This is a genomic window from Acinetobacter sp. ACNIH1 (assembly GCF_002934695.1).
GTDB classification, from domain to species: domain Bacteria; phylum Pseudomonadota; class Gammaproteobacteria; order Pseudomonadales; family Moraxellaceae; genus Acinetobacter; species Acinetobacter variabilis.
Genome location: NZ_CP026420.1, coordinates 403,700 through 461,370, shown reverse-complemented (window position 1 = coordinate 461,370; position 57,671 = coordinate 403,700). Strand labels below are relative to the sequence as shown.

Annotated in this window: 47 protein-coding genes, 1 pseudogene and 1 other annotated feature (1 of these 49 cut by a window edge); of the genes and pseudogenes, 11 read left to right on the top strand and 37 right to left on the bottom strand. The window is 40.4% G+C overall.

Going from position 1 to position 57,671, the window contains the following annotated elements:
• From upp to ndhC, 14 genes are all read right to left on the bottom strand, one after another.
• Positions 1-196: the beginning of a uracil phosphoribosyltransferase gene (gene upp / locus C3F22_RS02310; RefSeq protein ID WP_104425826.1), read on the bottom strand. 440 nt of this gene lie to the left of the window's left edge; 196 of the gene's 636 nt are visible here — the first part of the coding sequence; the start codon lies at positions 194-196; the stop codon falls past the left edge of the window.
• 123 nt (positions 197-319) lie between these two features.
• Complete coding sequence (gene nuoN, locus C3F22_RS02305) at positions 320-1,864, bottom strand: NADH-quinone oxidoreductase subunit NuoN (protein ID WP_104425825.1); 1,545 nt, start codon at positions 1,862-1,864, stop codon at positions 320-322.
• Positions 1,865-1,867: 3 nt separating this feature from the next.
• A complete protein-coding gene (gene nuoM / locus C3F22_RS02300) occupies positions 1,868-3,481 on the bottom strand; it encodes an NADH-quinone oxidoreductase subunit M (protein ID WP_004785072.1) in 1,614 nt (537 codons plus the stop codon).
• Position 3,482: 1 nt separating this feature from the next.
• On the bottom strand, positions 3,483-5,372 hold the full coding sequence (nuoL, locus tag C3F22_RS02295) for an NADH-quinone oxidoreductase subunit L (RefSeq protein WP_104425824.1): 1,890 nt from the start codon (positions 5,370-5,372) through the stop codon (positions 3,483-3,485).
• The gene (gene nuoK, locus C3F22_RS02290) at positions 5,369-5,677 is read right to left on the bottom strand and encodes an NADH-quinone oxidoreductase subunit NuoK (RefSeq protein WP_004280769.1); all 309 of its coding nucleotides are present in this window, start codon (positions 5,675-5,677) and stop codon (positions 5,369-5,371) included. The genes nuoL and nuoK overlap by 4 nt, the downstream gene beginning before the upstream one ends.
• Positions 5,677-6,195 (bottom strand): NADH-quinone oxidoreductase subunit J, encoded by a 519-nt coding sequence (gene nuoJ / locus C3F22_RS02285; protein ID WP_171056685.1) that lies wholly within the window; start codon positions 6,193-6,195, stop codon positions 5,677-5,679. Before nuoJ ends, nuoK begins: the two co-directional genes overlap by 1 nt.
• Positions 6,195-6,737, bottom strand: coding sequence for an NADH-quinone oxidoreductase subunit NuoI (gene nuoI / locus C3F22_RS02280; protein ID WP_004785079.1), 543 nt, complete (start codon positions 6,735-6,737; stop codon positions 6,195-6,197). Before nuoI ends, nuoJ begins: the two co-directional genes overlap by 1 nt.
• An 18-nt stretch (positions 6,738-6,755) precedes the next feature.
• Complete coding sequence (nuoH, locus tag C3F22_RS02275) at positions 6,756-7,766, bottom strand: NADH-quinone oxidoreductase subunit NuoH (protein WP_104425823.1); 1,011 nt, start codon at positions 7,764-7,766, stop codon at positions 6,756-6,758.
• 3 nt (positions 7,767-7,769) lie between these two features.
• Positions 7,770-10,448, bottom strand: coding sequence for an NADH-quinone oxidoreductase subunit NuoG (nuoG, locus tag C3F22_RS02270; protein WP_104425822.1), 2,679 nt, complete (start codon positions 10,446-10,448; stop codon positions 7,770-7,772).
• A gap of 11 nt (positions 10,449-10,459) precedes the next feature.
• The gene (gene nuoF, locus C3F22_RS02265; protein WP_104425821.1) at positions 10,460-11,791 is read right to left on the bottom strand and encodes an NADH-quinone oxidoreductase subunit NuoF; all 1,332 of its coding nucleotides are present in this window, start codon (positions 11,789-11,791) and stop codon (positions 10,460-10,462) included.
• Complete coding sequence (gene nuoE, locus C3F22_RS02260) at positions 11,788-12,297, bottom strand: NADH-quinone oxidoreductase subunit NuoE (RefSeq protein WP_004785086.1); 510 nt, start codon at positions 12,295-12,297, stop codon at positions 11,788-11,790. Before nuoE ends, nuoF begins: the two co-directional genes overlap by 4 nt.
• A gap of 14 nt (positions 12,298-12,311) precedes the next feature.
• Entirely contained in the window at positions 12,312-14,099 is a 1,788-nt protein-coding gene (nuoC, locus tag C3F22_RS02255) for an NADH-quinone oxidoreductase subunit C/D (protein ID WP_008307459.1), read from the bottom strand.
• A 90-nt stretch (positions 14,100-14,189) separates the two neighbouring features.
• Positions 14,190-14,870, bottom strand: coding sequence for a NuoB/complex I 20 kDa subunit family protein (locus C3F22_RS02250; protein WP_008307457.1), 681 nt, complete (start codon positions 14,868-14,870; stop codon positions 14,190-14,192).
• 6 nt (positions 14,871-14,876) lie between these two features.
• Positions 14,877-15,422 (bottom strand): NADH-quinone oxidoreductase subunit A, encoded by a 546-nt coding sequence (ndhC, locus tag C3F22_RS02245; protein ID WP_004785092.1) that lies wholly within the window; start codon positions 15,420-15,422, stop codon positions 14,877-14,879.
• A 575-nt stretch (positions 15,423-15,997) separates the two neighbouring features.
• On the opposite strand from ndhC, the gene C3F22_RS02240 reads away from it, so the two are divergent.
• Entirely contained in the window at positions 15,998-16,354 is a 357-nt protein-coding gene (locus C3F22_RS02240) for a hypothetical protein (protein ID WP_004785094.1), read from the top strand.
• Positions 16,355-16,414: 60 nt separating this feature from the next.
• Here the strand turns inward: C3F22_RS02240 and bfmS are convergent, their stop codons facing one another.
• Together bfmS and bfmR are read right to left on the bottom strand one after the other, a co-directional pair.
• Positions 16,415-18,091 carry a sensor histidine kinase BfmS gene (gene bfmS, locus C3F22_RS02235; RefSeq protein ID WP_171284714.1) on the bottom strand — a complete coding sequence of 559 codons (1,677 nt, stop codon included), beginning with the start codon at positions 18,089-18,091 and terminating at the stop codon, positions 16,415-16,417.
• Positions 18,092-18,132: 41 nt separating this feature from the next.
• Positions 18,133-18,849, bottom strand: a complete 717-nt coding sequence (gene bfmR / locus C3F22_RS02230; RefSeq protein ID WP_004785097.1) for a response regulator transcription factor BfmR — start codon at positions 18,847-18,849, stop codon at positions 18,133-18,135.
• 569 nt (positions 18,850-19,418) lie between these two features.
• On the opposite strand from bfmR, the gene C3F22_RS02225 reads away from it, so the two are divergent.
• From C3F22_RS02225 to C3F22_RS02215, 4 genes are all read left to right on the top strand, one after another.
• Positions 19,419-22,253, top strand: coding sequence for a ribonucleoside-diphosphate reductase subunit alpha (locus C3F22_RS02225; RefSeq protein ID WP_104425819.1), 2,835 nt, complete (start codon positions 19,419-19,421; stop codon positions 22,251-22,253).
• Between the two features lie 427 nt (positions 22,254-22,680).
• Positions 22,681-22,809, top strand: a complete 129-nt coding sequence (locus C3F22_RS18245; RefSeq protein WP_286739507.1) for a hypothetical protein — start codon at positions 22,681-22,683, stop codon at positions 22,807-22,809.
• Positions 22,810-23,036: 227 nt separating this feature from the next.
• Positions 23,037-23,273 carry a DUF2188 domain-containing protein gene (locus C3F22_RS02220; RefSeq protein ID WP_104425818.1) on the top strand — a complete coding sequence of 79 codons (237 nt, stop codon included), beginning with the start codon at positions 23,037-23,039 and terminating at the stop codon, positions 23,271-23,273.
• A gap of 315 nt (positions 23,274-23,588) precedes the next feature.
• Complete coding sequence (locus tag C3F22_RS02215) at positions 23,589-24,872, top strand: ribonucleotide-diphosphate reductase subunit beta (RefSeq protein ID WP_104425817.1); 1,284 nt, start codon at positions 23,589-23,591, stop codon at positions 24,870-24,872.
• Positions 24,873-25,072: 200 nt separating this feature from the next.
• Here the strand turns inward: C3F22_RS02215 and C3F22_RS02210 are convergent, their stop codons facing one another.
• A complete protein-coding gene (locus tag C3F22_RS02210) occupies positions 25,073-25,762 on the bottom strand; it encodes a hypothetical protein (protein ID WP_228203568.1) in 690 nt (229 codons plus the stop codon).
• Positions 25,763-25,839: 77 nt separating this feature from the next.
• On the opposite strand from C3F22_RS02210, the gene C3F22_RS02205 reads away from it, so the two are divergent.
• Positions 25,840-26,808: an IS30 family transposase gene (locus tag C3F22_RS02205; protein WP_253105210.1), complete on the top strand. Its 969-nt coding sequence runs from the start codon at positions 25,840-25,842 to the stop codon at positions 26,806-26,808.
• On the opposite strand, the gene C3F22_RS02200 is transcribed toward C3F22_RS02205, so the two are convergent.
• From C3F22_RS02200 to C3F22_RS02190, 3 genes are all read right to left on the bottom strand, one after another.
• Entirely contained in the window at positions 26,799-28,061 is a 1,263-nt protein-coding gene (locus C3F22_RS02200) for a phospholipase D-like domain-containing protein (protein ID WP_228203567.1), read from the bottom strand. The genes C3F22_RS02205 and C3F22_RS02200 overlap by 10 nt on opposite strands.
• A gap of 35 nt (positions 28,062-28,096) precedes the next feature.
• Positions 28,097-31,762, bottom strand: coding sequence for an AAA domain-containing protein (locus C3F22_RS02195; RefSeq protein ID WP_104425815.1), 3,666 nt, complete (start codon positions 31,760-31,762; stop codon positions 28,097-28,099).
• Between the two features lie 161 nt (positions 31,763-31,923).
• Entirely contained in the window at positions 31,924-32,139 is a 216-nt protein-coding gene (locus C3F22_RS02190; RefSeq protein ID WP_068517820.1) for a helix-turn-helix domain-containing protein, read from the bottom strand.
• Between the two features lie 286 nt (positions 32,140-32,425).
• Here C3F22_RS02190 and C3F22_RS02185 point away from each other — a divergent pair.
• Positions 32,426-33,573 (top strand): IS3 family transposase gene (locus C3F22_RS02185; protein ID WP_104425814.1). Its coding sequence is split into 2 segments (ribosomal slippage): positions 32,426-32,672 and positions 32,672-33,573, totalling 1,149 coding nucleotides; the frame shifts between segments, so codons are not numbered across the junction.
• Between the two features lie 15 nt (positions 33,574-33,588).
• On the opposite strand, the gene C3F22_RS02180 is transcribed toward C3F22_RS02185, so the two are convergent.
• On the bottom strand, positions 33,589-33,918 hold the full coding sequence (locus C3F22_RS02180; RefSeq protein WP_228203566.1) for a hypothetical protein: 330 nt from the start codon (positions 33,916-33,918) through the stop codon (positions 33,589-33,591).
• Positions 33,919-34,082: 164 nt separating this feature from the next.
• On the opposite strand from C3F22_RS02180, the gene C3F22_RS02175 reads away from it, so the two are divergent.
• Positions 34,083-34,349, top strand: coding sequence for a hypothetical protein (locus C3F22_RS02175; protein ID WP_004753992.1), 267 nt, complete (start codon positions 34,083-34,085; stop codon positions 34,347-34,349).
• 308 nt (positions 34,350-34,657) lie between these two features.
• Here C3F22_RS02175 and C3F22_RS02170 read toward each other — a convergent pair.
• The 12 genes and pseudogenes from C3F22_RS02170 to C3F22_RS02115 all read right to left on the bottom strand — a co-directional run bounded on the left by C3F22_RS02170 (position 34,658) and on the right by C3F22_RS02115 (position 50,291).
• A protein-coding gene (locus C3F22_RS02170) for an IS3 family transposase (RefSeq protein WP_104425813.1) occupies positions 34,658-35,877 on the bottom strand; the annotation gives its coding sequence in 2 pieces (ribosomal slippage) (positions 34,658-35,601 and positions 35,601-35,877; 1,221 coding nt in all).
• Positions 35,486-35,602, bottom strand: a sequence feature (AL1L pseudoknot). Its footprint overlaps the gene before it by 117 nt.
• A gap of 49 nt (positions 35,878-35,926) precedes the next feature.
• Positions 35,927-36,316 (bottom strand): annotated as a pseudogene (locus tag C3F22_RS02165) (HAD family hydrolase); the annotation flags it as partial.
• A 363-nt stretch (positions 36,317-36,679) separates the two neighbouring features.
• On the bottom strand, positions 36,680-37,906 hold the full coding sequence (gene actD, locus C3F22_RS02160) for a putative acinetoferrin export transporter ActD (protein ID WP_068517851.1): 1,227 nt from the start codon (positions 37,904-37,906) through the stop codon (positions 36,680-36,682).
• A gap of 51 nt (positions 37,907-37,957) precedes the next feature.
• A complete protein-coding gene (locus C3F22_RS02155) occupies positions 37,958-40,228 on the bottom strand; it encodes a TonB-dependent receptor (RefSeq protein WP_103800922.1) in 2,271 nt (756 codons plus the stop codon).
• Positions 40,229-40,237: 9 nt separating this feature from the next.
• Positions 40,238-41,473, bottom strand: coding sequence for an MFS transporter (locus tag C3F22_RS02150; RefSeq protein WP_004683789.1), 1,236 nt, complete (start codon positions 41,471-41,473; stop codon positions 40,238-40,240).
• Positions 41,470-41,841 carry a protein ActB gene (gene actB, locus C3F22_RS02145; RefSeq protein WP_004281762.1) on the bottom strand — a complete coding sequence of 124 codons (372 nt, stop codon included), beginning with the start codon at positions 41,839-41,841 and terminating at the stop codon, positions 41,470-41,472. The genes C3F22_RS02150 and actB overlap by 4 nt, the downstream gene beginning before the upstream one ends.
• Positions 41,838-42,476, bottom strand: a complete 639-nt coding sequence (gene acbD / locus C3F22_RS02140; RefSeq protein WP_104425812.1) for an acinetoferrin biosynthesis acetyltransferase AcbD — start codon at positions 42,474-42,476, stop codon at positions 41,838-41,840. The genes actB and acbD overlap by 4 nt, the downstream gene beginning before the upstream one ends.
• Positions 42,477-42,503: 27 nt before the next feature.
• On the bottom strand, positions 42,504-44,321 hold the full coding sequence (gene acbC, locus C3F22_RS02135; RefSeq protein ID WP_004281756.1) for an acinetoferrin biosynthesis protein AcbC: 1,818 nt from the start codon (positions 44,319-44,321) through the stop codon (positions 42,504-42,506).
• Entirely contained in the window at positions 44,318-45,799 is a 1,482-nt protein-coding gene (gene acbB, locus C3F22_RS02130) for an acinetoferrin biosynthesis monooxygenase AcbB (RefSeq protein WP_104425811.1), read from the bottom strand. The genes acbC and acbB overlap by 4 nt, the downstream gene beginning before the upstream one ends.
• Entirely contained in the window at positions 45,792-47,576 is a 1,785-nt protein-coding gene (gene acbA, locus C3F22_RS02125; RefSeq protein ID WP_104425810.1) for an acinetoferrin biosynthesis protein AcbA, read from the bottom strand. The genes acbB and acbA overlap by 8 nt, the downstream gene beginning before the upstream one ends.
• Before the next feature lie 426 nt (positions 47,577-48,002).
• The gene (locus tag C3F22_RS02120; RefSeq protein ID WP_034439484.1) at positions 48,003-48,935 is read right to left on the bottom strand and encodes an IS5 family transposase; all 933 of its coding nucleotides are present in this window, start codon (positions 48,933-48,935) and stop codon (positions 48,003-48,005) included.
• A 765-nt stretch (positions 48,936-49,700) separates the two neighbouring features.
• A complete protein-coding gene (locus tag C3F22_RS02115) occupies positions 49,701-50,291 on the bottom strand; it encodes a DUF4142 domain-containing protein (protein WP_171284713.1) in 591 nt (196 codons plus the stop codon).
• Between the two features lie 525 nt (positions 50,292-50,816).
• Between C3F22_RS02115 and C3F22_RS02110 the strand changes: the two genes are divergently transcribed.
• Together C3F22_RS02110 and C3F22_RS02105 are read left to right on the top strand one after the other, a co-directional pair.
• Positions 50,817-51,425, top strand: a complete 609-nt coding sequence (locus C3F22_RS02110; RefSeq protein ID WP_034170083.1) for a DUF805 domain-containing protein — start codon at positions 50,817-50,819, stop codon at positions 51,423-51,425.
• Between the two features lie 82 nt (positions 51,426-51,507).
• Entirely contained in the window at positions 51,508-51,963 is a 456-nt protein-coding gene (locus C3F22_RS02105; protein WP_104425808.1) for a hypothetical protein, read from the top strand.
• A gap of 103 nt (positions 51,964-52,066) precedes the next feature.
• On the opposite strand, the gene C3F22_RS02100 is transcribed toward C3F22_RS02105, so the two are convergent.
• The 3 genes from C3F22_RS02100 to C3F22_RS02090 form a co-directional block, all read right to left on the bottom strand.
• On the bottom strand, positions 52,067-53,398 hold the full coding sequence (locus tag C3F22_RS02100) for a type I secretion C-terminal target domain-containing protein (RefSeq protein ID WP_104425807.1): 1,332 nt from the start codon (positions 53,396-53,398) through the stop codon (positions 52,067-52,069).
• Between the two features lie 63 nt (positions 53,399-53,461).
• Positions 53,462-54,904, bottom strand: coding sequence for a SwmB domain-containing protein (locus tag C3F22_RS02095; RefSeq protein ID WP_104425806.1), 1,443 nt, complete (start codon positions 54,902-54,904; stop codon positions 53,462-53,464).
• A gap of 536 nt (positions 54,905-55,440) precedes the next feature.
• Positions 55,441-56,088, bottom strand: coding sequence for an HAD family hydrolase (locus C3F22_RS02090; RefSeq protein WP_104425805.1), 648 nt, complete (start codon positions 56,086-56,088; stop codon positions 55,441-55,443).
• Positions 56,089-56,345: 257 nt separating this feature from the next.
• On the opposite strand from C3F22_RS02090, the gene C3F22_RS02085 reads away from it, so the two are divergent.
• Entirely contained in the window at positions 56,346-57,113 is a 768-nt protein-coding gene (locus C3F22_RS02085) for a hydroxymethylpyrimidine/phosphomethylpyrimidine kinase (RefSeq protein ID WP_104426976.1), read from the top strand.
• 112 nt (positions 57,114-57,225) lie between these two features.
• Here C3F22_RS02085 and C3F22_RS02080 read toward each other — a convergent pair whose 3' ends face one another.
• Positions 57,226-57,669, bottom strand: a complete 444-nt coding sequence (locus C3F22_RS02080; protein WP_104425804.1) for a YybH family protein — start codon at positions 57,667-57,669, stop codon at positions 57,226-57,228.
• Positions 57,670-57,671: the final 2 nt, after the last annotated feature.

Below are 57,671 nucleotides of genomic sequence, written 5' to 3'. Positions count from 1 at the left end.
TACGGTCTACAGTCACCGGTCCGTTCCAGCCATCAATCTCATGTTCAACGACAGGAAGATCCTTGGTCGCTTCATAAGTCAAAAGCATAGTCACTTCCTGAGCAAGCTCACGGAAGTTCTTGGTACTAATGTCAGCACGACGCAGTAAACCGAGTTTATGTCGAATTAAAGGATGACGGATTTCATGGATTGCCACGGGAGAACACCTAGAAGGTTAAAAATAAATTTCCGCTATTATAAAGACTTTTCCGGATTTGTTTAACTAAAAAAGCCCCCGATCGTGGAGGCTTTTTTGTAATAACTTCAAACTTGCGCTGAATTAGTTAAAACCACTTTGAACCAAAGTGAAAATAAACTGTTGTAATTCAGGCGACATTGCGAAGAATGCATAGCGAGACAGTGCAATGATTGGATCCGGATAAACACCGATCACCAGTACTAGTAATGCAACGAGCAATACCATGATACCGCCGACTTTTTGACCCCAGTGATTTACAGCGTCAAGACGTGGTGTTTCTGGTGGAGTCATATACATGACAACCATCACACGCAGGTAGTAGTACAGACCGATACCTGAACCCAGGATAACCATCGCGGCAAGGAACCAAGACTCGCCAGCTACCGCAGTTTTCACTACCAGGAACTTACCGATGAAGCCCGCTGTTAATGGAATACCTGCTAGAGATAGCATCATCACAGTTAATACAGCAGTCAATACTGGACGGCGCCAGAACAGACCGCGGTACTCAGCCAAGCTACCTGCTTCATCTGTATTGTTATACGGACTAGACATCAGCGTTACCACACCGAAAGCACCAATCGTAGTCAATACATAAGTGATAATATAGACGTTTACACTTTCAAAAGTCGCGAAACCTTGAACCTGTAAAAAGTCAGTATTACGTGCAGATACGATTGCAACCAGTACATAACCGAAGTGAGCAATTGAAGAGTATGCCAAGATACGTTTCAGGTTCACCTGTTTCACTGCAAGCAAGTTACCTACAATGATGGAAAGTACTGCAATAACGCTGATGATAGTGACGAAACTATCTGACAGGATTAAGCCAGAAGACAATACATAACGTACAAACAGACCCAGCATTGCCACTTTAGACACAGTTGCAAGGAAAGTTGCAACTGGCGCTGGAGCACCTGCATATACGTCTGGTGTCCATTTGTGGAATGGAGCCAGTGACAGTTTAAAGCCAACAGCGAATACAATCAGTGCCAGACCGATTACCACAGCAGGTTGACTAAATGCAGTCAACAGTTTGCCTGGTTCAGCGACAAAGCTTAGAGAACCTGTATATGCGTAAACATATGCCATACCCATCAACAACATTGCAGATGCAGTTGCTGAAAGCACCAGATATTTCACACCTGCCTCAAGTGAGTGAGAACGTTGATGTGTATACGCCAATAAGCCGTATACAGGGATCGACATGAGCTCAAGGCTAATGAAGAAAGATGCATAGTGAGAACTTGCCACCATCAGCATCGCACCGGCAACGGAGGTCAGCATCAGGATATACAGTTCTTCACGGTTATCTTTATAGGTTTCAATATAAGCATGTGACAAAGTACTACACGCCAGTGCAGCCACAATAATCACAAACTGGTACAGCATCGTAAACGGATCTACGAGGAACAGGTTCATTACATTAGCAGGTGCAAATTGACCCGCTAACAGAACGAACAGAATGTACAACGCCGCCAGGTTTAAACCAATGACTGTCGTAGTCGCAACTAAGTTATGGTTACGCTTAATTGCAGTAAGCAACATCACGACGATCGCAGTCAATGACACGATCATCACAGGTGCTAGAGGCATAAGCTCAGAAAAAGACATTGTGAAGTTCATGGCTTATTGGATCTCCACATTTTCAGCTGAAACGGCAGCTTGCTGCACAGCATCAGCTGCTTCAGACACAGGAATGTAGCTATTCGCTAACCACGCCATGCTTGAGTTAGAAACGTCAAGGAAGCTTTGTGGGTATAGACCAAGCCATGCTAGACCAAATGCACAGATCAGCAAAATTACCACTTCACGTGCATTTAAATCTTTTAACGGATTTGTGTAGTGCTGTTTTTGCTCTTCGTTTGGAACACCAAACAACGCTTTATGGATCAGAATCAAACCGTACAGACCCGCAAATACCAAGCTGATTGCAGCGAGGATTGTGAATGCAGGGAATTTACCGAATGAACCCATCAGGATCAGGAACTCACCAATGAAGTTACCTAGACCTGGAATACCGACAAGCGCCGCGATGAAGAACATCAGGAAGAATGCAAGGTATGGGAACTGACCACGAATACCACCCATCAAACGCATATCACGTGTATGAACACGTTCGTACACCTGACCACACATAATGAACAGCGCCGCAGATGACAGACCGTGAGCCAGCATCATGATCATCAGACCTTGGAAGGTCAGGATGTTACCTGCATAAATTGCAAGTAAAACGAAGCCCATGTGTGAAATAGACGTATACGCCAATAAACGTTTCATATCGGTTTGCTGGAAAGCACACCAAGCACCGTAGAAGATACCGATTAAACCGAAAATGATCGCGATGTCTGCAAACTGTGCAGAAGCCGCCGGGAAGAATGGAATCACGAAACGGATCAGACCGTAAGCAGCTGTCTTAATCAAGATACCTGCAAGGTCAACAGAACCCGCTGTTGGTGCTTGCGCATGCGCATCTGGTAACCAGCCGTGTAATGGGAAAACTGGAAGTTTTACTGCAAAACCGATGAATAGGCAGATCATGAATGCATAAGCAACTGCTGGCGCTTGTGTATCCAGCATGTTCGCTACACCCATCAGGTAGTTATAGTCGAAACGGATTTGACCAGTCATGGTGTAGCCTACAGTCACCAGACCGAGGATACCAATCAGCATGACTAAACCAGCCACCTGTGTGTAGATGAAGAACTTGGTTGCAGCGTATACACGGGACTTGCCTTCTGCCCCTTTATGACCCCAAAGTGCGATCAGGAAGTAGATCGGCACCAGCATCATCTCCCAGAAGAAGAAGAACAGGAACAGGTCAATTGCCAGGAATACACCGATTACACCACCCAGAGACCATAAAAGGTTCAGGTGGAAGAAACCAACGTTTTTCTGAATCTCACCCCATGAACAGCCTACTGCCAGCACACCAAGGAGTGCAGTCAAGCCAACCATCAGTAAAGACAAACCATCCACCGCAAGGTGAATGTTAATGCCCAGGGTTTGAATCCAAGGCAATTTGAACTCGGCTGCCCACGTAGGAGCCGCACCGCCAAGTTCATAGTTATAAGTACCCGACTGCCAAAGGACGATGGTCAAGACCAGCGTCACTAACATACCAATCAGCGCGATATAACGCGGAAGGTGTTGGTCGAGTTTATCGACCAACCAGCAAATAAAACCTGCAATGAACGGAATGAGGATCAGAGCCGGCAAAATAATATTGTTTGGAGCTTCCATTTTATTTCCCCACTACCTGAATCACGAGCAAGATCATCAGTAGGACAACGACACCGAGCCCCATACTAGATGCATATTCACGCAGTGAACCTGTTTGACGTGAACTGGTAAAGCTATGACCACCTTTAACCAGTGCAGGTAGCACTAGCCAGAAGCCATCAATTGGATCACGGCCGAACAGTTTCGCGAAGAACAAATAAGGCTTCACAAAAACGATGTCATACAGCTTGTCGAAACCAAGTGCATTACGGCAGATGTTGGCAAGACCCGCACCCAGAGAAGTTTTCGCAAAAGATTTCACAGCATTGTAAGCAAAAGCAAACAGCACTACGCCAATTGCAAGACCTACCAGTGCAATACCTACTGCTGTGTACTCTGCAGTATGCATGCCATGTTCAAGTGCTTCCGGAATTTCAAATGCAGGAAGTTTAGCCGCATTCAAAATGCTTTCCACAGGCGCTTTTAATGCCGCACCCACGAAAGTTGAAAGTACTGCAAGAATTGCCAATGGACCCCAGTAAGTTACACCCTTGATTGCGTGGTAAGGTGTGTTTTCTTTACCGAAGAATACAACCCAGATTAGACGGAATGTATAGATCGAAGTCAGGAACGCACCGATTACACCCACCCAGTAAAGTGTGCTGTAAACTGCGATTGATTGACCTTGTACCCATACCGCACCCAGGATTGCATCTTTTGAGAAGAAGCCCACAGTGATGAATGGAATTGCAGCCAATGCACCGCCACCAATGGCGAAACATGCAAACAGGAACTTGTTCTTGTAGAACAGACCGCCCATCTTGAAGATGTTTTGTTCGTGGTGGTAAGCCAGAATCACGGCACCAGAAGACAAGAATAATAATGCCTTGAAGAATGCGTGAGTTAGCATGTGGAACAGACCCGCCTGGTATGCTTCAGCACCTACAGCCATAAACATGTAGCCCAACTGACTCATCGTTGAGTAAGCCAAAATACGTTTGATGTCTGTTTGTACCAATGCAGCAAAACCAGCTACCAGTAATGTCACCGCACCAGTAATCGAGATGAACATCATCACTTCAGGCGCAAGCTCAAATACTGTGAATAGACGACAGCACAGGTAAACACCTGCTGTTACCATTGTCGCAGCGTGGATCAATGCAGAAACAGGAGTCGGACCTGCCATCGCATCTGCCAACCATGTTTGTAACGGGATCTGCGCAGATTTACCAGCAGCACCTAGGAACAACATTAGTGCAGTCCAGATGGTCAATGATGAGCTTTGAGTCATCACAGTCGCAGCATTTTCTACGATGTACTGAGTATTCAATGTACCGAATTGCTGGAACAGCAAGAACATGGCGATCAACAGGAATACGTCACCAATACGGGTAACGGTAAATGCCTTGATCGCTGCCACACCGTTTGCAGGGTTTTGGTAGTAATAACCAATCAGCAGGTAAGAACACAGACCTACACCTTCCCAACCCAGGAATAACAACGCCAGGTTGTCACCCAGTACCAGCAATAACATGCTTGCAACGAACAGGTTGAAGTAAGAGAAGAAACGTGCGAAGTCTTGTTCACCACGCATGTACCATGATGCAAAGATATGGATCAGGAAACCAACGCCTGTCACCATGCCCAGCATTAACAGAGACAAACCGTCCAGGTGCAGGCTAATGCCCGGTGCAAAACCATCGACATTGAACCAGGTCCAAAGAGGTTGTACTACTGCGGTAGAACCAGTGTTGACAAAGTCCATACCCGCAATGAGTGCGAACAATGCCGATAACCCCACAGCCCCTACACCAATAATGGCTGCAACTGTTTCAGGAAGCTTATGACGCCCTGCCGCTAAAAGGACGAAGCCAATGAGCGGGAATAAAATTGTTAGATATAAATAACTCATCCGCGCATCTCACTAGCAGCATCCACATCCAGATGATGGAAGCGATGATAGAACTGAAGGACGATCGCAAGACCGATACATGCCTCTGCCGCAGCAAGGGTCAGAATCAGAATAAACATGATTTGACCATCAGGCTGTGCCCATGCACTGCCCGCCAGGACGAATGCCAAAGCAGCGGCATTCATCATGATTTCAAGGCTCATTAAAATGAATAGCAGGTTGCGTCGCACCATTACACCGTAAAAACCCAGTGCAAAAAGAATGGATGCAACGATCAAACCATGCTCTAAAGGAATGTTGCCCATTATTGTTGTTCCTCTTCTGCACCTGGTTCACGTTTACCCAAATGGAATGCTGCAACAAGTGATGCAAGCAATAACATCGCGGCAACTTCTACCAACAATAAGTATTGCGTAAAGAGTGATTGACCTACCGCTTTAGGACCGACCATTTCAGTGCCCATTACCATTGAAGGCTGCACGTAATCTGATTTAAGTACCCAAACCAGGATCAGACCAATCAGGAAGCTCATCAATGCCGGATAAGCCCAAGCCGATGAAGTCAACCATTTGCGTTCCTGAGCAACAGTCTGTTCGCCCAGGTTCAGCATCATTACCACGAACACGAATAACACCATGATCGCACCAGCATAAACGATGACTTCAAGCGCACCCGCAAAGGGTGCACCCACGATCAGGAACAGTCCTGCTACAGCAAGGAGTGAAACGATCAGGCTTAATAAAGCATGTACCGGATTCGTGTTAGTTACCACACGAACCGTAGAGACGATGGCCACAAGGGCCATTAAATAAAATGGCCACATCATGGTAATAGACTCCGTACATCAACAGGTGCACTTTCACGCTGTGCCTGACCTTTGTCCTTACCAGCAACTGCCATACCGGTTACACGGTAGAAGTTATAGTCAGGATATTTACCAGGACCAGAAATCAGCAAGTGTTCTTTTTCGTAGACTAGGTCTTGACGAACATATTCGCCTAATTCGAAATCTGGTGTCATTTGAATCGCAGTCGTAGGACATGCTTCTTCACACATGCCGCAGAAAATACAACGAGAGAAGTTGATACGGAAAAATTCCGGATACCAACGACCATCTTCACGTTCTGCTTTTTGGAGTGAAATACAGCCTACCGGACATGCAACCGCACACAGGTTACATGCCACACAACGCTCTTCGCCATCTGGGTCACGCGTTAATACGATACGACCACGGAAACGTGGTGGCACGATTTCTTCGGCTGGCACTTCCGGATATAAAATGGTGTCACGTTTGCGCGTTGCATGGGTAAATACCATAAACAACGTACGAACGATTGACCCGAATCCAGCTAGAAATTTAAACATTTTGTTCTCCCTGCTGTCTTAGGCCTGATTCAACAGAATCACAGCACCAGTCACCAAAAGGTTAACCAACGCCAATGGCAAGCAAATTTTCCAACCAAAGTTCATCACTTGGTCATAACGTGGACGCATTAAAGAACCACGCGCCAATACAAACATCATTACGAAGAATGCTGTTTTAATAATGAACCAGAATGCTGGTGGAAGGAAATCAAAACCAAATGGTGCTAACCAGCCACCGAAGAACAGGGTTACGATCAATGCAGAGATCAGTACTACGTTCACGTATTCCGCAACGAAGAACATACCCCATTTCATACCGCCATATTCTACGTGGTAACCTTCCGCCAGTTCCTGTTCCGCTTCTGGTTGGTCAAATGGGTGACGGTGAGTTACCGCAACACCTGCAACCACGAAGATCAGGAAGCCTAAGAACTGAGGAATGATAAACCATACATCTTTCTGTGCTTCTACGATTTCACGCATGTTGAATGAACCGGCAATTGCCACTACACCCATCAGGGAAATACCCAGGAACACTTCATAAGAAATAGTTTGTGCTGCTGAACGTAGACCACCAAGCAATGCGTATTTGTTGTTAGAAGACCAACCACCAAACAGTACTGCATATACCGCAATACCTGCCATTGCCATGAAGAACAACAAACCGATACTCATGTCTGCAACACCTAGATAAGGTGATACAGGAATAACCATGAATGACAGCACCGCAGTTGCCATCGCAACTGCTGGAGCCATACGGAAAGTCAATTTATCAGCAAATTTTGGTGTCCAGTCTTCCTTGAACATGATTTTCAGCATGTCGGCAACAATCTGGAACATACCGCCCGGACCGACACGGTTCGGACCGTAACGGTCTTGCCATAAGCCGAGTAAACGACGTTCAATAAAAGACATCAACGCAGCGATCAGTACTACAACCAGTAAGATCACGATCGCTTGAAGTACTGAATAGGCGATTGGCCAGTTTTCAGCCCACAGCGGCGTTTGACGGATTAATTCTTGTTCCATGAATTACGCTCCTACCGCGACTGAAACAGGCTCTGCAAGAGATACCGTTGGTGCAAGACCAATTGGGTAGCCAATATAACCTGTTGGTAAGTATTCAATCACTTGTACAGGAAGAACGATTGAAGCCTCGCCTGCTTTCACAGTGATCTTCTGACCGTCTTGCAGGTTCAAGCGTGTAGCATCCTGTTCGCCCACTGCAAATACTGCGTCAGGAATACGTGATTCCATTGCCGGAGTTTTAATGGTGAACTCGCCAGATGCAAAGATGTGATGCATTGGTACCAGACGGAAGCTTTCAGCATTTACAAGCACAGGTGCTGGTGCAACGAAGCTACGTGCTGGACGTTTTGGTAAACGGTCGAATAAACGAACGCCTGAATCACCGCCTTTTAAGTGACCGCCCACTTCATCCTGGTATTTGTTCCAGGCTTGTGGTGAGTTCCAGCCTGCAGCCCAAGCAAATGGTACCAGTGAAGATGGAGTCTCATCACCGACATAACCTTCCATAGAGAATGTTAATGCACTGTCTTTATCAGTAGGCTGTTTCGGCTCATGTACAGACAATGGCGCACGCATCGAAGTACGACCTGAATAACGACGTGGTTCACGTGCCACTTTCAGACCATGGACACGAAAGCCTGCATCTGGTGCTACATCCAGAATACCTTCAAGTGCAGGAACGTTGCTTGCTACTGACTCGATCACATCATCCAGCACAGTCCAAGAAATCGCTTTGCCTTGTACGCCTGTTTCCAGTGCGTGTAACCAGCGCCAAGATTCTTTGATTGCCAGTTCCGGGTTGTAGTAGTTAGGGTCATACACTTGGTAGAAACGTTGTGCACGGCCTTCTTGAGAAACGACAGTACCATCACCTTCAGCAAATGAAGCAGCAGACAATACAATATTGGCTTTCTTCACAGTCGCAGTTTCAGAGTGATCCAATACGATCACCTGTTTGCCTGCAAGCGCAGCATCAACCTGAGCTACTGGTAAACGACGGTATAGATCGTTTTCTACAATTAGGACAGTGTCATAGTCTTGTGCAAATGCTTGTTCAAGACTTTGACCACCGAAGATTGCCAGCCCCATTGAGTTCACTTCAGGAACAGTCAAGGTCAAGCCCGCATTACCTAAGTTTTGTGCTACTTGTGCAGCAGCTTCCATGATAGTTGCGTCTTGTAGACTTGTGCCAGAGATGATCAGTGGCTTCTTCGCAGCTTTCAGCGTATCTGCTATGGTTTGTGCAAATGCTTTCGCATCGTCATCAAGACCAGTGATGACTTCACCTTTCACGCCCGCAGCAATCGCGAAGCCTAAACGTGCGATATCGTTTGGAGAAGCAACCACTTCACCTTCCGCAACGTCAGACAAACGTGTTTGTGTTGCAGCCAGAATGTAAATCGGAGATTTCGCATCTTGGGCAATACGTTGTACAGGTTCAGCCAGCCATTCTTGGGTACGGCGCTCTGCAGCCATTTCCTTGCCTTTATTTTTCGCAGCTTGACGAACAGATAAAGCCATACGTGGCGCAGTTTGAGTCAGGTCTTCACCCAGAATCAGTACCGCATCATAGCTTTCGATTTCACGCATGTTCGGGTTATAAACACCCTCGGTTTGCATAATCGATGCAGCCAGTTCAACCAGATTTTGCTCTTTTTGAGCCATACCGGTTGAGTAGTTGTCTTGACCAACTAATTCACGTAGTGCGAAGTTAGCTTCAAGTGATGCACGTGGAGAGCCGATCCCCAGAACTTTTTTGCCTTGGATTTTCGCAATTACGGTATCCAGTGCAGTATCAACAGAAACTGTTTCTACATTTGTACCAGTACGGAACTGTGGCTGACGCGGACGGTCTTTACGGTTTACATAACCGGTACCGAAACGGCCTTTATCGCACAGGAAGTATTGGTTCACTTCACCGTTGAAACGGTTTTCAACGCGACGAAGCTCGCCATAACGCTCACCTGGAGAGATGTTACAACCTGAAGAACAGCCATGACATACGCTTGGTGCGTACTGCATGTCCCATTTACGGTTATAGCGTTCTGAGTGAGTCTTATCGGTGAATACACCCGTTGGACACACTTCGGTCAGGTTACCTGAGAATTCAGATTCCAAAGTACCTGATTCCGGACGACCGAAATAAACGCGAGAAGCGTTCGCATATACGCCGAAATCTGTACCGCCCGCATAGTCTTTGTAATAACGAACACAACGGTAACATGCGATACAACGGTTCATCTCGTGCGCAATGAACGAACCAAGTTCTTGGTTGTAGTGCGTACGTTTGGTGAAACGGTAACGACGACGGTCGTGTTGAGTCATTACTGTCATATCTTGCAGGTGACAGTGACCACCTTCTTCACAGACTGGACAGTCGTGCGGGTGATTGGTCATCAAGAATTCAACAACAGAAGCACGGAAATCTTTCGCTTCTTTGTCTTCAATCGAGATGTAGGTATTGTCAGCAGCCGGTGTCATACATGACATGACCAAACGACCACGCGTATCTTCTGGATTCGCGTATTGAGTCACAGCACATTGACGGCAAGAACCGACAGAACCTAAGGATGGATGCCAACAAAAGTATGGGATGTCGATGCCAAGACTCAAACATGCTTGCAGCAAGTTTTCCGAGCCGTTGACTTCATACGATTTTCCATCGACATGAATTGTAGCCATAGTCGAATTCCTTAAGCTTGTTCTACGTTGCGGGTTTGAGCGGCAGCATTTACGACTTTCGCTTCAAATTCGCCACGGAAATGTTTGAGTGCGCCCATTAACGGTTCCATAGCACCTGGTGCGTGAGCACAGAAAGTTTTACCAATCCAAAGCTTACGAGTCAGTTCTTGTAAGTGATCGATATCTTCTTTCTTGCCAGTACCATCTTCAAGTGCTTTAAGCGCTTTCACCGCCCAAGGTAAGCCATCACGGCAAGGTGTACACCAGCCACATGATTCACGCGCAAAGAATTCTTCTAGGTTACGTGTTGCTGAAACCATACATTGAGTTTCATCAACCACCATGAGCAAACACGTACCCAGACGTGAACCTGCTTTCATGATGCTTTCCGCATCCATCGGAAGATCGATATGCTCAGCAGCCAGGAAGTCAGTTGATGCACCACCGGGTAACCATGCTTTCAGCTTCAAGCCGTCACGCATACCACCAGCATGTTCTTCAATCACTTCACGTGCAGTGGTACCGAATGGCAGTTCCCATAGACCCGGGAATTTCACCCTACCTGAAGCACCATAAATTTTTGTGCCAGGATCTTTCGATTTGCCTGCAGACAGACCGATGTACCATTCTGGGCCACGCAACATGATGGCTGGCAAGTTGTTGTAGGTCTCTACGTTGTTCACAATTGTAGGACGACCCCAAGCACCTGCAACCTGCGGGAATGGTGGTTTGGTACGCGGGTTTGCACGGCGACCTTCAAGCGAGTTAATCAATGCAGTTTCTTCACCACAGATATAACGACCCGCACCGGTATGCACGTGTAACTCGAAGCTCCAGCCAGAATCCAGGATGTTGTCACCCAGATAACCTTTGGCACGAACCTGTTCAAGCGCTTCGTTCAGGTATTTCGCCGCTTCGATGTATTCACCACGGATGAAGATATAACCTTGAGTTGCTTCAAGGGTATAAGCTGCAATCAGCATACCTTCGATCAGCTGGTGAGGAAGATCTTCCATCAACAGACGGTCTTTGAAGGTACCTGGTTCCATCTCATCGGCATTACAAATCAGGTAACGTGGACCTGAATTGTCATTTGGCGCCATCAGCGACCATTTGATCCCTGCCGGGAAGCCTGCACCACCACGACCTTTTACGGTTGCTGCTTTTACAACTTCCAGCACTTCTTTCGGTGTCATAGACAGGGCTTTTTTAAAGCCTGCATAGCCTTCAAGCGCTTCGTAATCATCAACGTGACGGACATTTGCTTGTTTGCTCAGACGCCAAGTCAGTGGATGCGTTTCCGGGTTACCGTCGCCATAAATTGGTTTTGGTTCGGTATTCATACATACTTCTCCAATAACTGTTTAATTGATGTCACTTCCACGAGACCGTGAGTGTCTTCATCAATCATGAGGGTTGGACCTTTGTCACAGTTACCTAGGCAGCAAATTGGAAGCAAGGTAAAACGGCCATCCGCTGTGGTTTGGCCGAACTGGATACCCAATTCACGCTGGAATGCTTCTGCTAAAGTCTCCGCACCCATCAAGAAACACGCAATTGAGTCACACAGTAAAATTACGTGACGACCCACTGGCTGACGGTAAATACGGTTATAGAACGTTGCAACCCCTTCCAAATCGGCAAGGCTCATGCTGAGCATTTGCGCGATGGCATTCATTTGAGCATCGTCTACCCAGCCATTACGGCGTTGTACACATTTGAGCGCATCAAGACACGCTGCACGTGGGTACGGGTAATGCCCAATGTGATGTTCAATTTCGTGGATTTCTTCCGAAGTTAAAATCCCTTCAACATTCACACGTGGCTTTTTATCAGTCAAAATCATCATAATGCGTTTACCCCTTAGCGATCCACGTCAGCCATTACGACGTCGATTGTCGCTAAATAAATGATTAAGTCAGATACAAGACTGCCGTTAATCACAGAAGGCATTTGCTGTAAATGCGTGAAAGTTGGTGTACGAATACGGGTACGGTAACTCATGGTTGACTTGTCTGAAGTCAGATAATAAGTCGACGCACCTTTCACCACCTCTGCCATCACAGATGATTCACCTGCAGGCATTACAGGGCCCCAAGAAACGCTTAAGAAGTGCGTAATCAAGGTTTCAATATCTTGTAATGTTTTGTCTTTTGGTGGTGGAACAGCCAGCGGATGGTCCGCTTTGTACGCGCCAGAAGGCATATTCTCTAGACACTGCTTAATGATTTTCAGTGACTGTTCGATTTCACGGAAGTGAACAATCACACGAGCATATGCATCGCCTTCGTACTCAACTGGCACTTCGAAGTCATAGTTTTCATAACCACTGTATGGACGGTATTTACGAACATCAAAGTCGATACCTGTCGCACGCAGACCAGTACCTGTTACACCCCATGCCAATGCAGATTTCGCATCGTACTGAGCCACATTACGGGTACGACCCATGAATACAGAGTTTTTCAGTGCTGCAGTATAGTATTCGTTCAAACGTTTAGGCATCCAGTCGAGCAAGTCTCGAACCAGTTTTTCCCAACCATTTGGCAAATCATGTGCAGTACCACCGATACGGAACCATGCTGGATGCATACGGTAACCAGTAATCGCTTCCACGATGTCATACACTTTCTGACGGTCAGCGAACATATAGAATACTGGGGTCATACCGCCGGCATCCTGAATCGCAGTACCGATGTACAGCAAGTGGTTATTGATACGGAACAGTTCCGACATCATGACACGAATACATTGTGCGCGGTCTGGCACAGTAATACCTGCCAGTTGTTCCACACCCATCACATACGGCATGTTTTGAGCACAACCACCTAAGTAGTCCACACGGTCAGTATAAGGAATGAATGAATGCCAAGTTTGACGTTCAGCCATCTTTTCCACACCACGGTGGTGATAGCCAATATCTGGCACACAGTCTTTCACTTCTTCACCATCCAACTGCAAAATTACACGGAACGCACCGTGCGCAGATGGGTGGTTAGGACCCAAGTTCAGGAACATGAAGTCTTCGTCTTTATTACCACGCTTTAAGCCCCAATCTTCAGGAACAAAGCGAAGGTGTTCTTGCTCGAAGTCTTGTTTGGCTTGGTTCTGCATATACGGTGTATATTCCGTTGCACGTGCAGAATATTCTTTACGTAGCGGGTGACCTTCCCAGTAGGTTGGCAACAAGATACGACGGAGCATTGGATGCCCTTCGAAATTGATGCCGAACATGTCATAAGCTTCACGCTCATACCAGTTCGCATTTGGCCAGATATTCGTTGCGGTCGGAATATTCAGATCGCTGTCGCTTAATGCAACTTTAATACGAATGTCACAGTTACGCTCTAAAGATAATAAATGATAGAACACTGTGAATTCTGACGCAGGCAAACCGTCACGGTGCGTACGTAAACGCTCATCTACTGCAGACAAGTCGAATAGCATCACGTATGGACGTGGCACGGTACGCAAGAACATTAGTACTTCTTGTACACGTGCGCGCTCAACCCAAACTGTCGGGAAATCCTCGAAAGTCGTTTGCACAAAGAAGTTCTCACCAAACTTGGTTTTGAGCTCTTCAATGATGGCAAATGCTGGGCGTGAATCAACTGCTGTTGATTCTGGCATAGCAATGTCAGTTTCAGCCATTGGCTTGGCTTCCTATTTAATACAAATTCAGTCAACCTAAACGACAACTACACCCATAGCGGGTGCACAACAAAAAACCGGTCGTTTAAATTATTTAATTTCATCCATAGAGCGTAAGTTCTTCACAGCCACACGCTGGTCTTTCTTACGGTCACGTTCCGGTATCATCTTTGGCTTATACACTGGCTTAAGATCATCACCGATTACCGCAGACAGCGGACGACGCTCTAATTGAATTTGGTCTTGTAACAGCATTAATGCCTGGATCAATGCTTCAGGACGTGGTGGGCAGCCCGGAACGTATACATCTACCGGAATAATCTTGTCCACACCTTGTACGACTGAATAAATATCGTACATACCACCTGAGTTCGCACACGCACCCATTGAAATAACCCATTTCGGTTCAAGCATCTGTTCATACAGACGTTGAATTACCGGAGCCATTTTCACGAAGCATGTACCTGCTACGATCATCAAGTCTGCCTGACGCGGTGAAGCACGGATAACTTCTGCACCGAAACGTGACAAGTCATGCACACCGGTCAAAGTCGTTGCATATTCAACGTAGCAGCAAGATGTACCAAAGTTAAATGGCCAAACTGAGTTCTTACGACCCCAGTTCACTGCTGTGTGCATTACATCCTCTAGGCGAGTCATGAACACATTTTTATTCACTTCTTCTTCTAGAAGCGGATCTTCTACAACGATACGCTCTTGAAGTGGATATTCATCAGCATTCGGATTCGCACGGGTTAATGTATATTTCATCCCGAGTTACTCCTTATCAGAGGGTTGAACTTGTGATTTTTTCACAAGACCAGATGATTGAGCTGGGATTTGACCAGTTGGATCCATAACCAATTCTTCAACAGAGTTGAAGCGCGTAATTTCTGCAAGATCCATATTTGGCGAACCAATTTTAGCTTTGTATCCTGCTGCTTTACGTCTGTCTGAAGGTGCCCAGTTCAGTGCGCCTGTCGATAATTCGTAAACCAAACCAACAAGTAAAACCAAAATAAAGATAGCTGCAGTTGCAAAACCAATCCAACCTACTTCACGAACAGAAGATGCCCATGCATACAGGTAAAGTGCTTCGAGGTCGAAGACTACAAAGAAAATTGCAACTAAATAGAATTTCGCAGACAAGCGGATACGAGCTCCACCTGCGCTGACTACGCCTGACTCAAACTGCTCCTGCTTGGCACGGCCCCATGATTTACCCCCGAGGAGTAATGGGACAGTGAGCATAAAGACGCATAAAAATGTAACGCCGATCACGAAGGCAATAATTGCCCATTCGTATGGAGTAATGGCACTCATGCGGGGATAACTCCTGGCAGGCCGATTTATTAACAAAGAATGTATGTATTGGCCTTCAAATACACCAAACACAAAATTAATCCCGCCAATTGTACCTGATTTTGGATTTCACTTGCTAGTTTATAAGCCTTAGTCTTTTGGATGATTTTTTAGACATTCCTAATTTTATTCTGGCTTTAAGCTCATAGAATCTCAACCGATCGTTTTTTTAAATTAAAGTTTAAATTTCCATTATTTTTTTCTAAACCCAGATAGACTTTTAAAGCTCTGCTTAAGTAAGCCTCACTCCTTTACAGTGGCTGGCTACCTACCTAATGAAAAGAAACTTATAAAGAATCAATCAAAAACATTTCACCTTTGCATAATGCCTCGAAAAAAATAAGTGTATTTTTAAAAGATGTTTAACATGAATGTTGTCATTCAACTAGAAGTCGCCCTTTTCTGCCCGCCCTCGGTAAACCTTAAAAGAGCAATTGTGTATTTTTGCAACACGTCCAACAGTTTGATTCAGATTATGATATTTCTATTTTTAAACACACTATGACATTGATAAAGTAACAATAAGGAGTCCATGCATGTCTCTACGATTTACCCATAAACCCGATTATTTTTTCTTTGCGCAATTATTGATGCGACATGTAGAAAGCTATATTCAAAAACATCAGGATGCCAGCAATGCAATCTTTGACTTAGGGGATATTCATAAACTTTTCCAGACAGACTATGCCTCTTCCAGCATTAACTTGGACGGTATTATGAATATTGCCGATGAGTATAAGCTCGAAACCTTGTCTGGCGACCAGAAACTAATCCAGAGCTATCAGGTAGATGTTAAAAACAACAAGTTGCTGATCAACTTCAATTCTGATGCCTTAAACAGCCTGAAAGAAGGCAAGCCACTGATTGAACCGGATGCTACCATCCATGAATAATCCCCTTTAAATAGCCATAAAAAAACGATACCTATGTATCGTTTTTTTTCACCTAAACTCTTATTCTGACTGATCTGACACTTCAGTTTTTTCCAGCTTTTCGATAGGTTTTTGCTTGATTTTTTTACCATAACGGGTGGCTGGCCAAATCATGATAAAGCGTGCACCACCCAGTGTCGGACTTTGATCGACTTGAATCTCTCCACCAAACCAGTAAGCGATCCGGCTGACAATAGACAAGCCCAAACCATAACCACCTGAAGCACGGGTACGACTATCATCAAGTCGGGCAAAAGCTTCAAAGATACGGGCACGGTCAGCTTCCGGAATCCCCGGACCATCATCTTCTACACAGATATACGCCATGCCCTTAGCATCTAGTCCGCCGCTGATCAGGATTTTCTGCTCACAGTAGCGTACTGCATTACCCACCAGATTTTGCACCACACGATGCAGGTAACGTCGTTCAGCTTGTACGGTTACAGGTACTGGCATCGGCAGCACTTCGACTTCTTTACCTGTTTTTAAAGCATCGGTTTCGACTGCCACCTGATCCAGCACTTCAAACAGATCAATCTCTTCAAATTCAATTGAAGGCATGCCCTGTTCCAGTTTGGTATAGGTCATGATTTCATCGATCAAGGTATTTAAGGCTTCAATATCCTTGTCAATCTGCTCAACCTGCTGCAAGCGGTAATCATAGTCGTCTTCATCTGCCATCATTTCCATTGCAAAACGGATACGGGCAACAGGTGTACGCAGCTCATGCGATACCGCACGCATCAATTCACGCTGCGCTTCAATCAGACGCTGAATATGGTCCGACATATTGTTATAACTGGAAGCCAGCGTCGCCATCTCATCACTACCCTCTACCGGAAGACGCAATGACATATTTCCGGTTTTCATCTTGTTCAGGGCATAGCTAACTTCACGCAGTTTACGCTGCATTGGTACCAGCAGACCATAAATCCCCAGACTTAAGACAAACAAGCTCAATAAGGTAATTCCGGCAGCTAACTGGAATGGCATCCAGTTAAATAACGGCACTGGCCCCATGACCAGCACTTCAGACGTCGAGCTAGGAATAGGAGAAATGATTGAAATCGTAGTACCGCGAATTGAGGCACTGTCACGATATAAAATAATGCTGTGATCTAGACGCAAACGTCCGATCTGCTCGGAATCTAATGGCAAGCTTTGGACATTTTCGATCGAGATTGGATAAGAGAAATAATCCTGAATTCGCTTCAGGTATTCTTTTTCCTGACCTGGGTAGTACACCAGATAATCCAGAATAAAGACCGGTAAAGCCTTCATCTGACGTCGAGTAATATTATCCGCCTTAATATAAAGATAATGACTTGGATCATCGCGTAGCCCAATGACAATATAAGCTACCCCGGTTTTGGCATCCCAACGCACGACTGCCTTACGGTCAGCCAGACGTCGACCTTCCGCCCGGGTAATATCCACTTTACTGGCTTCGACATAGTAGATCGGCAATTCCAACAGATCAGACGCATCTGAAACCCAGTCCATCTTTTGCTGCAGATTAGGCTGTCTCGCAACCCCCTCACTGATGATATATGCCATACCATCAGTCAGGGATTCACGATACTCCTGCGCACGCTGGTAGTTGATAATCTGTACCAGCAGATAGCTGAATACTGCCACCAGGACCACAAGCATGACCAGGCCTGCGTATATCCGCAAAAATATACTGTGTTTAAACACCTATAAATTATCCTGTTTATTCAGGCGGCTAAAGGCACCGATTAGATACCGTTAGTTTCTTTGACGAATAGATAACCTTTACTACGTACTGTTTTAATACGTTTTGGATTTTCAGGATCGTCACCAATTTTTGGACGAATGCGCGAAATACGCACATCAATTGAACGGTCTTGGCCGTCATATTCGATACCGCGTAGACGCTCAAAGATATCTTCACGTGACAGGATGCGGCCCGCATTTGAAGCTAGCAGCCACAACAGGTCATATTCTGCACTGGTAAAGTCAACCAGCTCACCATTCAAGGTCACTGAACGACCACCATTGTCGATCACCAGGTCATCAAATTCGATGCGTTGAGCCACTTCATCTTCAGGCACCTTGTCGGTACGACGCAATAAAGCACGAATACGAGCTAATAGGACACGCGGCTGAACCGGTTTAGCGACATAGTCATCTGCACCCATTTCCAGACCTAGGACCTGATCCATATCTTCAGTACGTGCAGTCAGCATTAAAATCGGTTGATGATAATGTGGACGAACTTCACGACAGATGGTCAAACCATCAGCACCGGGCAACATGACATCTAGAACCACCATGTCTGGTTGCTCGGCAATAATACGACGAATAGCACGGTTGCCATCCGGCTCTACCCCGACCTCAAGACCATTACGGATGAGGTATTCTTGTGTTAAACGAGCAAGACGCTCATCATCTTCAACAATTAGAATTTTAGGTAACTTTTCTTCTTGGCTCATGTGTTGCCCCTTTATTTGATGGACGTATGCTACGGACGTATCCTTTTGAAATCCAATAGATACGTTTTTAATATGCTTGCAATATACACACGTTTACATTGTAAACAAGATAGCGTTCACCAAACCAATACATCAAAGTAGCATTTTGTAATATTTTATCGTGCACATTTCACTCGAATGTGCATTTAACTACCGTTTGTCGGCTTATTTGCATCGATCAAAGCTTAATCTGAACAAAATGTGACTTGTTGATTCAGGCCTTTTTAGTTATCCACAATGTTATCTATAAGCACTTTTTGCCAGCTTTGATATGCTATGCCTTGCCGGATAAGGCTTATGCAAGAATCAATAAAAATTGGGATCTTTTTGCAAAAGATTAAGATAAAACTTCAGAAAAATATTTAGCAAAATGTCAATATTGATCTACCCTAAATTTTCCCGTATCTTGTGTTCAATTAATTTTATAACCACTAGGTCTTGTGTTTATTCCTCGAACACTGTGGCACGATTTTTGCCCAGTTCAAACGGTCCATAAACATAAAAATAGATGACAATGGAGCTATGCTAACATGAGCGTAATCACGTCCACTCCGGGTCAACTTCAGGTGATTAAACGCACCGGTGATGTTGCCGCTTTTGATGCAGAAAAAATTTCTGTTGCAATTGGAAAAGCATTTTTGGCAGTAGAAGGCCAGCAAAGTGCAGATTCGAGCCGTATACACGACCGTATCGAACAATTAACGGAAATGGTTCTGAATACATTCAAACGCCGTTTACCATCGGGTGGCACGATCCATATCGAAGAAATTCAGGATCAGGTTGAACTTGCGCTGATGCGTACTGGCGAACAGAAAGTTGCACGTGCCTATGTCATCTACCGTGAACAACGTTCTGAAGCGCGCAAACAGTTAGGTGCCAACCATCACCCTACACTGCAAGTGACTGATGCAGAAGGCAAGTTAAAACCGCTTGACTTAAGCGAATTAACTGCGACTGTAACTCGCGCTGCTGAAGGCCTTGAAGGAATCGACGTACAGGCGATTGTCGATGAGACCGTAAAAAACCTTTATAACGGCGTAAAAGAGTCTGACATCTCTACCACAATGATGATGGCGACTCGTACCCGTATTGAGCAAGAACCTAACTATACTTATGTGACTGCACGTCTGTTGCGTGATGACCTGGTGGCTACCGGTTTAGAGTTCTTGGGTCTATCCACTGATACTAATGAAGGTGATGCACTTGAAACTTTCCTGAAAAAAGGGATTGAGTTAGAACTTCTTTCACCTGAATTGTTAAACTTTGACCTGGCTAAACTGGCTGCAGCGATTCAACCGGAACGTTCAAACCAGTTCACCTACCTAGGTCTGCAAACATTATTTGACCGTTACTTCATCCACTCAGATGGCGTGCGTTTCGAATTGCCGCAATTATTCTTCATGCGTGTGTCTATGGGTCTTGCCCTGAACGAAGACAACCGCGAAGATCGTGCAATCGAGTTCTATAACTTACTGTCTAGTTTCGACTACATGGCATCTACGCCTACTCTGTTCAACTCAGGTACGTTACGTCCACAGTTATCTAGCTGCTATTTAACTACGATTGATGATGACCTGTTTGACATCTATGGCGCGATGCGTGATAACGCAATGTTGTCTAAATGGGCAGGCGGTTTAGGTAATGACTGGACTCCAGTTCGTGCCCTGAACTCTTACATTAAAGGTACAAACGGTAAGTCTCAAGGTGTGGTGCCATTCCTTAAAGTTGCCAACGATACTGCTGTTGCAGTAAACCAAGGTGGTAAACGTAAAGGTGCAGTATGTGCATACCTGGAAACCTGGCACCTGGATATCGAAGAATTCCTTGAGCTTCGTAAGAACACGGGTGATGATCGTCGTCGTACTCACGACATGAACACTGCGAACTGGGTTCCTGACTTGTTCATGCAACGTGTATTCGAAGATGCTGAATGGACACTGTTCACTCCTTCTGAAACGCCTGATCTTCATGATCTGACTGGTGCAGAATTCGCTGAGCGTTATGCTTACTACGAAAGCATTGCCAAAGAAACAAACATGTTGCACAAGAAAATCCGTGCAAAAGATTTGTGGCGCAAAATGCTGTCGATGCTGTTCGAAACAGGTCACCCATGGATCACGTTCAAAGACGTATGTAACCTACGTTCACCACAACAGCACGTAGGCGTGGTTCACTCTTCTAACCTGTGTACAGAAATCACCCTGAACACCAGCAAAGAAGAAATTGCAGTATGTAACTTAGGTTCGATCAACCTGGTACAACACGTTCAAGGCGGCAAGCTGGATCGTGAAAAACTGGCTCGTACAGTAAAAACTGCGGTTCGTATGCTCGATAACGTGATCGACATCAACTACTACGCAGTTCCACAAGCACGTAACTCGAACCTGAAACACCGTCCAGTCGGTATGGGTATCATGGGCTTCCAGGATGCGCTTTACGAAATGGGTATGGCTTACGGTTCTGACGCTGCGGTTGAGTTTGCTGATGAATCAATGGAAGTGATTTCTTACTACGCAATTTCAACTTCAAGTGACCTTGCTGTTGAACGCGGTACGTATGAAACATTCAAAGGCTCATTGTGGGATCAAGGTATTCTGCCAATCGACTCACTTGACCTGGTTGCGAAAACTCGTCCAGAACGCATGTTTGAAGTAGACCGCACACAACGTCTGGACTGGGACACTTTACGTGCCAAAGTTCAAAAAGACGGTATGCGTAATTCGAATGTGATGGCGATTGCTCCGACTGCTACTATTTCGAACATTTGTGGCGTATCTCAGTCTATCGAACCTACATTCCAGAACCTGTATGTAAAATCGAACCTGTCTGGCGAATTCACTGTGATCAACCCTTACTTGGTACGTGCGTTGAAAGAACGTGGTCTTTGGGATGCGGTGATGGTCAACGACCTGAAACACTTCGAAGGTTCAGTACAGAAGATTTCTCGTATTCCTGAAGAGTTGAAAGCGATCTTCGCGACTGCGTTTGAAGTTGAGCCACGCTGGATTGTTGATGCTGCTTCCCGTCGTCAAAAATGGATCGACCAAGCGCAATCTCTGAACCTGTACATCGCGGGTGCAAACGGTAAGAAACTGGACATCACTTACAAGATGGCTTGGTTACGTGGTCTGAAAACGACTTATTACCTACGTGCATTGGGTGCGACTTCTGCTGAGAAATCAACTATTAATACTGGTGCATTGAACGCAGTTAAACCTGCAACCGTTGCGGCTCCTGTAGTTGCAGCGTCAGTGGTTGAAGAGAAAAAACCTGAAGCGCCTGTAGAGGAAGAAGGTTTCACTCAGGCAGCGCCAGTGCCACAAGCATGTTCAATTGACAATCCTGATTGTGAAGCTTGTCAGTAATCTGACGGGTTTCTAATCCACCCCGACCCTCCTTTATTAAAGGAGGGAGAAAGTCCCCTTTTTTAAAGGGGGATTTAGGGGGATTACGAAATTTAGGCAATAAAAAAGCCCTCTAGCGTCCGTCAAAACTAACTAGAAGGCTTTCAATCTCGAAGTGATACCAAGATGGTCACGACGAGGCTGGCATATGTGAATGCGATAGTGATTCTATCATCGAATTAGCTATCGAGCCAGTACAAGTCATCTTGATTTGTATGGGAGTAAGCGATATGTCACCTCGAAAGAAGTGTGTACATGTGCGTTCATACATTCGACGTCGATTGAATCGATTTGAGACTGTATGTTCACATTATCGTAGTAATCCTAAGTAATTAGGAGAATTTGGGAGATATCAATGTCTCCCAAATTTAAACCAAAGGAAACCTCAATGCCCCATATGACCCACAACTACATGTTAGGACTTGCGGCATTGCTGATTTCCTTTGGCATTACTTTTTATTTACCAATTGCTTATTTCTGGCTCAAAGTTCGCCAGCAGCGTAATCAAAATAAGTAGTACTCGGATTTTTAGCACAACTTCTTTTGGTTATGTCAGTTCTTTAGCTGATGCCAGAAAATGAAAAAGGGACATCGCGCCAACGATATCCCTTTTCCTGAAAGATATATGACTAACTTTCAGGCGATGACTTTTCTTACGAAAAAGCTAGGGAATATTTTCTACTAGTTTTCAGCCATCGTCAAATAAGTCTAAACACGATTGCTCAAACTATAGGAGTATTTCAAATGAGTAAGTCAAATGATCGCATGATTTATGAGAAAAATGGTAAATGGGTAAATAAAGCCAATGGTAACTCCAAAGCTTCATCTGCTCATGATACTCAAAAAGAAGCTTACAACTCAGCCCGATCTATGCTTCAAAAATCGGGTGGCGGTGAGATAACCATCAAAGGTAAAAATGGTCTAATTCGTGAAAAGAACACCATTTCGCCAGGAAACGATCCAAGAAAGATCAAAGGATAGTTCTCTTTAAAAAAACAGTAAAGATAGATATTTTACCTCGACTATGTCGGGGTAAAGTCAATGCAAAAACACAATATAAATTAATGATTTTATTACATTTCTTATTTCTATTAAAAAACAAAAGTATATCTATAAATTCGCTTATTTTTTATCTAATCACATTTGAAATAACTATCAAATTTGGGTAATGATAACTACAATATCTACAATTTTTTAATTAAAACTATTTCGCCCCTTTGAATACTTGAGCAGCACTTACTTTATTGTTACTCACAAATTCATCCAATGGAGCGTATAATTTTTGAGAGTATTAGTATGTCTATCCTCAGTTGGGACGATTTCGAAGATGATTCGCAAAAACCGGCTGCACCTGAACAGCAGCCTACGCCCGTCGAGCCGAAAAAAACGGCTAATCCGCAGATGGTATCTGATGCAAGCAACACATCGTCGAATGTGGCAGCTGCACAACCCGCTGCAGCCCCTCGAAGCGCAGGATCAAATTCAACCAATTCACTGGCAAGAGCATCTGCTTCCCTAGACCAACTGGACGTTGCGCCTGGTCTTGAAGAACTTGAGATGGGCGCACAGCGTGTACAGGTTGATGATAAACGTATGATCAACTGCCGTGCTGACTTGAACCAGTTAGTACCATTCAAATACGAATGGGCTTGGCAGAAATATCTGGATGGTTGTGCGAACCACTGGATGCCTCAAGAAATCAACATGAACCACGACATCGCGTTGTGGAAGTCTGAAAATGGCTTGACTGAAGATGAACGTACCATCGTGATGCGTTCACTTGGTTTCTTCTCTACTGCGGATTCACTGGTAGCAAACAATCTGGTATTGGCGATCTACCGTCATATTACCAACCCTGAATGCCGTCAGTACATTCTGCGTCAGTCATTTGAAGAAGCGATTCATACGCATGCTTACCAATACTGTATTGAGTCGCTAGGTATGGATGAAGGCGAAGTCTTCAACATGTACCGCGAAGTTCCATCAGTTGCACGTAAAGCGGCTTGGGGCCTGAAATATACCCAGTCTCTAAGTGATCCTACTTTCAAAACCGGTACGCCAGAAAACGACCAGATCCTGCTTCGCAACCTGATCGCGTTCTACTGTGTCCTTGAAGGTATCTTCTTCTACTGCGGTTTCACCCAAATTCTGTCTATGGGTCGTCGTAACAAGATGAATGGTGTTGCTGAGCAATTCCAGTACATCCTGCGTGATGAATCTATGCACCTGAACTTCGGTATTGATATGATCAACCAGATCAAGATCGAGAACCCGCATTTGTGGACTGCTGAATTCCAGCAAGAAGTGATTCAGATGATTCTTGAAGGTACCATGCTTGAAATCGAATATGCACGTGACACGATGCCACGCGGTGTATTGGGCATGAATGCCGGTATGATGGAAGAATACCTGAAATTTATCTGTAACCGTCGCTTGAGCCAGTTAGGCTTGCCTGAACAGTTTACTGGTGTGAACAATCCATTCCAGTGGATGTCAGAAATGATGGACCTGCGTAAAGAGAAGAACTTCTTCGAAACTCGCGTAACAGACTACCAAACTGGTGGTGCGTTAAGCTGGTAAGAAATATCACATGCGCTGAATGACAGATAATGTGAGATTTTTGACACATATTTCGAGATTGTTACAAACCGTCACGCGACACATAAGTTGTCATTTGCGACGCATAAGATGTCATTGAGCGACACATAAGTTGTCATTGATAAAGAAACCGCCATTAATGGCGGTTTCTTTAACTTAACAACCCTTATATTAGTTAAAACTTATGCATGATTTAAATTATTAAAAAAATTTGAATAAAATTTTTGTTCAATTTTATCAGCCTCTAAATAAATACCTAATTCATGATAGAGATCGTTGTTCTTATAGTTACCTGAAGAATCAGAAGACATCCAGTTTAAGCTTGTGATAACAATATGATTTTTATCCCAAGCCAACACTTTGGCATGGCTATGATTTCCAGAGGGTGGAGAATGAAGTTTTAATGCAATTTTATCGTTGTCTATACTGTTAGAGAACTTTTGCACTTGCTTATGATCAAAAATTTCTTTATCGACTGTAGAGTAAAATGCTGAAACACGTACCCTACAAGTTGATAAACTATCCCAAATACTTCTATGTAGATTTGGGCTTATTTTATCACTTAATAAGGTAACTCTATGTTCTGCTTTCTTAGCTTCGTGTATATATCGCAAATGATGCCCTTTGAGTAAAAGTGAAACATTAATATTTTTTTCATTGTCTTGATTAGAGCTAGGTTTAATACTTTGAGCCAAATCTAATAATTCTGAACCTAAATAGTTATTAATTAATTTTGCACCAGTAGTCAAACTAGCTGATATTTGAATCATTTCTTTTGAAAAATCATTATCTTGAATAAATACAGAAGCTTCATAACGATTAAATTCTGAGAAAAACCGGCAGAGTAAAACTTGAAGTGCGACATAAACCACCTAATTAATTTAAAGGGTTTATGGAGTATATAAAATTGTCATACCATCATCTTAACTTTGAAGATCGTACTGCATTAATGCTTGAGTCAAGAAAAGAAGGCTTTTCAGCCAGAAAATTTGCTGAACTCATTAAAAGACATCCTAGTACGATCTATCGTGAGCTTAAAAGAAATAGCATCAATGACGTTTATCAAGCTCAATATGCTTCTGATAACACCTTCGCTAGACGTAGACGCGGTCACAGAAAACTCAAAATCGACTCAATTCTCTGGAGATTTATTGTTGAAGCGATCCGTTGTTTATGGTCTCCTCAGCAAATAGCAAAGCGTTTAAAGACATTTCCTGATTTGGATCAAACAATGAATGTAAGCCATACAACGATTTATTCAACTATACGAGCATTACCAAAGGGTGAGTTGAAAAAAGACTTATTATCCTGTCTGCGTCATGAAAATAAAAAGCGAAAAGCTAACGGTGAACCTAAAAAAGATTCTATATTACAGGATATTAAAACTATTCATGAGCGCCCAGCCGAAGTTCAAGAAAGAAAAATACCGGGTCATTGGGAAGCCGATTTAATTAAAGGTAAAGACAATAAAAGTTCGATAGCAACACTTATTGAACGAAATACACGGCTCTGTATCTTGGCAACATTACCTGATGCAAAGGCAGAATCAGTGCGCAAGGCTTTAACTGAAGCTCTGAAATATTTACCTGCAGAACTACGTAAAACGTTGACCTATGACCGTGGACGTGAGATGTCAGAACATAAAATCCTCGAAGAAGATTTAGGCATAGATGTATATTTCTGTGACCCACATTCGCCATGGCAGAAAGGTACATGCGAAAATATGAATGGTTTAATTAGGCAATATTTACCTAAAGGGATTGATTTAAATCAGGCAGATCAGCATTATTTAAATCAAGTCGCCATGTCACTGAATACTCGTCCTAGAAAAGCGTTAGATTGGCTTACACCATTAGAGAAATTTGCTCAGCTTGTTGATTATCATAAGGCTTTTGAAACTGTCGCACCTCATGTTTGAATTCGCCACCAATTACAAGATCCTATTAACGAACAATGATTATTTTCAGTATCCCAAAGCAAATATTTAGCATGAGACCCTGTCTGGATTTCATGTAAAATAATCCTTCCATTGTAATCACAATAAAGCTTTTTAAATTGTGAGGTAATCTCTTCAAAGTTTCTTAATTCTTTTTCTCTAATATCAGGTGAATCGAAATCATCTTTACCCCATAAAATAATAACTTTAACCCCTCTGTTAACGGCATCTAATAGTTCACTTAAATAGAGATTTATTCTAGATGGACGAATAAAAGTAGAATGAATTATTAAATAGTTTTTACACTCACGAATAGCATCAAGAAATTTTTGAAGATGCTCATTCCCTCCTAAAATAAGTGAAACATGCTGTTCAGATATCTTATAACTTTTGGGAGGATTTGCTAAATTTTCTGAACTACCATCCCCGACATATTGATATGTTTCTTTTATACTCTCATTATTCCTCTGACTTTCGATTAATCGCTTTTTAATTTCTGTAGACAAATATTCTTTAAAGGAGTAACCAAAAATAGAGCAATAATCATTACTAGATGTTGGATTGAGATAATTCTCATAAAAATGTATATCTATTTCATTATTTTTATTGATTTTTGCATTAAATATTAAGTACCTATTAACTGATAAACTTCTATCTAATGGTGGCGATACAGAAATAAGCTCTTCATTCGGTTGGGTAACAGCACAGCCAAGTTCTTGTGTATCAAGAATATATGGATGCGGTATATTCTTAATATTAATATATCTTTTATTATCCCAACTATTAACTAAAGTATTGATGTCACTCTCATTATAAGTAGTAATAAAAGAGTGATTACACAATCCTAAATACTGACCATTTGTAAGATTAACTAGAAAATCTCTATATGTATAAAATTCTTTTTTTATCGAAGGCAATTCAGAAGCTTTTGCAATAAATTTACCACGCTCAGTAATTCTTACACTAATACTCTCAGGCTCTTGAATAATTTCAATCCAATTTAATTTTAAAAATGGTAGAAGTATTTGAACTAAAATTTGTCTACGAATACCAGAATATGCTGATAATTTATCAATAGTAAATTCATTATCTGCAATAGTTCTCAACAATAAATGGTCGATAATATTCCAATTACTCTTCTTTTTAAAAGTAAATAGATTAGTCCCGTAAGAAAAAGGAACAATGAGATAAAAAGGTTGTGATTTTTTAGGACGTTTGGAATTGGATGATTTCATATTGTATAGCTTACGAAAATTAATAAAGGTAAAATTTATTTAAAAAATTGGCTTATATGAGAAGTAATATCTATCTTCTTAATTGGACTAACACTATCTTTATTTATATTAGGTTCTTCGTTGACCCATTTACATAATGTGTCTATAAATTGATAGTCATTAATAATATCCAATTTTTTCTCAAATGGTGCTCGATAAGCCCAATATTCGAACATTCCTATACTTCCAATTACAAACATTTGATATTTTGCTCTACTAAACATTACATTTAAACGTCTTTCATCAAGCAAAAAACCTAATGAACTCTTATCAGATTTATTGATGTTATGTCTGACAAGACTCACAATTACAAGATCCGCTTCCCCTCCTTGAAATGAATCAACTGTTTTACAAAGCTCCACTCCACAATAGAATCCTTTGCTTTTCAACTTATTAATTAAATTTTCCTCATTAATCATTTCATTAATTTTAGCAATTTGATTTTTATAAGGAGTTAGAATAACTATTGATGGATTCTTTTTAGCTACTTCTGTGACTTGAACTGCTTCTAACATTCTTCTGATAACATCAACTTCTGCCTCATTAGCCAAATTATTTTCAAGTGGCCTAGCTTCTCGCAATTTATTAGGATCACAAATGTCGAGCCAAATAAAACCTTTATTTTTATTTAAATCTGGCAAATCAGAGCATATTGAAAACTTGAATGGCCTATTAATTGTGTTTAAATATTTTTCTTCATTTTCTGAATTATTTTTTAGTTCTGAATTATAAAACAATGTAGAAACCACTTCTGAAATATCTGGATGCATCCGATATTGCTCAGTAATAATATCCCCCATAAGACGGCTACTTTTAGCTTTTTTATATTTTTCAATATTTTTAACCAAAGTCTGGAATAGTGAAAAATATTTTCGAACATTTTCAATAACCGGATGATATTTATTGGAAAAATATTCTAAAAACTCTACACTATTATCATTTAAATTATCTTTTACATATTGAGCTACTTCAGAAAACTCATTCAGACTAGATAATTTTGTTAAATTACTCGAAAAAGGGCCTGTAGAGACACTTTGTATTAAAAGAGGAACATCAAAATTTTCACCTAATAAAATTTTATTAATAGTATTTTCAGAAAAAGGAGGTAATTGTTTGTGATCTCCAATCAATAAACGCTTTGATGATAGTAAAAGAGGACTTAGCAACTCTAAACCAGAGGCCTTCCCTGACTCTTCTAAAATTGTCCAATCAAATTGGTGATTATTTCTATTAATCGTCTCAATTGTAGAAGAATTTGATGTAGCTAATACAATATTGGCACTACTAAGAACATGCCTATAAAGAGATCTACGCAGATAATTTGATTCAGTAGCTTTCTTTATTTGTTCATTTAAATCTAAATATTTTGAAGCATCCTGCCACATCAGGCTTTCTTTAATACTATCCCACAAAGTAGCAGTATGTTTTTCAAATTGCTGAATATCACCTCTATCCTCTATTTCATCTTCAATATTATTAAAAGTATCTAAAATCATTAAATTGTCTGATAGTGGACCTTTTTTAATTTCATCATAGAGAACTTGTACAGTTGCATGGCTTTGAGCACTTAAGACGACTTTACTATCTGGCTCATCATTAAAGATTTGCTCTAGCAAACTGGTTACTAAAAATGTTTTGCCAACTCCTGGTGGTCCTTGCACAATATAATTAGGATAAGTATCTAATGCCTCACGATAAATATTTTGCTTAGAATTATCTAACTTATCATATACTTTTACATATTTATTTGGATATTTCAGCTTTGACGTACTGCTTTCCATATGCATAATACTTGAAATTAAAGCAGAATTTTTCGCGACTTGCTCTAAAGTATAATTTCTGCGCAATAGTGCTGTATAATTTGCAAGTAAAGATTTTGGGTATATATATAGTTCTTGTTCATTAATGATCTGGCTTATATCCTTTAACGTATTTGGATTTTGAGGATCATTTTTTACTATAAAATCATAACAAGCTAGAGTTTTTTCGTGCTTCCTAAAAGTGATTATTATTTTAAAGTTTTTAGTAGAAAACCCTTTTGTTTTAATATTTGGAGAAGCGTGAAAATCATCTTTTTCAGTAGGAAGTTTATTAGATAATATCCATTCTTTTTCATCCATTTCAGTAACTAAACTTTTAAAATGATGAGTAGATATTGGCTTATCTATAATTTTTGAGAATTTTAAATTTTCATTGTTTTTTTCAGGATCAATAGTTAAAATAATACTATCTTGGTTATTATTCCCAATTTTAACTTTAACATTTGCTTTAAAAACTTTTGTCCAATACTCTGAAACCTCAATGGAATAACAAAGCAACATAGTATTAATAAAATTCCTAACATCCTCACTTAATACTTGTTCTTTCTTAAAACTATCAATTATGTTCATCCAGGAATTTGATGAATTAGAGCTAGAAACCAAATTTAATTTTATTGAAAAATCTTTAGAGATTTTATGATAACCTTTCAGACTTTTAGAATCACAATAAATATTTGTAATTAATACAAGATTACTCCATTGAAAATTATTTGTCCCCTCAACTCTAGTAGGTTTTATCTCATATAAAAGCTGATTACCTTGTATAAAAAACAACTCTCCATCTTTAATATTACTTTTAATAATATTTATTTTATTTAAATCAATATCATTTTTAACAAATTTATAAAAATCATCAATCAAGATTTCATTATCTTTATCTTTTTTTAAGAACTTGCTTAAAATACCCAAAAAACTTTCTATTTTCTTTCTATTAATTGTTATATCATATGTTTTAATTTCATTTGTATCAGCATCTAGTTCATTTTCTAATGAGAAAATAATATACTTTATACTTTCAATAATCTCCGAACTAGAAAGATGACTATCTCGATAAATATTCTTCAATTTACAAATGTTTTTTAATTTATCTATTAATTTTTTTTCATTTTCAGTTAAATAATTAAAATCATGATCTGATAGGCTATCATCAATCCCTACTACTAGTAATGATTCAATTAAATTACCCAACAAATACCAATCTTCATTATATGAAGAAACCATTGAAGTACTTTCTAAGTTAACCATATATGAAGGTTTAAGTTTATTTACTGAGAGTAACCATTCGAATCCTGTTAATCTAAAAAAATTAATATCATTTTCAAATCTAATTACAATATTTTCTGGACTTATTTTTCTATGTAAAAGACCATTTTGATGTAAAATATCTAACCCAAAGGCTATACTTAAAATATTTTTCCATAACTTAATACGATGATATGGTATCATCAAATTTTGGAAATATATCCAGCTTTTTCTTTTTAGTCTTTGGCTTGATTTGTTAATGTCATTTATATATGTGGATAACAAAATATCATTTTCATCACACTCATATGTGATACTAAAACTTTCATCATCATAATATGCATTATTAATAACTAATAAATACCTTTCTGAATTTGGGTAATTTTTTAATAATTGTAATTGTCTTACTTCATCCAACCAAATCTCTTTAATAATTTCATCTTTTTGATTAATTCTCGGCCAAATTTTCATAAAGAAACATTCATCACCTATATAATCACTTGGGGAAGCTTCTCGATATAATTTATATAAATTATAATTCTTACCCTCATATATTATTTCTTCATCAATATAGTTTTGTAGTACCTTATAATCTTGCATTAAAATTTACCTAATTTAATTACAAATAGAATGCTTACAATTAAGCACGAGATCCCCGTATCTTTTTTATACAGATTTGTTTATCAGATAAATAATAATTTAAAATTAATTAAATTTCAATAGCTTAGGAAATCAAGAAGTAAGTTATAAATCTTCAAGCTTTAAATAAAGCTAGATAAATCAGTATTTAGTGCATTTAGCCAATCCATTAACTCAATCACATCTAAACGTCTTTCTAGAATTTCAACTTTAGACACATAAGACTGAGGCTTACCCAAACGCTGGGCAAGCTCAACCTGAGTCACATTTTTAGACTCACGCAGTTCTATAAGTTTTTTAATTAGGTCTTGATACCTAGGATCGTGTATTGAGCGCATGGCTCAATATCAGTTACAATTAAAAATATCCCAAAATAGGATATTTCAACTTAACCCTATCTGTTTATTGATTTTTTTATTTTGGATAATGATTGAACGATAGTTTAGGAACTCAATGTGAAGCAAAAATTTTCTGTAACTCAAATCAATAGCATTGTTAAAAAACATTTAGCAGGTGCCTCTATCGAACAGATTTGTCAGGAATATCAAATTAGCGTGGCATGAATAGCCACCGATTTTGTAGACACCTTTTAGTTAGATAAAATGGCTAATTAACGAGGTGCTTATGAGCAGTAAACGATACCCTGAAGAATTCAAAATTGAAGCAGTAAAACAAGTCACTGAGAAAGGTCATAGTGTGGCTGAAGTTGCTACACATTTAGGAACCACTACACATAGTCTGTATGCTTGGATCAAACGTTATGATCCACAGCAGCCCAAGACAACAGAATCTAGTGATCCAACTACAGAATTAGCGAAATTAAAAAAAGAGCTGCAAAGGGTCACTGAAGAAAGGGACATATTAAAAAAGGCCGCGGTGTACTTCGCAAGCCAGTCCAAATGAGGTACGCCTTTATTCGGGACAACCAACATATATGGTCTGTTCGTCGTTTATGTTCAACGTTAGATGTTCATCACAGTGGTTATTACGCCTGGTTAAAGAAACCTACCAGTATAACTGCGAGGAAGCGGCAACAGCTTTCAGGATTAATTAAACAGTTCTGGTTGGAATCTGGCGGAGTCTACGGTTATCGCAAGATTCATTGTGATTTGAAAGACGTTGGCGAAAGTTGCGGTATCAATCGAGTACATCGACTCATGAAGGCGAATGGTCTCAAGTCACAGCGTGGCTATCGCAAACCTAGAGCTAATGTTAGTACTCCATCGATTGTGGCTCGAAATACTTTAGACAGACAGTTTAACCCCACCCAGCCCAACCAGTTGTGGGTGACTGACATCACTTATATTCGCACTCATGAAGGATGGCTGTATCTTGCAGTAGTAATCGACCTATTCTCACGGCTAGTCGTTGGCTGGTCTATGAAGTCGAGAATCACAACAGATCTGGTTTTAGATGCTCTACTGATGGCTTTGTGGCGAAGAAGCCCAAAGAACAAAGTCCTGATTCATTCTGATCAAGGTAGCCAATACACCAGTCATGAATGGCAGACATTTCTCAAGCATCACAACCTTGAAAGCAGTATGAGCCGGCGTGGAAACTGCCATGATAATGCTGTTGCTGAGAGCTTCTTTCAGCTGTTAAAGCGAGAGAGGATCAAGAAGAAAATCTATGTGACAAGAACTGAAGCAAGGTCGGATATCTTTGAATATATAGAGATGTTCTATAACTCAAAACGCAGACATGGTTCCAATGGTCAGCGTTCTCCATTAGATTATGAAAAGGCCCATCAAAAGATGGTTATGTGTGTCTAGAATTTTGGTGGCTATTCACTCATCACTTAACAGCGATTCAATACTAATGGAGTTATTCATGACTTGCCAAAGAGTATGTTTAAGAAGCATAGAGCTGCCTTGTACATGAGATTCTGCTTGGCCTATAAGTATAGGACTTGGAGTATGTTTACCTAAGCGATAACCTCGCCATTTATTATTATGATAAGCATCACCATGCTTATTTTTATTAAAAGCATCTGGCTCAATTACTTTTTCAATTTGATAATCTGAATTTTTAGATAAATTGACCCTGATATACCAATACCATAATGAAACTCGAACGATATCTAACTCACTTCTTTTTTCCATTTTTGTATTTTTCATTTTTTAGTCAATCTCAAAAAAAATCCTAGTTATAGTTATTTATAATTTAAAAACAATAAATTAGAAATTTGTATAGAGTAAAAGATTGAGCTCTTTTTACTTTCTACACAACTTTTTTTAAAAGATATATGCTTCTGTTGTGACAGGACAATACAAGACACCCTATGCAAAACCATTTCATCGTTGATGCAACAACAATAGAAAAAGAGCTATTTGACCGTTATGGCCCACTAATAGCTGATGATGCTCTAAGAATTGCTTTAGGTTACAAAACCACAGATGCTTTTCGTCAAGCATTAACACGTAAAACTGTTCCTATTCCTATTTTCACTTTCCCAAATCGTCGTGGAAAATATGCGTTAGTAAAAGATGTTGCTACATGGCTAGCAAACCAAAGAAACTCATCTTTAGATCCGAACCATAACCACTAAGTTTTCATTTTTCAAAAAATTATTATGGAGTCATCATGAAAAACTAAACCAAAAATCAATAAAAAACGGACCCCAAAAGGATCCGTTTGTGACTTTATATAGAAGCATATAAAGACCTGAGAATCATAGTATCTTCTCTATATCGTCACCAGTCAAGTAAGTGCTATTCAATCGTAATAGTACAGATTAACTCATTCTCAAATATCTATTGAGAATAGGATTACTTCTGGATAAACAGATATGTCTTATAAAACAGTTTTTTCAAAAACTGAACCGTACCGGGTTTGTCGGAGACTTTTTTATTTAAGTTAGGCCACCTGACCTAACGGGTTAATCTTATCATAGTACATTGCTTCAAACTCAAAAGGCGATACATAACCCAGTGCACTGTGTACACGCTTTTTATTGAACCAATCTACCCAGTTTAGTGTCGCAAGTTGTACATCTGCTAAACCTTGCCAATCTGCTTTTAAATATTCAATCACCTCTGTTTTGTATAAGCCATTCACCGTTTCAGCCAGAGCATTATCGTATGAATCACCAGTTGTACCGACTGATGCTCGTAAATTTGCTGCTTCTAAACGATTGGTATAGCGAATAGAAAGATATTGAACACCTCTATCGGAATGATGAATCACATTCTTTGGCATGCCTCGATCGTGCAAGGCTTGCTCTAATGCATCGAGCACCATATCTGTATTCATCCGTGTCGATACTTTCCATCCAACAATTGCTCGTGAGAACACATCAATAATAAAGGCGGTATAGACCCAGCCTGAATGAGTTTGAATATACGTAAAGTCACTCACCCACAGTTGGTCAGGATGATCAGCATTAAAATTACGTTTCACTAAATCATCTGCTCTTTTTTGATCATCTCGGCTACGGGTGGTTTGTTTATTCTTACCACGCCAAACACCTTGTATACCTAGCTTCTGCATCAATCGAGCAACTGTACAACGTGCAATAATATAGCCTTCACGTTTCAATTGTTGCCAGACCTTACGCACACCATATCGACCTGAACTTTCTTTCCAAATTCGTTTAATTTGTTCAGCATGATGCTCATCATGTAGATCTCGTTTCGCTCGATGTTCTGGATTGTCCGCGAGATCTAAAGTTCGGTAATAGGTTGAAGCTGCGATCGGTAAAATCCTACAAATCGCATCAACACCATATCGATCTTTATTGTTATGGATGAAATCCACCATTATTTGTGTGGGCGGTCGAGCTCCGCCTGGGCGAAAAAAGCGGCTGCTTTACGTAGAATTTCATTGGCACGCTTTAATTCTTTAATTTCACGTTCCATTTGCTTCATTTTTTCTTGATCAGATATCTGTTGTACTTTAATAGGATTTTGCTGATCTAAATGCTTTTGATGCCAGGCACGAAGTGTTTCAGGAGTATAACCAATCTTAGGCGCAATTGCTGTGATTGCAGCCCAAGTAGAAGGATAATCTTTTTCAGATTCAATTAGTAATTGAACCGCTTTTTCTCTGATTTCAGGGGTATATTTTAATTTTGTCATCGGGGTAGTCTCTCAGAATATTGACTCTCCGACAAACCCGGTACGGTTCATTAATCAAATACTCTTCAGCGATCGCTCTGCGACTTGATGTTGCAACAGCCATTCTAAGTCCAGACTTTCTCAGTCGTTCTAGCACTTGTACCAATCCTTTTTTAATCGGTACCCCCTGATTTCGTACAAACTCAAGCTCTAATTCGTCTGCACGTTTACGAATTGTCTGATAAGGAACTTCTGTTCCATAAATTTTTTGTGCGAGTTGTTCTGCTGTTTTTGCACTTAATCCTAGACATTGCATCAAATAATCATCAGAGAATTCCTGTCCAATGAGTTCTTGAGAGGCTTGTTTTAATGTTTGAAAGCGTAATCGCTCAGTATCAAACATTGTGCCATCCATATCAAAGATCGCCCCATGGACAGGATAATCATGAAAAATCAGCATTATTACTCCTTGATTGTTATCACGATCTTTAGCATACCGAATAAAATTTGTGATAATCCAAGTTGTAAATAAATGAAATAAAAATGATTAAATTTTAACCATACATTTAAAATATTTATCGAATACCTATAGTATTGGTCAAAAAATTTGCATTATGAAAGGTATTGTGATTGACATTTTTTATAAATAGGTTTTATGTTTTTTGTCTTAGGAAGTCCCCTTGGATAGAAAATGTGAATAAACTGCAGAATGAATATCCATACGCCTAGATCAAACGTCCAACTAAAAATAATCATCTAAGAATTGATTACGAGACTGCAATCATAAAAATTTAATATTCTCTGTCTTTCAAGCATATTTGATTTAGGAGTTAACCTTATTGCTTATCATCGTATTCTGATTTGAATAGGATATGATCAACAAGTAGACCGCCACTGTGACCATCAATATTAAGAGTAAATAAAAAGGTAAGTGAATGCCGAACTGATATAGAAAAGTGCTCAGTAAAGGCGCCACAATGAGACCAATCGCTTGAGTAGCTGTACAAATACTTGCCATTTTGACTTGAGCAGCTTGCGTAACAGATTGAGCCGCCCCTGTGGTAAATGCAGGCAAAAGGGTTGCCACTCCGACCCCATAAAATAAATAACTTATTTGAAACATCCAAATATGGATTGCACTTAAAGATAGGATGAGTCCAATAACCATGCTAAACGTACCCACCAATACCAAAGCTTTCAGTTTTAAATGAAGTACTTTTACAATCAGGATCTGAGTAATCACTAAGCTAAAACCAACAATGAGCATACATTGGGAAAAATAAATCGCACTTTGTTGTGAGCTTAAATGAAAATGGTCTTGAATATAAAAACCTGCCGTCATATTGAGCGTCACGATAGCCATATAGGTAGTAAATCCTAAAATAAGCCAAGGAATAGCTGGTTTTAATGAAAATGAATGCTCTATTTTTACAGGCTGTTTTTGATCCAATATTGTGTTTTGTTTACCCTCATCATGTTTAAAATACATTGTGATAATCAAACTAAAAATCACCAATAAAATAACTGCAATCCACATTGGCAATAAAATTCCACCGAACAATAACACTGAAGTTAGAAATGGGCCGACGATCATACCTAAACTATTCATCGCACCATACATTGCCATTTTTTGACTGCGTTGTTGTTCCTCTGTGACATGTTGCATGACATAACTTTGTAGACCTATTTGTGGCATAGCCATAAAACCACCAGTACTTGCTCGACTAATCACCAACAAAGCAAAAACTATCATTACGGGTAATGTTTGTTGTATTCCCCAATAAAGAATCGCTGTAAATATAGCCCAAGTAATGGTCATGCCCCAGAAACCATAATTCATTAATTGATAAGGAGTCTGTATTTTTTCCCCTCTGGCAATCAGAATAGATGCAATCGCCATACAGATCGCTCCTGCTGAAACGATCACTCCACCTTGGAATTCGGATAAATGTAGCTGTCGAGTCAAAGGTGCCAGTAAAGGAAGAATCATGGAAAAACACGTTCCATTGATTAACGCAGCCAAAGCTAAAAATTTTAAATGATTGTTCATCATGGAATTCATCAAAAGAAAAGGCATCTAAAAGATGCCTTTTGGATAAGATTAGTACTTGAGAGTGTAGCTCAAACCATAGGTACGACCTTGAGCAGCCAAGCTCGAAATATCGCCGTAAACCGTTGAAACTGCTTGGCTATAAACAGACTTATAGTCCGTATTCCACACGTTATATACACCAAAACCTAATGTCCCTGGACCTGCTTTTGCATTGGCAATCACATCCATCACTGCAAAACCTTTGATTTCTGCTGGTGGACGAGTACTACCATTCGCAATCGCATCTTTACGCGCTTCATCCGTGCCATCAATAGCCAAAGCTTGTACTCGTAAACCTAAACCATCATTGAATTGCCAGTCTGAATAAACCGTTGCTTTCAAAGGTGCTACACGAATTGCATCTAACTCTTGCCATTTACCATTTGAGTTTTTGAACTGACCACGTGTATAAGCTAAAGTCCCACCTACATTCCAATCATCTGAAACGGTATATTTGATATTACCTTCAACACCATACACACGTTCATCTGTATCAATAACTTCAATTGCAAAACTTGGAGGACCAAATTTCAATGACTTATCAGATTTGTTATAGAACGCCGTGATCCCTGTGCTTAATGCATCATCTTGTAGACGCCAGCCCAACTCAAAACTATTTACTTTGATTGGATCAATTGTTTGGTTACTTACGACAAAGTTTGCAGGAACATCTCTTAGCATACGTTGTACATCAGGTAAATTTGCACCTTGCGAGAAATTTGCAAACACCTGTTGTGCATCAGTTAAATGATAAAGTGCGCCTACATTAAAGAGTGTTGCATCATGCTTAACTGAACCACCTTTTAAAGTTTTAGCTTGGTATGTTGGAACGAAATCGGCAACCATTGCTTCAGAATATGGAACTGAGTCTTTAACATCACTATCGATGCGCTCATGACGAATACCAGCTTGTAGATTTAAGCGATCAGTTGCTTCAAATTGACTTTGTAAGAAGAAACCAAGCTTTTCAGTATCTACCTCAGGACCAAAAGCATAATTATTTAAAGGCTTAAACTTAAGACCATTACTACTCATAAAAGTATTTAGATCATAAAGTTGTGCTGTTTGTTTGCCATTTTCCTTATCGTAATCCACACCATAAGTTAGATTTAATGCACGTTCTGCCAGATTGAGCTTACTTTGAAGTGCTAAACGAGCACCAAAAACATCAATATCTGTTTCTGATTGGGTAACAATAAATGTTCTTCCACCTGGAATGGATGCATGTGCTAAAGCATTTGCACTTGGGAAGAATCGCCCTTTTTCAGTACGATAATAGGCCTCTGCATTTAAAGTCTGACCAAGAAAATCCTGATTTTCATATTGTGCATTTACTGCACTGCGCTTAGTACGTGGTTGAGTATCAAGCTCTAAACCTTTTACAGCTTTTTGACTAGGTTTTGCCCCTAGAAGTAAAACAGATAAGCCTGGACCATAATCAGCGCCATATTCACTGTCCTGCTCATCATTATAGTATTGCGCACCGATACTTAATTTTTGCTTATCTGCCAACTGCCAGCTTAAACGACCATTCACATCTACAGTTTCAGTATCTTGACGATCTGTTTGTGCAACTTCTGGACCTACACGATCACCACGACTATCTTGAATTTCACCGCGTTGTGTATAGCTAGCACCTAAGAAACCACTCCAATCCCCTTGGTTAAATGATGCAGACTGAAACGCTTCATAAGCTAAAGCATCACTTTTGAAATTATCACCTGAAGTAACGCCGAGTTTGGTTTCAAAATTTACACCATCACCCGAACCTCTTTTGGTGATGATATTGATGATCCCACCTGTAGCACCTGCACCATAAATACTACTTGCACCTGACACGACTTCAACACGTTCAATCATGTCTGGGCTAATGCTATTTAATTGGCGTGAACTATCTCTTGAACCCGTTTGCGGAACACCGTCAATCATATATTGTACTGTACGACCACGCATGGTCATCCCATAGTTACTGGTCGTACCTGAACTTGGTGTTAAAGATGGAACCAACAGTCCTAAAATATCTGCGGTACTTTTACCAGCAGCAGCTTGTTTTGCAATGTCTTCTTGGCTAATACTGTAAACAGTTCCCGCAATCTCAGCGATACTTTGAGCTGAGCGAGTTGCTGTCATAACAATCGGTGCCAGTTGAGTTGGCTTCTCAGCCTCAACCGTTGCACTTTGATTTACGGTTGAAGTCTGCTCGACATTTTGAGCATAAAGTTGCGTACTGATCGCCAAGCTGAGCAGTGTTAATGATGTCGAAAGTGAACGAACTTTCATAAATGACCCCTAGATGAGTTGTTGCGTTTGTTTTGCTTTGCGAATAAGCAGTTGACTAAGCAACACGCTTAAAACGGATGAAACTGCGAGAATGAGATAGAAGTTTCCATAACCAAATGCTTTGGCTAAGAAACCTGAGACTGCACCGCCAATGAAATAAACCAATAGTTCGAAGCAAACTAAAATCGTAAAATCAGTACCAGCTTGTTCTTTGGAGCTGGTCTGCATGAAATGTGCATATAAGGCTGTCATTGCGATATAGCGGATGGCAAGAATGACAATGACAAAGCCACCAAGAAGTAAATGCCATTGATTCAACCAACTGAGTAAAACTGCAACACCCAACAAGGCGTAAACCAAACTGCGTGCCCAACCAGCCCAGATCAGCAATTGTGTTGCGGCTATTTTTTTTAATAAAAATGCAGCTGAAACAGCGGCTAATAATCCAATCCCTGCACCTATTACAGACATCAGCACGCCGATTTGTGACAACGACCATTTCTGATCAATCAGCATCGGATTCAGCATCGCCATAGCTGGTGCTTCGACAATTCGATAACATACGATCAAGGCTAATGCCCATAACATTTCTGGACGTTTAAATGCACGGATCAGACTTGGCGGCTGTTTTGAGATTTTCTCTACATTTGATTTTTCTTTAATCTGGAAAATAGCCAACATCGTCAATGCTGTCATAGCGGCTAAGGAAATCAGTGCAGTTTGCCAACCATAAAGCTCATACAGCCATAAAGTTGCTGCTCCACCAACCATACTGCCAAGCGCAACACCTATACTTTGCGCCATACTGCCTAGTCGATACTCAGATTCTGAAAAGGTTTCGACCGTATAGCCATCAATTGCGATATCTTGAGTTGCAGCAAAAGTTGAAATCCATAAACCGACAATAACAAATACACCAAGACCGTAATCGAATTGGGTAAGTGCCAAAGCAACGACCCCCAACACCAAAGCTATTTGCGTAAACAAAAGCCAAGTTTTACGTTTACCGAGTTTTTTGAAATAAAAACGATCAATTAGTGGTGCCCAAAAAAACTTGAATGCCCAAGGAATATAGAGCAGCGACAACATGCCAATCCAACGTAAATCTACGCCTTGATGACGCAGAATCGCAGGTAAGGCCACATTATAAAAATACAGTGGTAAGGCATGCGCGAGATATAAAACCACCACGACACTCAGGCTCAAGGCTGAGACTTTCTGAATATTTAATGAATTTTGATTCATAAATACCTCTGCAAAGCCCATTGTGTGGCTTCAGCTTTATCTACGCTCACAAAATATGGAACATGCCAAGCTTTGTGCAGAGCTGGTGTATCCAATCGAATACGATCTTCTTCATCTTGAGCAATACGAGCAAAACCCAAACAATATTGGTAAAAATCTTGTTTATATTGCTTATACCATTTGCCTTGGATTGCTCTATATTCCTCCGGAAATTCTGTATTTGCATCGGTTTGCATGATCAACACAAAATTTCGCTGATGTTCGAAATAGTGCTGAATCCGTGCTAACCATTGTTCAAATTCTGCAACAGAGACATTCGCCGCAAAGCGCATGTCTAAGATATGCATTTCATTGATATATAAGCTCATGTAACACTCAGGAGTTTGGCTGGCTGATTAGCTAGCTGTTGTTGTGATGTTTGGTAATAATCCCCAAACTTGTTATAGAAAGTTTCTCTGAAGCAGTAGTACAACATCGCTGTTTTTTCAGGCATCGGTATTAAACGTTGGCTTTCATAACAAAGCTCTGCCACTACTGCTGCATATGGTTTAACGGTATGATCTGGCTCACCCACAATTTTTTTAGCTTTCGAATGTTCAAAAATGTAAAAGCTGAGTAACCGAATGGTTGGTCGCAAGAAGCCTTTGCCAAACACAGATTTGTCACCAAACAGGAGATGCCAACCGAGATCATTGTCATCACCATCGTAATAACGGCCTAAACGATCTCGTTTACCTTCATAAATTTCGGTATAGCCCACATCTTTGCCATCAATTCCAACGATTAATAAACGGTGATGGTCATCTGCTAACATTTTGTCGAAGTAAACTTGTAACTCTAGTTCCGATTTATTTAACTGCCACTGAGGAATTACATGTGGCTCATGCATCCATTGATGTAATAAAGGAATATCCTGTGGATATTGCACTTGGCGTAAGTAGTACTGTGTACCATCTTCAAAGTATTTAAAATAATCTGGTAATTGCTGAGAGATAGTTTTCATATCGAACCTATAAAATGACGAATAAAATTAGCCCGCTTTAGCTTGGCGTGGTTGTTCTGCCCATGTTTTCAATGTTTCTGGGCTAACTGGATTTGCAATAGGATCAAGGAAGACAGGAACAGGACGTTCTGCTTCATCGTTATAACTTGTGGTAAATAGACGTACACGGTTTAGACAAATTTTGGTGTAACTTGGACGCAGCATGGCGAATTTATCAGCACGTTCAGCCAGTTCTGGATGTTTTTGGTTAAACTCAACAATCGTGTTGGAAATGGTCTGCCAAAAATCAAGCTCAGAATATTCAGGATAGTCTTGCAAGAACACATTACAGATATAACGGTAATGCACCATGAACAGACCTGTGAAAATAAAATGGCTTAGATCGGTCGCTTCGTGACGGAGTAATAAATCTGCTTCAGATGGTAACTGAGTTAACTCAGGAAAATCCTCATCCACTAAATTGATGTCGTCAATGAAGTCTTTTAATACCATTGCTTTCGGCACACCATTTTCATGTACCAACATTGTGTTCTCACCGTGTGGTGAAAATGCTAAACCATAACGATATAAGCAAAGTAATAATGGACTCATGCTTACTTGAGCAAATTGTGCTAACCAATCCAAAGGACTTAAACCTGATGCTTGGATCAACACGCTCAGGATCGATTGACCTGAAATATCACGGTGTAACAATGCTGCTTGAGATAACACTTGATGAGATGGATCAACATAACGATCAACACTTTCACGCCATAAACAACCGAACAGCTCTTTAAATTGATACGGTGCACCGTCAATGCGGTCAAAACACGGCTGATGGATAGTTAAAGTCGCAACTTCACCTAAGAAAATCACACCTGTATTTTGTAAGTCTTGATCTTGTTGATGAATTCTTTTTAACCATGCGGTCACTGCTGGAGCTGCTAGATTACGCTTTGAGGGTAATCCACGATAAACAGCGGTATTAAAAATACTGACAGGCAACTTAATGTAATGGCGTTGTAGGTTTGACGTATTGCATAATGTTCGGATTGATTGCATCGGCACATAGCTATCTTGGCTGATATTTAACTCAATAATTTTCTGATCCACAATCTCATTGGCATAAGTCGGAACAAGCCATTGATGCCATTGCCAAGCATGTACGGGAATCAAAAAGTAATTTTGTGGATCTAGGTTTTTTTCTTGGAGAATATTGATGAACTGCTGTAGTTCATTGGCATCAAATTCATGTTGATATAAACCGCAGGCACTCCAATCTTCAGTACTTCGATACTCTGCTAAATCACGATGTACGGCTAACCACAACACTTTAACTTCAGGTGAAAGCTCTGGTGCAGCGCTTAAATAATCATCATAACCAAAACCCATACGCCCTTTACTCATGATGAGCCAAGGATGACCACGTAGCATGCCTTCAACTTTGTAATGTGGCTCTGTCAAAACCGCTATACTTGGCAAACGTGTTTCATTGAACAAATGTGCTTCTGCCAGCCAAGTATTATTCATTTCTTTGATCAAATACGCTTTGGTAAATGGCTTAACATTAGAACTGTCAGACATTGCGACAATAAACTCATGTAAGTTCCAAGCAGGTTGATCATTTTCCTGACTATGAGTCACATCACGTACCGAAGCTTCCTGAATATTCCAGTGTCCGAGTAGATATTGATTTCCTTGAAACTCATACTGACGATTGCCTAAATCTAAACGATAACGCCCTGCTGACAATGCTTTAACTTCAATAATTTCTTCGTATAGAAACTCTGCAATCGCCATTTCAATAAGACGTTGTCCTGCGGCACGCCATTGCTGCTGATTAATTTTTAAAGTTGCAAAGTTCATATCAGTTTCTCATATGTTGAATGTACAGAAGCAGTTTGTGTACGTGTGTTTGCACCACGACGATTAGGATGCGCCGTCATCACGTTCTGTTCTGTTTTCTTGAAAATTGAATGGTTTTTATTGGGAGAATTTTCGCAAAGGCACTCGTTTGATTGTGCTTTGTCATCTGCCATACAAATTTTTGGATTTTGAGAGAGATTAAAGTGTTGGAATGTCTGCGCTTGATTGCCTAATTCATAAAGAGGCTCAGCAAGCAATTGATTAATGATCTTTGCTGCACGATAAGCACCAAGACCTAAATCAGGTGTGCCGACACCATGACTATGCATTTCCTGATTTTGAACAAAAATATGACCATTCAGCCGATGTACAACACGATAGTCGTCTGTAATCTGCCAACGCTGTTTATGATCAAACTCGATGTATGGCTTGAGCAACTGCATAAAACCAAAATCAGGCGTGAAATAACCCGTCGCGGCTACAAGAAAATCACAGTCGAGATGAAAAGACTGAGCTGTAGCACGATGCTGGAAATGCAGTCGGATTTTTTGTGTATCCAATGCTTCTGCATCTTTCAAATCACATTGACTATGTAAATGTGTCTGTAAGCTTTGACCTGCAATACTGCGGTGATAAAGTCTTTGATAAATTTCCCGAATGGTTTTTGCACTAATTCCCTTGTATAACAAGGCTTGTTGCTTTAACTGCTGTTCCTTTTGCTGCGCAGTCAAATCATAAAAATGCTGTGCATAATCTGGACTAAAATGTTCCAAACCTAATGGCGCATACTCCATCGGGAAGAAACCTTGAGAACGAGTAAACCAATGCAAATCAAACTGATGATTAACAGTATCTTGCTGTTCATCAAATAAGTCGATAAACACTTCAGCTGCAGATTGTCCAGAACCAAGTACGACCACATCGCCATGTAAATCTGTATCGGCATGCGTCATATACTGTGCTGAATGCAGACATTGTTGTGGACGGACTTTCTGAATCTTTGCCAAACATTCAGGCAAATATGGCACATTACCACTTCCAATCACTAAATGACGGCATAAATAACTTTGCTGAACACCGTTTGATTCAACGACTACTTTAAAACCTATCGTTTGAGGTTCAATCTTTAGAACCTGCGACCGGTATTCGATACAATCAAGTTGTTCTGCAACCCATTGGCAATAGTGGTTGTATTCACAACGTGGAATATGTGGCTGCTCTAAAAAGTAAAACTTATACAAACGTTGCTGATGACGCAGATAATTCAAAAAACTAAATGGACTGGTTGGATCAACCATCGAGACTAAATCTGCCATAAATGGCACTTGTAATACCGTATTAGGTAGTTGCATACCTGCATGCCAATCAAATTGCGCCTTTTGCTCAAAAAATACGTAATCGAGTGAGCTTTTGTTTTGTAGCAAACTAGCAAGACTTAAATTAAAAGGTCCTAGACCAATTCCAATAAAATCAAGCATAACTGACATCCTTCTGTGAAATACGCAGTGGATTTGGCAGTTGCACGTAAACAGATTGATTTTCTACAGGTGCGATCAACTCGTCTAATTCATGCAAACGTGTCAGCAAGTTGCCTTTATAAGGCAGCGTTGAATTGAACAGTAGTCCTTGTATTAAGGTACTCTCAGGATATTGCTGTAATTGCTCTTCTAAAAATCCAGTTAGATGCGCTAACAATTCATCTTCAGTGATATAGCCTGTTGCACCGATGGCATTAATAATCCCGAACAAAGTATTGCCAAAGAAATAATAAGTAAAACGTTCATCAACAAAAGCTTTCGGACCTACCGCAAAGGCTTTTTCTTTCAGTTCAGGAAGTGCTTGCAGAATTTCAGTGGCAAATTCTTCAATATAATAAAAACCTTGGTTATCACGTAACCATAAAGTTTTAGGAAAATGGTTTTCGAGTTCTAATAATACATTTTGTTGATGTGACTCAAATGCCATACCATAACGATGGTATAGATACATCAAAGGCTGCAAACTGACTTCGAGGAACCGATTAAACCAATCTGAAGCAATCTCTGAAACTTCAGCATCAGGATGGGCTTTCGCAATTTTTGCAAATAAGGCATTAAAACGATTTAAAGGCTTGATCGGATGATCTTGGCACAAAGATGCGATACAAGTGACTTGTTGTTGTGGATGGAATGGTTGATCTCGGAAAATACAAATACTTTCATTGATCACTTCATCATCGATTTTTAAAGCGATCCAAGCTGGATCATTGACTGCTTTTAGACTTGGACACTGTTTAAGAATATTTTGCCCAAACTCACTATGCCACAGACGATGTGTCAATTCACCACGATGACATTCTTTGGCCAAATTCACTCGAATAGAATTGGTAATCATCACTGAAAGTGACGGCTTCATCATCCAAGGTGCATTGAAGCTCGCTAATGTGCGTATGGAAGTGGTTGGAGAGAATTGCCAACCACGCAAGCCCAAATCAATCAGTTGCCCTGTTTGCTTTAATCGTTCAAACCAAGCTTTGCCCTGTAAATAACGCGCTTGCCATGGATGTAAAGGAAGTAACTTATATTCCGCATGTGTCTTTAATAAATTGAGATCACTTTCAGATAAATACCACTGTAACGCAGTTTTTAATTGCGCTGCAATAGGTTCATCAGTCGCACTACCTTCTGCAATATAATCTTGGTGCACTAGCCAATAATGAAGTTGAGTCTTACCTTTATTTTCAGGAGAAAAGTTTAACCAATCTTCATGAACAAAGCCTGTCCTACTTTTTGGCGCGGGATGCATACTATGCCCTAAAATCAAAGCTTGCTCTGTTTCAATAAAGCTTTGCCCTGCTTTTACTAAATCATCAAATTCATATTCACGATTTTGTAAAAACTGTTGTAGCGCATCTCGACTTTGAATCCATTTTTCAACTAATGAAGCAGCATCTAGACGAACAGCGGCTTCTTGAACAAGTTCTTCTAGCAACAACCCAACAATTGCTACAGGACTAAATACCTTAATTTTTTCATCGATGATAATTTGCGGAAGATCTGCTAAGCGATGTCGCCCCACACAGCTCACATAAGATAAAGGGAAAAAGCAACGTGCTTGAATAGAGGTAATCGGTATTGATAACAGCGTCAAACCTTGGCTAAACGTCTGTAGTTGAAGAGATTGCTGACTTTTATGAAGCAAGTGACCTTTGCCAGTTTCTTGCGTATATGCATTGACGAAATGTTGTAACGCCAACCGATTAGCAAGTGAATGCATCTGCCGATATCCTCTTTCAAAAGAGTTAATTTGTTTTTCGAAATGTTTTAGGCCTGAAACACATCTTAAGTACAAGGGAGTTTGTAGTTAAGATAGAACTAATGATAATTATTATCATTTACTATTTCAATTCCATAAAAGAACCTAGAAAAACAACACTAAATCATTGAATTTATTTTGTTTAACAAGGAATATTGCTCAGTAAAGATACAAAAAGATAATAAATAATTCTCATTAAATAAAATGATCAGCTTGTAGCCATCAATAGTTTTTATAGATGTATAAAATTTTTAAATAGTCTCAAATGTAATATTTCCCCACATCAAAAATCTAATATGTCAAAAAATGGGGTATACGGATTTAATGGTTGATGGGGCTTTGTTGCATAAAGATTTTAAAGATAGAGCTTTCCTAAGTTGTTTAAATTTAAGTGACAACTTGGGTATGAGCTCGGCCTAATTCCATAAATTTATTTAATACTGCCACACGTGCATGAATCTCATTCACCTGGCTTTGAAAACTCCGTGCACTGAGTTTATCTCCCAATAATTTGATGCAATGCATCTTGGTTTCTACCAAGCTTCGGCGATGATACCCAGACCACTTTTTCCAAATTGCTCTTCCTAGGCATTTAAACGTTTTCAACAATTCATTTCTTTCTAAAGATCTCAGCTTTTTGTCTTTCCAGGGCTTCGCATTTTTTCTTGGCGGAATCACCGCATGTGCCTGTCGATCTGAAATGACTTTTCTGCAGTGTTTCGTGTCATAAGCACCATCTGTATAGACAGAATCAATCTGCTCATCAAGTGGAATTTGATCAAGTAAATCTTCGAGTACTTGTGAATCACTGACATTGTTTGTCGTGAGCTGAACGGCCCGTATTTGCAGCGTTTCAGCATCTATACCAATGTGAAGTTTACGCCATTGGCGACGATATTCAGGCTGATGTTTCTTACGTTTCCATTCACCTTCACCTAAAAACTTCAAGCCAGTAGAGTCGACGAGTAGGTGGAGACCATCACGACTTTTCTGATAGCTTATCGCAATATCAATATGCTTTTGTCTTCTACAAATAGTCGAATAATCTGGCGCTGTCCAATCTAATCTACAAAGTTTAATGAGGCTCTGAACAAAGCCAGTGACCATGCGTAAAGTGAGTCTAAATAGAGATTTGATCATCAAACAGCATTGAATCGCTATGTCGGAGTAGGTTTGACTTCGACCTTGTTTGCCTTGAGGTTCTGCATACCATTGTGTTTTTGGATCGAACCAAATGGCAATATTCCCACGATTAATGAGAGCTCGGTTATATGCGGGCCAATTGGTTGTGCGGTAGATTTTGTATGTAGGCTTCTTCATTTGGAAATTATATTGCCGAAGGAGTCCTTAAGAACAGCTTTGTGCAACAAAGCCTCAAGAAACTAATATCTCAGAAATAGTTTTTTCTGGAGATGGCTTATGGCTATATAACGGAAAGCCTACTAATACTAGGGTTAGTGGTATATGGTTCTTTGAAAATGTGGATTGTTATTCACTTGAGCGCTTAGAAAGTAATTTATTTTTAAATCCTTGGGCTCGGTTTCAGCTACATAATTCTCTTAATGAATTTACACAGAAAATTATAGACAATGATCAATTTCGAACTTTAATTGGGACAGTTAACCCTAGAGATCTTTTTGTAAAACACAAATAAATTTTATAGTTATATTAAAGCCCAATCATAGCCGATTGGGTTTTTTTAATGCTTTATCACATTACACACTTAATTATTAAGCTATTCGCCAAAGTATTATGTATTTCATCTAAACTCTAGAGCAGATAGGTATCTAAGCGGTTATTAATACATTTTCCATATCGTGAACATGTAATCTTAATAATTTTAGTATCTTCCAAAAAATCTATCGTACATAAACTTCTCATAATGACATACGTTGTGTCGTTTTTATTCCATAATGACACAGGTTGTGTCACAAGATAATGTCATTGATTGTCACAATTATGCTTAACATATTGATTTTACGTATAGCAAAATGACAAGCGATGTGTCGTCTTACGGATATATAAAGTATTATGATCGAAAAAACCGCCTAAAATGGCGGTTTTTTTATTGGATGAATGCTCAACTTATTTCATCTTTTCAACGATTTGTTCAGCTTTTTTCAGATGTGTCGCTACCGCAGTACGGGTTTGCGTCAACATGCTTTTTAATTCCGCATTTTTCGCATTTGGAATCAATTGTGTGTCCAAAGTGTTCAGGGCTTTACGATGTACTTCAACTTGGCTCATCATATAGTCTTTATCAGCTGCAGATGGCTTGCTCAGGTCAGTAACAATCTTGTCACTATCACTTTGCAATGCCGTACTGAGACTGCTTGCTTGCGGAGTTAATTTTAAACGGTCTGCCAGAGCCTGACCTTTTTTCTCATTCGCTGTATGTTCGCTAATCATCATTTGCGCATACTTACGTGCGTCATCTGTTTTAAGTTTTGGCAAGGCTGTTTTTGACTGTTTGATTTCACCGTTATTGACCGTACTTACAACCTTAATCACTTGACTCTCGGTTAAATGCATTCGGCTGTCATTTGATGCTTTAGAATTTGCTTGAGCAGCAGTTGAAGATTGCTGATTCATTGCCATCGTTTGCCCAGCAGTGAATAGCAATACACCACTCATCGCAACACAGTTAATCATCTTCTTCATTGGAATAGCTTTCATCATGGCACCCTTTAATGTTTTATTAATTAAAAATGCCTTTATAAAATAGGTGAATTAGCTTAAAAACAGTGTAATGTTTAAGTCGTTTTATGAGATTAATATATAAGCGTTTATTAACTTAAGCAAAGTCTGTTGAGGATTAGTTTCTTATTCAAACTCTACGTAAAAATTCGCAATATATTCATATTGAGTAAAATACTAAAATTAATTAAGTTATTGATTTAAATTATTTTTATAAATCTTAGTATATTCTTAGCTTTATTAAATTTACTTCAGTTTTTCTTCCCTTGAATTATTGCTTTTTATTCAAAAAATTAAGAAAATCTAAATTTAATTAAACTATTCATTATCAGCTAAATCAACTTCTTATTAATCAGAATTTCTAGCTTTAGATAGTGAAAATTTATTACCTAAATATTTTTATAAAAGCTTGATCTCAAACTAAATTTCCTATGCTACTATCAGCCATATATGAATAATATTTATACAAATCCATAATAGCCAGAAGATAAATAGAGAGGGCTTATGAAAGGTTCCATCCTGGATTTTTCTATTCAAGATAATACGGGTTTTATCACAGGGGATGATCACAACCGCTACAGTTTTAGCGGTGCAGACTGGCGTGGACAACGCCCTCCATCACGCGGTGACCGGGTTGATTTTATTGTTAACTCAACCGGTCAGGCAGCAGATATTTATCTGGCTTTGGGCAGCTCGATTCATCTGGGAGAAAGCATTAGCAATCAGATTAACAAATATTCCAATCTGGATCAGGCTGAAGAGAATTATAGCAGTATCGACTGGTTTGTAAAATGTCTAACCAATTATGCAAATTTTTCTGGTCGTGCACGCCGTAAAGAATTTTGGTTCTTTATGCTGTTTTGTGTAATTTTAGGCATTATTAGTGAAGTCATTGATGCAGTTTTAGGGACCAAACCTTTGGTGAATGGCCTGCTAAATTTAGCTCTTTTACTCCCAAGTCTGGCTGTAGGGGCGCGTCGTTTGCATGACATTGGACGCTCTGGATGGTGGCAATTGCTTGTGCTTACAGGGATAGGAATAATTTTACTCATCATCTGGTGGGCAAGTGATACCAAAAAAGAAAATAATGAATATGGCGCTCCTGCCAAGTAATGGAACATTACATATCCCGTCTTGATACGGGATATGTTTATAGATTATTTAATTTAATATCAAAGCAATACGTGGGCAATTCATGCTGCAAGATCAGTTATCCAAACTTCCCAATGCAATATGGGTGCAAATTTATAAAGATAAAATGCAACTGATGGACAATGAGGGCACGATTGTGCAAACAATGGTCCCTTCCGTTCCCTATGCTCATGAACGCAGCATCATTGCCGACTTTAAGGCTGCCTCAGAAACCCTAAAACAGCTGGTATCTACTTCAATTGTTCAAAAACTTTGGGGCTCTACAACGCTGCTGCAAGTTATGGATATGCCTGAAGAGGGTCTGACAGCTCTTGAACAGCGTGCCTTGCTAGAGTTAGGTTATGAAAATAGTGCACAAAAGGTGATTCTGTATGATCCTGAAGGTCAGGAAATTACGAAAGCAAGCTTGAGCACCACGTATCCTAAAACCAATCTAAAAATCTTTCTGGTTATCTTAATTGTCGTCATTGCTGCTTCTATCTGGTTTTTAACACTTTAAATGCCCATGTAAAATTAAAAAATCCCGCATCAAGCGGGATTTTTTAATTGAAGTTCAATGACATCATAAATTTTTATGAATAATCCATTTTAAAAACTTCTGGTTAGATTGGATTATATTTAATGATGTCATCCAGCTGTAAAGTTGCACTGTCTACATTCTGCAATATCAGCAAATCAGCGCGCGCAAAGGTGGTATCGGTATCGGAACCATCACGATCGATCGTCACGACTGTATCATCTCCACGTTGTTCGAGCGTGATATAGTTCCCCAGATTTGATGCATCTACTGCCTGATCACTTAATAATGCAGAGACATCGATGGTATCACCTTCAACTGCATTGAAGTCAGTCCAGGTATCTGTACCATTGCCGCCTGTTGCATCAGCATTATTCAGTAAATAATAGATCGCTGTGTCTGCTCCTGCACCACCCGTCAGGATGTCATCACCTGCGCCACCCTGTAACAGGTTATCTGCTGGATCATCAGCATAGTTAAGAATCTGGTTTACGCGATCAATATTAATCACCAGACTTGCTGAAGCACTTTCCTGATCGGCCTGTCCCGCATTACGCGTTACTGTATATTCAAATACCTCACTGAGTAATGGGCTCTGTCCTACTGAACTATTGTATTCATAACTGAAATTACCATTTTCATAGAGTTTGAGCTCACCATACGTCCCTTCGATAAGGGTAAAGTTATCTCCCTCATCACTTAAATCGAAAGTTACTGGCTGCCCATTAATCTCAGTTAATACGCCACCCGCCCAATTTTCCGCTTGTGTGCCGTCGGCTGAAGTTTCCTGAATATTGCCTGTTGCACGGTAGATTTCTCTATTAACTTCGTAGACTTCAGCAGTGGTTCCACCAAATAGCATTAATGGATTACTTAAGGCTTCTTGAGCGATCAGGTCTATCAAGCCATCAACAGCAGATAAAACATCACCCAGCCCTAAAGTACTCAGCAATGTATTTAATGATCCTAGTAAGGTATTTAAACCAGTCGTCAGGCCAGTATCTTCAAGCACGGTATCTAGCAAAATATCGCTAACTAATGGTTCTACCAGGTTATCGAATAATGCCTGGCCTGCACCGTCTACCCCTTCTAAAATTCCATTTAGAAGCGCATCTAATGCTGTACCCAGTCCTAAGGTAGTTAATAGGAATCCTAATGCCCCGCCTCCATTTCCTGCAAGTAAACTCCCTACGGAAGTATTGTATACATCACCTAATATTGGGCGAACTAGTATGTTATCCAGAGCCAATGACAAAACTGAATCAACTGCTGTGGTTAAAGTATTTATAATTGGTACAGAAGAACCTGTAGTTAAATCCGATAACTCACGAAGTGTCAATTGCTCCAGAATTCCACGAGGATCAGCATTTTGGCCAGTCAAGGTAGCTTCCAGTAGACCTAATACGGTATCTGACACCAGATTGTTAACCGTGTTATCCCCTAAACTTGCTAGATCTATAGTGGTCAGGATATCTGCTAATTATGAAGAATCACCATATACAGAGACTTCATAGGTTCCAGCAGGCAAGTCATTAATATCTAGCTTCAATCCTTGAGTATCTGCCACTTCACCCAGTAGCTCCAGTCCCAATGCACCAGCAATCAAGCCGCCTTGACTGGTATTTGCTGAAGCGACCTCAAATTCTTCGCCAGTGGTTGTATTACGTACCACGAAAGTAAAGGCATTCGCCAAGCCAACCAGATTTTCTTGCTGTACAGCGATCACTACACTAGAAGTATTTTTCTCAATCGTAAAACCGACTACGGCAACTTCCGAAGTGCCATTGAGCACGTCGATACCACTACTATCACTATATGTTGCCACTACAGTCGCATCTTGTGATCCTTCCAAAATTGCGGACACATTATCATCGGTAAGATTCAGTAAACGTTCTGAATTATTTACAACTCCGTTGGGTAGATCCACTGTGCTAAAGCTTGCAGCATCGTTCCCTGCCAAGTCCTGAATCGCATTCTCATCATTCCCAGCAGTTGGATCGGTATATTCCACACTGACAGTCTGACCTGCTGCAATCACCGGACTGGTAATTAGCGTTAAGGTATTTCCATCGGCAACAATATTAATCACATCGACCGTAGTTTGATCTGGTGCGGTACCCACTGTAACGACCAGACTATCTAAAGGAGGTAAATTATCTGCATCTAAAGTTTCGTTAAAACTGAGTTCGATGTTACCATCAGCATTCACTTCGACAGCTAAAAGTACGGGCCCACTAATATCCGGATTCTGCACTCCCCCCACATCATCTGAATCCAGATCTTCTAATACATTCCCTTCTGAATCCTTAATTCCCTGATTATCGTCAGGTGTACTATCCTGATATTCAACCGTAACTTCTTGTCCGTCCCGGATCTCTGGTTCCGTAATCAGGATAATCTTATCATCTTGTACAATAATATCGGTGACGGGAATTTCTTCTCCATCCACCACCACTGTGAAATCTTCAGCGCGTGGATTTGAACCATTTATATTTTCATCGAAACTCAGTTCAAGCTGGCCTTCTTCATTTACAATGACGCCGGTTAACTTCGGCGGACTCATATCCCGATTATCCGAACTACTTCCTGAGGATGAGCCTCCACCTGCCGCTGCCGCAATAGCTCCTAGAGCCAGTGCCCCACCCAGCCAAGGTAAAACACCCGCACCTACGGTTCCACTCTCAGCCAGATCTCCTGTAAGCGGGTGATATTGAATCGTATCGAGCATTACCCCATTTTCATCGGTAAATTCCGCCCAGTACAATTGGCCTTCATGCTCAAAAACGATTCGATTATCATTCACTACATAATCAAAATAATTTTCGATCGTAATAGTTTCACCATTTTTAAAATGGATAACAGCCAAATTACCTTGACGCGTAATTTTTGCCACTTCATCAATCGTGGCATTTACCTTAATCACTGATTTTTAGGTTAAATTCAAAATATTAGTATTAATATCCTGAATTAATTCTCCATTTTCTGCCGACAATATCTGTATATTCGCCATATTATTCCCATCCTTTTTTATAATTTATTTATTGCTTAATTAAACGTGAAATACATAGCATCAAAATCAAGGGATGAGAATCTGAAAAATGTTATCTTTAACTTGTTACCAAATATTGAAAACATAGTGAAATAAATAAATTAAAAACTTATTATAAAATTAAGCTGTTGAATTTTAATATTTTAGCTAGATTTAATAAATAGATATTAAAATATGGCAAATATGTTTTTGTGAATTATAATTAAACTATGACATTCATCACATAAAATAAATTATTATATTTATGTAAGCCTAAAAAATATTAGAACAAAAGTATACAAATAATTAATCAAGTTAACGCAATAAAACAGATTTCTATTCAAAAAATAAAGTTAAAAATTATTGTTAATAATGAATATAAAAAATGCTCCTAAACATAGAAGCATTTTATTTTTAATGAAAATAAAAAATTATTTTAAATAGTTTAATAAATGACTAAAGTTCTCAATCGTATACTTGGGCTGTGCCTGCTGTAATTCAATTTCTGAACCATAGCCGTATTTGACTGCAATCGACTCAATCCCATTATGGCGGGCACCAAAAATATCATGCTCACGGTCACCCACCATAATGCATTGATCAGCCTGTATGCCTTGTTGTTCCAGGATATACTGAATCAATTCCCCTTTATTGGTCCGGTCGCCATTCAGCTCACTGCCATAAATCTCAGTAAAATACTGGGCCAGATTAAAATGTTCCAAAATCTGTTTGGCATAAACGGTTGGTTTTGCTGTTGCGAGAAACAGGCGATAACCACGGCGTTTAAGTTCCGCCAGAGTTTCAGCTACGCCTTCAAAGACGTGATTTTCATATAGACCAGTCACTGCGAAACGCTCACGATATGCCATTAGTGCCTGTTCAGCCAGAGTATCATCCGCATCTACATTCAGAATTTTGGCTAACGAAGCTTTTAGAGGAGGCCCAATAATCCAGTCAATATTCGTGTCTTCACTGATCGGATGACCCACCTTTTCCAGACCGTAGCGGGCAGAAGTCGTAATCCCCACTTTTGGGTCAGTTAATGTACCATCCAAATCAATTAAAATATTCTGAATCACACCTTGTCCCCTATGTTTGCAGCCGACATCAATTCATATCGTGAGTATAGCCAGATTTCTCTACCCTAAAGCAATTATTAGGCCATAAAAATAAGCCAATAACGCCCATTTTCAGGGTAGTCAACTCTATATTTTGATCAGATAAACATACGAAATTTTGCCTGACAGACAGTTCTTGCAAGTGATATAAATTAATATCGAGAGTTTGAATAAATTTGCCTATACTAAGGCAATTTTAGTGAATGAAGGACATCATTTTGCGACCTACCGTACTTTGCTTTTCAGGTTTAGATCCTTCAGGTGGAGCAGGCCTTCAAGCAGATATTGAAGCCATCGGTCAAAGTGGTGCTCATGCTGCAATTGCCTGTACAGCCCTGACCATCCAGAACTCGCAACAGGTCTTTGGTTTTGAAGCAACTTCAAAGGAATTACTGCTGGCTCAGGCCAATGCCGTGGTAAAGGATCTACCGATCCGCTGTGTTAAATCAGGCATGCTGGGTACTACTGAAAATATTGAGGCGCTGGCAGAATTTCTAACAGCGCATGCAGATTATCAGTATGTACTGGATCCGGTGCTGGTAGCCAACAGTGGTGGCTCACTCGGCAATCAGGCCACACTGGTCAAAGCGTTTAAACAACTGATTCCACTAGCCACGATTTTAACTCCGAATACAGTTGAGTTGCGTGCCCTAACAGGTGAACAGGATTTAGATCAAGCCACGCAGAAACTGTTTGAAATGGGTGCTCACGCGATTCTGGTTAAAGGCGGCCATGAAGATACTCCCGACTATATCCAGAACCGTCTATATATTCAGGGTGAATTGATCAACGAAACCCGTTGCCCGCGTCTGGAGGGTGAATATCACGGCTCAGGCTGTTCACTGGCGAGTTTCATTGCCGGACGTCTAGCCTTGGGTGACCAGTTGAAAACAGCCGTACAACATGCAGAAACCTGGTTATTTGGTGTATTAAAAAATGCGGAAATTCCGGTACCGAATGGTCAGCGGATTCCAAAACGCTTCTAATCTTCCCTAAATAAAAAAGCCTGAACGATTCAGGCTTTTTTATGGTGATTTTTTTCAAGAATGGACAAATAGACATGATGATCTTGTTACAATGAAATTTAAAACTTGCGCCTTAACCTGCCAGTTTCACAGGACGCAGTTTTTCAGTTTTCTCCTGAACAGGAACAGAAATATGTTGATAATGCAATTGCCACTGATCTTGCTGTTTGCTCAAGACCATGCTGAAGCGGCACCATTGTAAAGGAAAATATCGTTCCATCGCCGCATAGGCAATCCGGACATACCCATACACGAAAGCCATGTCATTATTGACCTGAATGGTGACCTCCTGCCGTTCAACGCGCATACCATTGTTGCGTATATATGGGCGGTACTGTTGCCATGCAGCCTGATAAGCCTCAATCCCTTTCAGCTCGGAGCTAATATCAATCAGACAGACATCTGGTCGGCAAAGTTGACGAATTTCGCTGAATTCAAGTGAACAAATAGCTTGATCCCATTTTTGTAAAAATGTCCTGACTTCCTGAGCCAGACATTCTTCCCCTATTATTTTCATTG

Excerpts from the sequence above, each read along its gene's own strand:
- acbC (WP_004281756.1), bottom strand. The coding sequence starts at position 44,321 with ATGAACTTTGCAACTTTAAAAATTAATCAGCAGCAATGGCGTGCCGCA.
- C3F22_RS02110 (WP_034170083.1), top strand. The coding sequence starts at position 50,817 with ATGAAAGGTTCCATCCTGGATTTTTCTATTCAAGATAATACGGGTTTT.
- nuoL (WP_104425824.1), bottom strand. The coding sequence starts at position 5,372 with ATGAGTTATTTATATCTAACAATTTTATTCCCGCTCATTGGCTTCGTC.
- C3F22_RS02180 (WP_228203566.1), bottom strand. The coding sequence starts at position 33,918 with ATGAAAAATACAAAAATGGAAAAAAGAAGTGAGTTAGATATCGTTCGA.
- nuoH (WP_104425823.1), bottom strand. The coding sequence starts at position 7,766 with ATGGAACAAGAATTAATCCGTCAAACGCCGCTGTGGGCTGAAAACTGG.
- C3F22_RS02115 (WP_171284713.1), bottom strand. The coding sequence starts at position 50,291 with ATGAAAGCTATTCCAATGAAGAAGATGATTAACTGTGTTGCGATGAGT.
- nuoI (WP_004785079.1), bottom strand. The coding sequence starts at position 6,737 with ATGTTTAAATTTCTAGCTGGATTCGGGTCAATCGTTCGTACGTTGTTT.
- C3F22_RS02155 (WP_103800922.1), bottom strand. The coding sequence starts at position 40,228 with ATGAAAGTTCGTTCACTTTCGACATCATTAACACTGCTCAGCTTGGCG.
- actB (WP_004281762.1), bottom strand. The coding sequence starts at position 41,841 with ATGAGCTTATATATCAATGAAATGCATATCTTAGACATGCGCTTTGCG.
- C3F22_RS02190 (WP_068517820.1), bottom strand. The coding sequence starts at position 32,139 with ATGCGCTCAATACACGATCCTAGGTATCAAGACCTAATTAAAAAACTT.
- C3F22_RS02250 (WP_008307457.1), bottom strand. The coding sequence starts at position 14,870 with ATGAAATATACATTAACCCGTGCGAATCCGAATGCTGATGAATATCCA.
- acbA (WP_104425810.1), bottom strand. The coding sequence starts at position 47,576 with ATGCATTCACTTGCTAATCGGTTGGCGTTACAACATTTCGTCAATGCA.
- nuoF (WP_104425821.1), bottom strand. The coding sequence starts at position 11,791 with ATGAATACCGAACCAAAACCAATTTATGGCGACGGTAACCCGGAAACG.
- C3F22_RS02150 (WP_004683789.1), bottom strand. The coding sequence starts at position 41,473 with ATGAATCAAAATTCATTAAATATTCAGAAAGTCTCAGCCTTGAGCCTG.
- C3F22_RS02105 (WP_104425808.1), top strand. The coding sequence starts at position 51,508 with ATGCTGCAAGATCAGTTATCCAAACTTCCCAATGCAATATGGGTGCAA.
- acbD (WP_104425812.1), bottom strand. The coding sequence starts at position 42,476 with ATGAAAACTATCTCTCAGCAATTACCAGATTATTTTAAATACTTTGAA.
- C3F22_RS02215 (WP_104425817.1), top strand. The coding sequence starts at position 23,589 with ATGTCTATCCTCAGTTGGGACGATTTCGAAGATGATTCGCAAAAACCG.
- C3F22_RS18245 (WP_286739507.1), top strand. The coding sequence starts at position 22,681 with ATGCCCCATATGACCCACAACTACATGTTAGGACTTGCGGCATTGCTG.
- C3F22_RS02195 (WP_104425815.1), bottom strand. The coding sequence starts at position 31,762 with ATGCAAGATTATAAGGTACTACAAAACTATATTGATGAAGAAATAATA.
- C3F22_RS02175 (WP_004753992.1), top strand. The coding sequence starts at position 34,083 with ATGCAAAACCATTTCATCGTTGATGCAACAACAATAGAAAAAGAGCTA.
- C3F22_RS02220 (WP_104425818.1), top strand. The coding sequence starts at position 23,037 with ATGAGTAAGTCAAATGATCGCATGATTTATGAGAAAAATGGTAAATGG.
- C3F22_RS02200 (WP_228203567.1), bottom strand. The coding sequence starts at position 28,061 with ATGAAATCATCCAATTCCAAACGTCCTAAAAAATCACAACCTTTTTAT.
- nuoC (WP_008307459.1), bottom strand. The coding sequence starts at position 14,099 with ATGGCTGAAACTGACATTGCTATGCCAGAATCAACAGCAGTTGATTCA.
- C3F22_RS02240 (WP_004785094.1), top strand. The coding sequence starts at position 15,998 with ATGTCTCTACGATTTACCCATAAACCCGATTATTTTTTCTTTGCGCAA.
- nuoE (WP_004785086.1), bottom strand. The coding sequence starts at position 12,297 with ATGATGATTTTGACTGATAAAAAGCCACGTGTGAATGTTGAAGGGATT.
- C3F22_RS02225 (WP_104425819.1), top strand. The coding sequence starts at position 19,419 with ATGAGCGTAATCACGTCCACTCCGGGTCAACTTCAGGTGATTAAACGC.
- ndhC (WP_004785092.1), bottom strand. The coding sequence starts at position 15,422 with ATGAGTGCCATTACTCCATACGAATGGGCAATTATTGCCTTCGTGATC.
- nuoJ (WP_171056685.1), bottom strand. The coding sequence starts at position 6,195 with ATGTGGCCATTTTATTTAATGGCCCTTGTGGCCATCGTCTCTACGGTT.
- C3F22_RS02080 (WP_104425804.1), bottom strand. The coding sequence starts at position 57,669 with ATGAAAATAATAGGGGAAGAATGTCTGGCTCAGGAAGTCAGGACATTT.
- nuoM (WP_004785072.1), bottom strand. The coding sequence starts at position 3,481 with ATGGAAGCTCCAAACAATATTATTTTGCCGGCTCTGATCCTCATTCCG.
- actD (WP_068517851.1), bottom strand. The coding sequence starts at position 37,906 with ATGAACAATCATTTAAAATTTTTAGCTTTGGCTGCGTTAATCAATGGA.
- C3F22_RS02120 (WP_034439484.1), bottom strand. The coding sequence starts at position 48,935 with ATGAAGAAGCCTACATACAAAATCTACCGCACAACCAATTGGCCCGCA.
- bfmR (WP_004785097.1), bottom strand. The coding sequence starts at position 18,849 with ATGAGCCAAGAAGAAAAGTTACCTAAAATTCTAATTGTTGAAGATGAT.
- nuoN (WP_104425825.1), bottom strand. The coding sequence starts at position 1,864 with ATGAACTTCACAATGTCTTTTTCTGAGCTTATGCCTCTAGCACCTGTG.
- acbB (WP_104425811.1), bottom strand. The coding sequence starts at position 45,799 with ATGCTTGATTTTATTGGAATTGGTCTAGGACCTTTTAATTTAAGTCTT.
- nuoK (WP_004280769.1), bottom strand. The coding sequence starts at position 5,677 with ATGGGCAACATTCCTTTAGAGCATGGTTTGATCGTTGCATCCATTCTT.
- C3F22_RS02205 (WP_253105210.1), top strand. The coding sequence starts at position 25,840 with ATGCTTGAGTCAAGAAAAGAAGGCTTTTCAGCCAGAAAATTTGCTGAA.
- nuoG (WP_104425822.1), bottom strand. The coding sequence starts at position 10,448 with ATGGCTACAATTCATGTCGATGGAAAATCGTATGAAGTCAACGGCTCG.